Here is a 44082-nt window from a genome sequence, read left to right as displayed (position 1 = left end):
CGCCCCCCCCCCCGCCCCTGGCCCCGCCGCCCGCCACACCCACCCCCGTCCCCCCATCGGCGACGTATGCCCTGCCTCCGCCCGCCACGCCACCCGCCACCGCCACCGGGGCCCCGGAATCCGCCCGGTCCCCGAAGGCCGGCGTCAACACCCCCGAGAGAACGGGAAGAAGTGATCGCCCATGCCCGACCCCCGGCACTCCGCGAGCCCAAAGCCCCCGCAAAGCCCCCGCCCTTCGCCACCGCCACGACCGGCGCCACCACCCCACAAGCCCCCGCAGCTCCCACGGCACCGGCGCCGGCTCGGCGCCAAGCACCTCGTGCTGATCGCCCTGCTCGCCGTGCTCGGCTCGGCCGGCACCTTCGTCTCCGTCACCGGTAACGCCTCGGCTCACAACGCCACTCCCCCGTCCGGGTCCCCGCCCGTCGATCCGTCACCTTCACCCTCGTCACCCAGCGTGACAGACCCCACTGACAACGCCCCCGCCGACGCCTCCACCAGCGCTTCCGCCGGATCCTCGCGCACCCCGGCAGGCGCCCCCGACGGCCCCGCGGGCCCGACCGGCTCCGGCACCCCCAGCGGCTCCACCGGGCCGGGCCAAAGCGCCCCGGCCGCAGGGGACTTCGCCGACATCCGCTCCGTACGCCCCGGCCCCCGCCCTCCGCGCGACGAACCCGGCGCGTCCACCGGCACCTTCACCAGCGACTGCGGCCGCAACGAGGAGCGGCACAACAACCCCGACAACTTCATCGTCACTCCCGGTGTCCGCAACGGCGCCCACCACCTGCACGACTACGTCGGCAACCGCTCCACGGACGCCTTCTCCACCGACGGCTCGCTGCGCGCGGCCGGCACCACCTGCGCCCGCGGCGACAAGTCGGCGTACTTCTGGCCCGTACTGCGCCGCCTCAGTGGCGGGGACGGCCCGAGCGGCGACAACGGGCAGGATCCGGCGGACGGGAACGTGGGGCGGGTGCTGACGCCGTCCTCGGTCTCGCTGACCTTCCGCGGCAGCCCGGCGGGCAAGGTCGCCGCCATGCCCGAGGGCCTGCGCGCCATCACCGGCGACGCCAAGGCGTTCACCAACGGCACCGCCAACGCGCGGGCGCAGTGGACCTGCACCGGCTTCGAGGACCGGCGGCTGGCGGACAAGTACCCGCTGTGCCCCGGCGGCAGCCGGGCCGTACGCGTCCTGGACTTCCCCAGCTGCTGGGACGGGACGAACAAGGACAGCGCCAACCACCGCACCCACCTCGTCTTCCCCGACCGGGCCTCCGGCCGCTGCCCCGCCGGCACGAAGGCCGTGCCCCGGCTCCAGATGCGGCTGACCTACGCCGTCACCCCCCGGCCGCGCGCCTTCGCCCTGGACAGCTTCCCCGAGCAGCTGCGCAAGCCGGTGACCGACCACGCCGACTTCGCCAACTTCATGCCGCGCGACCTGATGGCGCGCGCGGTGGCGTGCATCAACTCCGGCCGCCGCTGCCGCTGAGGAACACGGGACCGTACGCACGCAAGGCTGTACGAGCCGAACGGCCGTGACCCCCGCACCGCGCTCCACTCGTTGGGGGCATAGCTCCCGACACCGGAGCGCGGTGCTTTACAAGCCCAACCCTCGCCCCAACTATCCCTTTTGTATGCGCACCGGGCGTCTGTAGGGCGCCTCCATACGAAGGGACGGCTTGTGAAAGCAGTAGCGCTGTACGGCACCCTCGGGTCGCTGGTCCTGTCCGCCCTCGTCGCCGTCCCGGCCGGCGGCACCACCCGGCCCGCCGAGGCCCCGGTCAGGCCCCCGGCCCCCGCGCCGCCCCGGATCGCCTTCGGCCGCTGCGCACCCGAGGAGCACCTGCCGGCCGGCGTGGAGTGCGGCCGCCTCGCCGTCCCGCTGGACTACGCCCACCCCAAGGGCAAGAAGATCTCCCTCACCGTGAGCCGGGCCCGCGCCACCGGCTCCCCCAGGGAGCGGCAGGGCTCGCTCGTCTTCAACCCGGGCGGCCCCGGGGCGTCCAGCATGAACTTCCCGCTGTACGGGCAGCTGGACCGGTGGCGCAAGACGGCGCGGGCCTATGACCTCGTCGGGTACGCGCCGCGCGGCGTCGGGCGCTCGGCGCCGCTGTCCTGCCAGGACCCGGCGGAGTTCGCCAAGATCCCGAGCCGGAGCCCGAAGCTTCCCCCGGAGGCGTTCAAGCGGAAGAAGTTCGCCGAGGCGAAGGCGTACGCGCAGGGCTGTGCACGCAACGCGGGCCCGGCGCTGCGCCACTTCACGTCCGCCAACAACGCCCGCGACCTGGACATGCTGCGCGCCGGGCTCGGCGAGAAGAAGCTCACCTTCATGGGCGCCTCCTACGGCACCTACTTCGGGGCCGTGTACGCGACGCTCTTCCCCGGCCACGTCCGCCGCATGGTCTTCGACAGCGTCGTCAACCCCGACCCCCGGCAGGTCTGGTACCGCAACAATCTCGCCCAGAACATCGGCTTCGAGCGCCGCTGGCAGGACTGGGCCCGCTGGGTGGCCAGGCACCACAAGGTCTACCACCTGGGTACGACACCGCGGGCGGTACTGCGCACGTACGACACCGTGCGGGCGCGGCTGGACCGCAAGCCGCTGGGCGGAAAGGTCGGGTCGGCGCAGCTCCAGGCGGCGTTCCTCAAAACGGGCTACAACGACGCGTACTGGCCGGTGCGCGCGGCGGCGCTCGCCGCGTACGTCAAGGGCGACCCGAAGCCGCTCCTCAAGCAGGCCACCCCGCTGCCGGACGGCGCGAAGGCGGACGAGAACAGCAACGCGGTCTACACGGCGGTGGAGTGCAACGACGGGCTGTGGCCGCGTGACCTGCGGGTCTGGGACCGGGACAACACCGCGAGCGCGCGGGTGGCGCCCTTCGAGACCTGGGACAACGCCTGGATGAACGTGCCGTGCGCCTTCTGGCCCCGCTTCTCGCCCAGGGGCGCGTCCGCCGTACAGGACCCGATGGGCTACGCGGCGGACGTGGACGAAGCGGCCATGCCGCCGGCCGGCGCGCCGCACCGCCCGGTGGACGTGCGTACGGCGCCGGGCGCGCTGCCGCCGGTACTGCTGCTGTCGGCCGAGCGGGACGCCGCCACACCGCACGCCGGCGCGGTCGAGCTGCGGCGCCGGCTGCCCGGCTCGTCGCTGGTGACCGAGCGCGGCGCGGGTACACACGGCGTCTCGTTCGGCACGAACACCTGCGCCAACCAGTATGTGGAGCGGTATCTGCTGACCGGGCGGACCCCGGCGCGGGACACGTACTGCGGGCCGCGCGCGGAGCCCAAGCCGGTGCCGCCGACGGCCAGGAAGCACGGGAGCAAGTAGCGCGGCGAACCGCGCAGTGAGTGACAGGCCGGGTGGCGCACCCGGCCTGTCACGCTGTCCGGGACCGGTACGGCCGTCCCGGTACGGCCCCGCCGGCTCAGGCCAGCCCGGCGACCAGCTCGGCGACCGGCTTGCGGCGGCCGGTGTAGAACGGCACCTCCTCGCGGACGTGCAGCCGCGCCTCGGAGCCGCGCAGGTGGCGCATGAGGTCGACGATGCGGTACAGCTCGTCGGCCTCGAAGGCGAGGATCCACTCGTAGTCGCCCAGCGAGAAGGACGGCACCGTGTTGGCGCGCACGTCCGGGAAGCCGCGGGCCATCTTGCCGTGGTCGGCGAGCATCCGGCGGCGGTCCTCGTCGGGGAGCAGGTACCAGTCGTAGGACCGCACGAAGGGATAGACGCTCACGTACTCGCGGGCGACCTCGTCGGCCAGGAACGCCGGGATGTGCGACTTGTTGAACTCGGCCGGGCGGTGCAGCGCCATGTTCGACCACACCGGCTCCAGCGCGCGGCCGAGCCTGGTGCGGCGGAAGAGGTTGTACGCCTCCTGGAGCGCGTCGGAGCTCTCCGAGTGCCACCAGATCATCACGTCGGCGTCGGCGCGCAGACCGGAGACGTCGTACGTGCCGCGCACCACGACGTCCTTGGCGGCGAGCTGCGCGAACAGCGTCTCGACCTCGTCGGCGTAGCCGGTGCGGTCCTCGGGCAGCACGTCGCGCAGCTTGAACACCGACCAGAGCGTGTAGCGGATGACCTCGTTCAGGTCCTTCGCCTTCTTGCCGGCGTTCGGGGTCTTCTCGGGAGCGGGGGCGGAAGCGTCAGTCATGGGTCCATTCTCACTCGGCCGGTGCGGCGGCTCGCGGCAGGGTGTCCAAGATGTCGTCCGCGGCCGCGCGGGCCGACGCGATGCAGGCCGGAATGCCCACGCCGTCGTAGAGCGCCCCGCATACCCGCAGGCCGGGCAGCTTGCCGGCCTCGGTCCGGATGCGGGCCACCCGCTCCAGGTGGCCGACCGGGTACTGCGGCAGCCCGCCGTCCCAGCGGGTGACCTGCTGCGCCACGGGCCGGACGGCCAGCCCGACCGCCGCGCCGAGGTCGCGCAGCGACAGGTCCACCAGGTCGGCGTCGTCGCGCGCCAGGTCGGCCTCGTCGCCGTACCGCCCCACGGAGGTGCGCAGCACGAACAGGTCCCGGTCGGCGTCCGCGAGCCAGCCCCACTTGTTGCTCGCGAAGGTGGACGCCTTGATCTTGCGGCCGTCGACCGGCGGGACGAGGAAGCCGCTGCCGGACAGCGCCGCCTCCACGTCCGCGCGGCGGAAGGCCATGGTCACCAGGGCCATGGAGGCGTACTCGACGGCGGACAGCTCGGTGGCGGCGACGGGCGCCTCGGCGGCCAGCAGCCGGGCGGCCGCGGGCGCCGGCGTCGCCAGGACCACGGCGTCCGCGTCCAGCGCCGCCGGGCCGTCCCCGCCGTCCAGGACGACGCGCCAGCCGTCGGCGGTGCGGCGCAGCTCCCGTACGGGGGTTTCGGTACGAATGGTGCCGCCCGCGGCCCTTACCGCATCGGCGACGGCGCCCGGCAGCGTGCCCACACCGCCGTCGATGCCCATGAACACCGGCGCCTGCGCCTGGCCGGACCCGTCGGCGCGCGCCGCCGCGCGCGCTTGGATGCCCCGTACGCCCTCGATCAGCGAGCGCTCGGCGCGCGCGGCCTCGAAGAGCTGCGGTACGGCGGCGCGCATCGAGATCCGGTAGGCGTCGCCCGCGTAGACGCCGCCGAGCAGCGGTTCGACGAGCCGGTCCACGACCTCGCGGCCGAGCCGTTCGGCGACATACGCGCCGACCGCCACGTCCGCGCCGACCTCCGTACGCGCCAGCGTCTCGTCCTCGGAGATCCGCGCCATGCCCTCGGCGGAGATCACGCCGGAGGCGGCCAGCAGGCCCAGGTCACCGGGCACGCCCATCACATGGCCCTTGGGCATCGGCCGCAGCGCGCCGCGCGTCCACAGGGCGGCGGTCGCGGTGGTGGGCGGCTGCAGCCGGTCCCCGAGGCCCACGGCACGCGCCAGGTCCACCGCCTCCGGCCGCCTGGCCAGCATCGATTCGGCGCCGAGATCGACCGGTACGCCCGCGATCTCCCCGGCGCGCAGCTTGCCGCCCAGCCGCCCGGAGGCTTCCAGTACGGTCACCCGCGCGCCGCCACCGAGCAATCGGTGGGCCGCCGCCAGGCCCGAGATGCCCCCACCGATGACGACGACGTGACTTCCGGGCGCGCGGCCCGTACTGGTGTGCGCTGTGCTCATGCCCCCACTCTCTCAGAAGCCCCCTCCTGCGGAGTCCGCGCGGAGTCCGGACCGTGACCGCATCGCGACCCACAAACGGCAACCCACGGCTCCCCCGCCCCGTCGAAGTGGCAACGACAGCACACCACTTCGGGGGGTACGGATCATGGGCACAGCGAGTCGGGCGTACGGAGCGCGGCGGGCGGCCGCGGGAGCGCTGCTCGCGGCGTCCCTCGCGGTCGCGGGGTGCGGGGCCGCCGGACAGGGCGACTCCAAGCCGGCGAGCGCGCCGCAGGCCGACAAGGGCTCCGCGCGGGGCGAGCAGGGCATGGTCGGCCCGAAGGCGCCAGCCGACGGCAAGGCCGGGTCCGGGACGGGCAGCGCGACCGGCAAGCCCACGCAGGTCTCGACGGCGCAGATCATCCGTACGGCGACGGTCACCGTCGAGGCCGCGGACGTACCGGGAGCGCTGGCCAAGGCCCGTACGGCGGCGAAGGGCACCGGCGGCTACGTCGAGGACGAGTCCACCGACCGGGACGGCGACGGCCGGGAGCGCTCCCGGGTCGTCCTGCGGGTGCCGCCCGAGGCGTACGACGGACTGCTGGACCGGCTCTCCCGCCTGGGCACGCTCAAGGAGCGCCAGGTCTCGGCGAAGGACGTGACCGACCAGGTCGTGGACACCGACAGCCGCATCACGTCGCAACAGGCCAGCGTGGCGCGGGTGCGGGCACTGATGGACAAGGCCACATCGATCGGCGACATCGTCACGCTGGAGTCCGAACTCAGCCGCCGCCAGTCGGAACTGGAGTCCCTGCAGGCGCGCTTGAAGTCCCTGAAGGAGCAGACCGGCATGGCCACGGTCACGCTGGTGCTGCGCGAGCCGGACGCGGCGGACGACGACGGGGAGACCACCTTCGGGGACGCGCTCAGCGGCGGCTGGGACGCCTTCACGGCGGGGGTGCGGTGGCTGCTGGTGGCGGTCGGCGCTGCGCTGCCGTTCCTCGCGGCCGGAGCGCTGGGGTACGGGCTGTGGCGGGTGCTGCGGGGCCGGCTGCTGAGGCGTACGCGGACGTTCGACGTCCCCCCGGCGCCGCCGCAGCAGTTCCCCACGGAAGCCGCGCCGGAGGGCACGGACACCGCACGGGAGGGTGACGGCCCAGGGGCCCGTTGACAGCCGTGCGCGGCGGGCAAAGACTCGGGGCGGTAGCGCCGATCTTCGAGCGGACAGGGCGGGCGGGCTGATGACAGAGCAGGGTGCACGAGGCGCTTGGGGCGCCCGTGATGTGTATGTCGTGGATGCGGTGCGGACGCCGATCGGCCGGTACGGCGGTGCGCTCGCGGGGACCCGTCCCGATGATCTGGCGGCGCATGTGGTGCGGGCGCTGGTGGAGCGCACCCCGCAGCTGGATCCGGCGCGGATCGATGATGTGGTGTTCGGGGATGCGAACGGGGCGGGGGAGGACAACCGGAATGTGGCGCGGATGGCGGTGCTGCTGGCCGGGCTGCCGGTGACGGTGCCGGGGGTGACCGTCAACCGGCTGTGCGGCTCCGGCCTGGAGGCCGTCATCCAGGCCGCCCGCGCCATCGCCCTGGGCGACGCGCACATCATGTTGGCGGGCGGGGTGGAGTCGATGAGCCGCGCCCCCTATGTGCTGCAAAAGCCGGAGCGGGCCTTTCCGGCCGGGCATCAGGAGCTGTTCTCCTCCACGCTGGGCTGGCGCATGACCAACCCCGCCATGCCGCCGCAGTGGACGGTGGCGCTGGGCGAGGGCGCAGAGCTGATCGCGGAGAAGTTCGGCATCGACCGGGCGGCGCAGGACGCGTTCGCGCTGGCCAGTCACCGCAAGGCGGCACGCGCCTGGGACGAGGGCGCGTACGAGGCTGAGGTGGTGCCGCTGCCGGACACCGACCTGGCCCGCGACGAGGCGATCCGCGCCACCACCACCCCGGAGGCGCTGGCCAAGCTCCGCCCCGCCTTCCGCAAGGACGGCGGCACGGTGACGGCGGGCAATGCCTCCCCGCTGAGCGACGGCGCCGCCGCCCTGCTGCTGGCCGACGCGGAGGGGCTGCGGGCCACCGGCCGCGAGCCGCTGGCGCGGATCGGCGCGGGCGCGGTGACCGGGATCGAGCCGCAGCTGTTCGGCCTGGGCCCGATCGAGGCCGTCCACCGCGCCCTGCACAAGGCCGGGCGCGGTTTCGCGGACCTGGCCGTGGTGGAGCTGAACGAGGCGTTCGCGGCGCAGGCGCTGGGCTGTCTGGCGCAGTGGCCGGGTCTGGATCCGGAGGTGGTCAACCCGCGTGGCGGCGCCATCGCCCTCGGCCATCCGCTGGGGGCGTCCGGGGCCCGGCTGGCCGGGGCGGTGGCCCATCAGCTGGCCGCCCGCGGCGCCGGGACCGGCCTGGCGGCGCTGTGCATCGGCGTCGGCCAGGGCCTCGCCCTCACCCTCGAACGCTGACCGGACGGAGCGCTCACTCGCGGGTCCGGTAGCCGTTCAGTATCTCCAGATACGCCCTGCCCGCCTCCGTGATGGCGAAGTGCTCCCGGACGTCCCCGACCTCGCCCATCTGCGCGAACGTGCGCCCAGGCAGTCGTTCGACCAGGCCCGTGCCGGTGAGGCGGCGCAGTTCGGCGTCGAGGAGCGGGCGGGTGCAGCCGCTGTCGTACGGCAGCGGTCTCCCGTCGGCGAGCGCCTGGAGGTGCCGCAGTTCCTCGCGGGGCACCAGGTGCTCGAAGAGGAACTTCATCCGGTCCATCTCCTGTTGCTGACCGGCCTGGGTCTTCTTGATCTCGCGCAGCACCACGCCGCCCGCGACCGTGTCGATCCGCTGGAGGATCGTCGACATCCAGGGGATCAGCGCGAGGACGAGCAGCGCCACGGCCGTCGCGTCCACCCGCTCCGGGACGAGGAGCTTGAGGGCGAGGCCGAGCAGCGCCGCCACGGTCACCGCTGTACGCGTCCACAGGTCCTCCTTGGACACGGTCCGCCCCCTCCCCGGCCGCCCGCCGTCCTCAGTGACGCTGCCTCCATGGAGCGGCGCCCGCAAGGCCCGCACCCCGTCGCCCTCGTTGATCACCGGTGCGAGAGGATGAACCGAACTGGTTCATTCCTCAACCGTTCCCCTCGACCGGAGGTTGCGCGATGCCCCTGCTCGACCCGGCACACCGGCCCACACTGCACGGCGGCGAGACCACGGCGGTCGAACCGGCGACCGGCGAACCGCTGGCCTCGTTCACCCTGGCCGCCCCCGCCGACGTGGAGAGCGCCGCCGCCGAGGCCGCGGCAGCCCAGCGCTCCTGGGCGCGCACCCCGTACACGGAGCGCGCCGCGGTGCTGCGCCGGGCCGGGGACCTGATCACCCGGCACGCCGCCGAGCTGTCCGAGTGGATCATCCGGGAGGCCGGGAGCGTGCCCGGCAAGGCCGAGTTCGAGATCCGGACCGCCGCCGAGGAGTGCTACGAGGCCGCGGCCCTCGCCCACCATCCGCTGGGCCAGGTGCTGCCCTCCGCGGCGCCGCGCCTGTCGTACGCGACCCGGGTGCCGGCCGGCGTGGTCGGCGTCATCGCGCCGTTCAACGTCCCGCTCGTCCTCGCCATGCGCTCCGTCGCCCCGGCCCTGGCGCTCGGCAACGCGGTCGTCCTCAAGCCCGACCCGCGTACCGCGGTGTGCGGCGGCCACGCCGTGGCGGCGGTCTTCGCGGCGGCCGGGCTGCCCGAGGGGCTGCTGCACGTGCTGCCGGGCGGCACGGAGGCCGGGCAGGCCCTGGTCGGCGACCGGCACGTCCGGGTGATCTCCTTCACCGGCTCGACGAACGCGGGCCGCAATGTCGGCGCGCTCGCCGCGCGCCATCTGAAGCGGGCCCATCTGGAACTGGGCGGCAACAGCGCCTTCCTCGTCCTGGAGGACGCGGATCTGGACGCCGCCATGTCCGCCGCGGCCTGGGCCTCCTTCTTCCACCAGGGCCAGATCTGCATGTCCTCGGGCCGCCATCTCGTGCACGCCTCCTTGTACGAGGAGTACATCGAACGGCTGGCGGCCAAGGCGGACTCGCTCGCCGTCGGCGATCCGTACCGCGAGGACGTCCAGCTCGGGCCGGTGATCGACCGCGGGCAGCGGGACCGCATCCACGGCCTGGTGGAGGCGAGTACCGCGGCGGGCGCCCGGCTCGCGGCCGGCGGCAGCCACCGCGAGCTGTTCTACCGGCCCACCGTCCTGGCCGACGTGGACGACCGCTCCCCCGCCTACGCCGAGGAGGTCTTCGGGCCAGTCGCTCCGGTACGCAAATTCCACACCACCGACGAGGCCGTGGCGCTGGCGAACGACACCGCATACGGGCTGGCACTCGGCGTCGTCACCCGGGACACCGCCCGCGCGCTGGAGCTGGCCGAGCGCATACCGACCGGACTGCTGCACATCAACGACCAGACGGTCAACGACGAGCCGGTCGCGCCGATGGGCGGCCTCGCCGCCTCCGGCACCGGCGCGCACTTCGGCGGCACGGCCAACCTGGACGCGTTCACCGAGACCCGCTGGACCACGGTCCGCGCCACCCCGGCCGGTTATCCGCTCTGACCCGTAATCTGCGCCGTACGGGACAGACGGTCTGCGCAGGGCCGTACACGGGACACGGCCGTACACGAGAAGGGAGCACCCCGCGATGGCGGAGCGACTGGTGGTCATCGGCGGCGACGCGACGGGCATGTCCGCCGCGTCCCAGGCCCGGCGGCTGAGGAAGCCCGGGGACCTGGAGATCGTCGCGTTCGAGCGCGGTCACTTCACCTCCTACTCCGCCTGCGGCATCCCGTACTGGGTCGGCGGTTCGGTGGACGGACCGGACGACCTGATCGCCCGGTCGCCGGAGAAGCACCGCGAGCGCGACATCGACGTACGGATGCGTACCGAGGTCATCGAGCTGGACCCGGACCGCGGCCGGGTCCGCACCCGCGACCTGGACGGCGGCGGCACCGAGTCCTGGACCGGCTACGACAAGCTGGTGATCGCCACCGGCGCGCGGCCGCTGCGCCCGCCGCTGCCGGGCATCGACGCGCCCGGCGTGCACGGTGTGCAGACGCTGGACGACGGGCAGGCGCTGCTGGACACCCTCCAGGCCACCGAGGGCACCAAGGCCGTCGTGGTGGGCGCCGGCTACATCGGCGTCGAGATGGCCGAGGCGCTGGTCACCCGCGGTTACGACGTGACGGTCCTGGACCGCGGCGAGCAGCCGATGTCCACGCTCGACCCCGACATGGGGGCACTCGTCCACGAGGCGATGTGCGGAATGGGCATCGAGACGGTGCGCGGCGCGGTCGTCACCGGAATCCGCACCGACGACTCCGGGCGGGCCTGCGCGGTGACCACCGAGGACGACGGCGAGTATCCGGCCGACGTGATCGTGCTGGGCCTGGGCGTACGGCCCGAGACCACCCTCGCCGAGCAGGCCGGCCTGCCGCTCGGCGACACCGGCGGGCTGCTCACCGACCTGTCGATGCGGGTGCGCGGCCACGAGAACGTATGGGCCGGCGGGGACTGCGTGGAGGTGCTGGACCTGGTGCTGGGCCGGACCCGGCACATCGCGCTGGGCACCCACGCCAACAAGCACGGCCAGGTCATCGGCTCGAACGTGGCCGGCGACTACGCGACCTTCCCCGGCGTCGTCGGCACCGCCGTCTCCAAGGTCTGCGACCTGGAGATCGCCCGCACCGGCCTCCTGGAGGAGCAGGCGAAATCGGTCGGCCTGAAGTACGTGACCGTCACGATCGAATCGACCAGCCGCGCCGGCTACTACCCGGGCGCCCGCCCGATGCGCGTGAAGATGATGGCCGAGCGGCGCACCGGGCGCCTCCTCGGCGTCCAGATCGTCGGCCGGGAAGGCGCCGGCAAGCGCGTGGACGTGGCGGCGGTGGCGCTCACGGCGCGGATGACGGTCGAGCAGATGACCGCCCTCGACCTCGGTTACGCGCCGCCGTTCTCGCCCGTGTGGGACCCGGTCCTGGTCGCGGCCCGCAAGGCGGCGGCCGCGGTGCGGGAGGCGGGCGGCTGAGCGGACGGCGGGCCGCCGGAGCACCGGTGGCCCGCCCGCGCGGTCAGCGGGCCGAGCGCTCGTGGACGTACTCGACGAGGCGGGTCAGCGCGCCCGGGTCGGTGTTCGGCAGCACGCCGTGCCCCAGGTTGAAGATGTGGCCCTCCAGGCCGGCGGCGGCGTCCAGCACCTCGTCGGCCTTGCCCTCGACGGCCTCCCGCGGCGCGAACAGCACCGCCGGGTCGAGGTTGCCCTGGAGCGCCTTGCCGGGGCCGACCCGGCGGACCGCCTCGTCCAGCGGAACGCGCCAGTCGACACCCACGACGTCCGCGCCCGCCTCGCCCATCAGGCCCAGCAGCTCGCCGGTGCCGACGCCGAAGTGGATACGCGGGACGCCGTACCCGGACACCGCCTCGAAGACCTTGGCGGAGGCCGGCATGACGGAGCGGCGGTAGTCCGCGGGGGCCAGCGCGCCCACCCAGGAGTCGAAGAGCTGTACGGCGCTCGCGCCCGCCTCGATCTGCACCTTCAGGAACGCCGAGGTGATCACGGCCAGGCGGTCCAGCAGGTCGGCCCACAGCTGCGGGTCGCCGTACATCATCGCCTTGGTGTGCTCGTGGTTGCGGGACGGGCCGCCCTCGACCAGGTAGCTGGCGAGCGTGAACGGCGCGCCCGCGAAGCCGATCAGCGGAGTGCTGCCCAGCTCGCCGACGAGCATCCGCACGGCCTCGGTCACATACGACACGTCGCCGGGCTCCAGCGGACGCAGCCGCTCCAGGTCGGCGCGCGTACGGACCGGCTGCTCGACGACCGGGCCGACGCCCGGCTTGATGTCCAGGTCGATGCCGATGGCCTTCAGGGGGACGACGATGTCGCTGAAGTAGATCGCCGCGTCCACGCCGTGCCGGCGCACCGGCTGGAGGGTGATCTCGGTGACCAGCTCCGGCATCATGCAGGAGTCGAGCATCGCGGTGCCCTCGCGGACCTTGCGGTACTCCGGCAGCGAGCGCCCGGCCTGGCGCATGAACCACACGGGCGTGTGCGGCACCGGTTCCCGGCGGCATGCCTTGAGGAAGGCCGAGTCGTACGTACCGGTCTGCTGCTGGCCCGTCGGGCGGTCGTTGGCGCTCACACACCGAATCTTCGCACGCGCGCGAGGGCGCCTCCGAATGGGCGACGCGCGCACCGGGTGTCCTCCCTCACCCAGCGGCTCCTTCCGCCTAATCTTCCGGGCATGGCTGCGGCTCACGAACACCTCGCGGACAGCGCGGACAACGTACCGATCCCCTTCCGTCAGGCGATCGAGGCGCTCCGCACGGCACGGCTGCGCCCCGAGATCGAGATCGAGCCGACGCCCGCGCCCAAGCGCCTCGCGCCCTTCGCATACGCGCTGGAGGCGGCGGTCGTCGAACCGGGCGCCGGGCCGGAGGGGGAGGACGCGGATCTGGCCGACGGGAGACTGGTGCTGCTGCACGACCCGGCCGGGCACGACACGTGGCAGGGCACCTTCCGGGTGGTGACGCTGGCGCGCGCCGAGCTGGAGCCGGAGATGGGCGCCGACCCGCTGCTGCCGGAGGTGTCCTGGTCCTGGCTGACGGGGGCGCTGGACGCGCGCGGCGTGCGGTACGGGGAGATCGGCGGCACGGTCACCCGGGCCAGTTCGCATTCCTTCGGCAGCCTCGCGGAGCGGGAGCCGGCCACCCAGCTGGAGATGCGCGCCTCGTGGACCCCGGAGGAGGGGCAGGGCGGGGTGCCGGACACCGCGGCCCACCTGTCGGCGTGGTGCGACCTGCTGTGCCAGGTGGCGGGCCTGCCCCCGGCCGCGCCCGAGCCGTCGCCGCGCGGCGGCGTGGTGCCCCTGCCGCAGCGCCGGGGACCCCAGGCACGCTGAACGCGCTCCGCGCACTGGCGCACCAGGGGGCGCGCGTCCCCGTACGCCCTCCGGCGCGGTGACACACCCGCCGGCGTACGGCAGCGGCGGGCAGCGTACGGACGCGCCGCCCGGCGCCACCGCGCACCCACCGGCGCACCACCTGACGGGCAGGCGGACGCCCTTCTCCCCCCACACCCCTCGAACGCTCTCCCGGCAACCGTCCACCGCCGGATCACCCTCCAGTCGATCAAGCGGCCGATTTGCCCGAAATGAACCTAACTAAGTTGAGATCAAACTCTAAAGTCGAGCCCGTTTGATGCCGAAGAGGTCAGTGACCCTTCAAAGACGGAGCATTCCGACTCGCCCCAAATGTCGGCTCCCGTCCCGCCACTCCCCCCAGGAGGCCCGGTGTCAGTTCTCCTCGAGCAACCTTCGAGCCTGGTCGCCTACCGCCCGAACAAGCCGACGGCCATGGTCGTCGTGGCCGACCCTCGCGTCCGCTCCACCGTCACCCGCCACCTGTGGGCGCTCGGCGTACGGGACGTGATCGAGGCGTCGTCCATCGCGGAGGCCCGTCCCCGCGTCGGCAGCCCGCGCGACATCTGCGTGGCCGACGTCCACCTTCCCGACGGCTCCGGCCTGACCCTGCTGTCCGAGACCCGGGCGGCCGGCTGGCCCAACGGCCTCGCCCTGTCCGCCGCCGACGACATCGGCGCCGTACGCAACGCCCTGGCCGGCGGCGTCAAGGGCTACGTCGTCACCGGCACCCGCACCAACCTCGGCCTCCCGGGCCGCCCCGGCGCCGCGCCCATCGGCGCCAACGCGGCCCGTATGCACCGCCGCCCGCCGGGCGCCCCCGGCCACCCGGGCGGCTACCGCGAACTGTCCGGACGCGAGGTCGAGGTGCTGCGGCTGGTTGCGGAGGGCCAGTCCAACAAGGCCATCGGCGTCTCGATGGGCCTGTCGGCGCTCACCGTCAAGAGCCACCTGGCCCGTATCGCCCGCAAGCTGGGCACCGGCGACCGGGCCGGCATGGTCGCCGTGGCCCTGCGCACCGGCATCATCCACTGACCTCCGCCCCCCCCGAACACCACCGTCCCGCCCGTCGAGGGAACGTTCCCTCGACGGGCGCAGTGCATACACAGATACCCTTGACTGGTGACCGACGCCCAAAAGACCGCAGAAGACTCGACACTGCGAACACCCGGAGACTCTCCTCCGGACACCCGCCCGGCGCCGGTCCCCCTGCTGGAACCGCGCGAGGGCACCCCGCCCGTGACGGCCACGGCCGAGGAACTTGCCGAAGTCGTGACGGCCTTCGCGGCCGGTACCGGCCCGGTGGCGGTGGACGCCGAACGGGCCTCCGGCTACCGCTACGGCCAGCGCGCCTACCTGGTGCAGCTGCGCCGCGAAGGCGCCGGCAGCGTCCTGATCGACCCGGTCGGCTGCCCCGACCTCTCGGCGCTGGGCGAGGCGATCGCCGACGCCGAATGGGTGCTGCACGCCGCCACCCAGGACCTCCCCTGCCTGCGCGACATAGGCATGGTCCCGTCCCGGCTCTTCGACACCGAGCTGGCCGGCCGCCTCGCCGGCTTCGCCCGCGTCGGCCTCGGCGCGATGGTGGAGAACGTCCTCGGCTACGCCCTGGAGAAGGGCCACTCCGCGGTCGACTGGTCCACCCGCCCCCTGCCGGAGCCCTGGCTGCGCTACGCCGCACTCGACGTCGAGCTGCTGGTCGACCTGCGCGACGCCCTGGAGGACGAGCTGTCGCGGCAGGGCAAGCTCGAATGGGCGCACCAGGAGTTCGCGGCCATCGCCGCCGCGCCCCCGGCGCCGCCCCGCAAGGACCCCTGGCGCCGCACGTCCGGCATGCACAAGGTCCGCCGCCGCCGGCAGATGGCCGTCGTACGGGAACTGTGGACCACCCGCGACGAGGTCGCCCAGCGCCGCGACATCTCACCCGGCAAGGTGCTCGGCGACGCCGCCATCATCGAAGCGGCCCTGAACCTGCCCCCCAACGCCCACGCCCTCGCCGCCCTCCCCGGCTTCGGCCACCGCATGGGCCGCCGCCAGCTCGAACAGTGGCAGGCCGCCGTGGACCGCGCCCGCGCCCTGCCGGAAAGCGAGCTGCCGCAGCCCGGCCAGCCGCTGAACGGCCCGCCGCCGCCCCGCTCCTGGGCCGACAAGGACCCGGCGGCAGCGGCCCGCCTGGCCGCCGCCCGTACGGCCGTGACCGCCCTGGCCGAGGACCTGAACCTCCCCCAGGAGAACCTGATCACCCCCGACACGGTGCGCCGCCTGTGCTGGGAGCCCCCCGCCGAACCGACCAAGGAGGCCGTCGCGGCCGCCCTGGCCGGCCACGGCGCCCGCCCCTGGCAGATCGAACAGGTCACCCCGATCCTCACCGAGGCCCTGACCTCGACCGGCGCCTGATTCCCCGGGGGCGGCCCGGCGATCCCGGCCCGCCCCCGGAGGCTCAGTCCCGGTCGACGTGCTCGCGCAGAATCTTCCGGCCGGCCGCGTCCACATCGAACGTGGTCTTGTTCCAGTCGTTCTTGGTCACCACATCCACCGACCAGATCTCCTTCTTCTGGTCATTGGTGTCCAGCTCCACAGCGGTGACCGTCCCGCTCTTGCGCCCCGTGGCCGTGGCAGCGGCCTGCTGCGGCGTCACCGTGGCCCGCTTGAGCCGGTCCGCCAGCTCCTTCATGTCATCGTCGTCGTTCTTCTTCGCCTCCGGCGCCCCCGCCTTCCCGGAAACCGCGTCGACACGCACGGTGCTGGCCTTCCCGTCCTCGGTGGCCACCTCCGTAACCCACTCAGGCTTCCCACCGCTCCCCCGCTTGAGCTCCACCGCCACCCCCTTGGAGCCCGACACCGCCCCCGTAGCAGCCTTGAGCGCCTGGTCATACGAAGTCTTGGCCTCCGGAACGAGCGCCTTGCGCGACCGCTGATCCTCGGTCATCCCACCGGAGGAGGCCCCCGAAGACTCCCCACCCCCAGCAGACTGCGAGGGGGCCGAGGCCGAAGGCGAGGCGGACGACCCCCCACCCCCGCTGTCATCGTCCCCACACCCGGCCAACAACCCCCCGGCCAATGCGACAGCACACGCAGCCCCCACAACCCGAACACGCTTGGTCACGACTTCGCTCCTATCTGTACGCATACCTGCACCATAAGACCGCAATGCCACCAATGCGCGCAGGAGGCGCTTTTCTCGGCCACAACGACGGGAAGGCCGCCGAGCCCCCACCACCGAACCCCAGGCGCAAGCCCGCACCCCCACCGGGGCAACCGCACACTCACCAGCCGAAACAACCACCGCACCCCCGCCGACAAAGTCGGCCCTGTGACCTTCACCGCAGACCCCAAGAGGACTGGGCACCATGGTTACCCACAAGTAGCATGAGGACCGGGACGCGCCCCCGGGCGCGCCCGCAGCAGTGCCATCCCGCACCTGGAGGAGAGCCAACGTGCCTCGTACCGCTAGGGACGTCGTCTTCGTCGACGGCGTCCGCACCCCGTTCGGCAAGGCGGGCCCCAAGGGCATCTACCACGAGACCCGCGCCGACGACCTGGTCGTCAAGTGCATCCGGGAGCTGCTGCGCCGCAACCCGGACCTCGACCCGGCCCGTATCGACGAGGTCGCCCTCGCCGCGACGACCCAGATTGGCGACCAGGGCCTGACCCTGGGCCGTACCGCGGGCATCCTCGCCGGCCTCCCGCAGTCCGTGCCCGGCTTCTCCATCGACCGGATGTGCGCCGGCGCCATGACAGCCGTGACGAGCATCGCCGGCGGCGTCTCCTTCGGCGCGTACGACATCGCCGTCGCGGGCGGCGTGGAGCACATGGGCCGCCACCCCATGGGCGAGGGCGTCGACCCCAACCCCCGCTTCGTCAGCGAGAAGCTCGTCGACCAGTCGGCCCTCTTCATGGGCATGACGGCGGAGAACCTCCACGACCGCCTCCCCCACCTCACCAAGCAGCGCGCCGACGAGTACGCGGTACGCAGCCAGGAGAAGGCCGCCAAGGCGTACGCCGACGGCAAGATCCAGGCCGACCTGGTGCCGATCTCGGTGCGCCGCACCAACCCGGAGGGCGGCGAGACCGGCTGGGGCCTGGCCACCGCCGACGAGCCGATGCGCCCGGGCACCACTCTTGAGAACCTGGCGAACCTCAAGACGCCGTTCCGCCCGCACGGCCGCGTCACCGCCGGCAACGCCGCGGGCCTGAACGACGGCGCCACCGCCTCGCTGATCGCCGCCGAGGACGTGGCCCGCGAGCTGGGCCTGCCGGTCAAGATGCGCCTGGTGGACTACGCCTTCGCGGGCGTGGAGCCGGAGGTCATGGGCATCGGCCCGGTCCCGGCGACCGAGAAGGCCCTGGCCAAGGCGGGGCTGACGATCGACGACATCGGCCTCTTCGAGATCAACGAGGCGTTCGCCGTCCAGGTGCTGTCGCTGCTCGACCACTACGGCATCGCGGACGACGACCCGCGCGTCAACCAGTACGGCGGCGCGATCGCCTTCGGCCACCCCCTCGCCTCCTCCGGCGTGCGTCTGATGACGCAGCTGGCCCGGCAGTTCGAGGAGCAGCCGCAGGTCCGTTACGGCATCACGACCATGTGCGTCGGCTTCGGCATGGGCGGCACGGTCATCTGGGAGAACCCGCACTTCGAGGGAGCAGGCAAGTGACCACCACCACCGAGCTGCTGAAGGGCGCGGCCGAGCTGTTCCCGGACGAGGTCGTCACCCAGGCGCACGTACGCCACCTGGAGCTGCCCGGCGCCGGCACCTTCGCGCTGATCACGCTGGACAACGGCCTGGACCACACCAAGCCGACCACCTTCGGCCCGCAGTCGCTGGCGAACCTGAACACCGCGATCGACCAGGTCGAGGCGGAGGCGAAGGACGGGAAGATCACCGGCGTCGGCATCACCGGCAAGCCGTTCATCTTCGCCGTCGGCGCCGACCTCAAGGGCGTCGAGCTGCTCAAGCGGCACGAGGACGCGCTGGCCATCGGCAAGGGCGGCCACGACGTCTTCAAGCGCCTGTCGGGCCTGGCCGTGCCGACGTTCGCGTACTACAACGGCGCCGCGATGGGCGGCGGCGTCGAGGTCGGTCTGCACTGCACGTACCGCACCGTCTCCAAGGCGCTGCCCGCCTTCTCGCTGCCCGAGGTCTTCCTCGGCCTGGTGCCCGGCTGGGGCGGCTGCGTCCTGCTGCCGAACCTGATCGGCGCCGACCGCGCCGTCTCGGTGATCATCGAGAACTCGCTCAACCAGAACAAGCAGCTCAAGGGCCAGCAGGTCTACGACCTCGGCATCGCCGACGCGATCTTCGAGGGCGCGGACTTCCTGGAGCAGTCGCTGCTGTGGACCGCCTCGGTCCTCAAGGGCGACACCGAGGTCGTACGGACCGAGGTGGACCGCGGCGAGGCGTGGGACCAGGCCGTACAGCGCGGCAAGTCCATCGCGGACGGCAAGGTGCACGGCGCCGCCCCGGCCGCGTACCGCGCGCTGGACATCATCGCCGCCGCCAAGAACGGCGACCTGCGCCAGGGCTTCGACGCCGAGGACCAGGCCCTCGCGGACCTGATCATGGGCGGCGAGCTGCGCAGCGGCATCTACTCCTTCAACCTGGTGCAGAAGCGCGCCAAGCGCCCGGCCGGCGCCCCGGACAAGTCCCTCGCGCGCCCGGTCACCAAGGTGGGCGTGGTCGGCGCGGGTCTGATGGCCTCGCAGCTGGCGCTGCTGTTCGCGCGCCGCCTGGAGGTGCCGGTGGTGCTCACCGACATCGACCAGGAGCGCATCGACAAGGGCGTGACGTACGTCCACGACGAGATCGACAAGCTGCTCCTGAAGGGCCGCGTCAACCAGGACAAGGCCAACCGCCTCAAGGGCCTGGTCAGCGGCCACCTCGACAAGGCCGCCGCCTTCGGCGACGCGGACTTCGTCATCGAGGCCGTCTTCGAGGAGATGGGCGTCAAGCAGCAGGTGTTCGCCGAGGTCGAGGCGGTCGTGCCGGAGCACGCCATCCTCGCCACGAACACCTCGTCCCTCTCGGTCACCGAGATGGCGTCCAAGCTCAAGCACCCCGAGCGGGTCGTGGGCTTCCACTTCTTCAACCCGGTCGCGATCCTGCCGCTGCTGGAGATCGTGCGCGCCGAGAAGACCGACGACGCGTCGCTGGCCACCGCCTTCTCCGTCGCCAAGTCGCTGAAGAAGACGGCCGTGCTGGTCAAGGACGCCCCGGCGTTCGTGGTCAACCGCATCCTGACCCGCTTCATGGGCGAGATCCAGAACGTCATCGACGAGGGCACCCCCGTCGAGACCGCCGAGAAGGCCGTCGAGCCGCTCGGCCTGCCGATGTCGCCGCTGGTGCTGCTGGAACTGGTCGGCCCGGCCATCGGCCTGCACGTCTCCGAGACGCTGCACGGCGCCTTCCCGGACCGCTTCACCGTCTCGCCGAACCTGGCCGCCGTGGTCAAGGCCGGCAAGCGCGGCTTCTACGTGTACGACTCCGGCAAGCCGGAGCTGGACCCGGAGGTCAAGGCGCTCCTCAAGCAGGGCGACACCGTCCTGACCGAGGAGCAGGTCCGCGACCGTGTCCTGGACGCGGTGGCCCAGGAGATCGGCCTGATGCTGGACGAGGGCGTCGTCGCCGAGGCGCAGGACATCGACCTGTGCCTGATCACCGGCGCCGGCTGGCCCTTCCACCTGGGCGGCATCACGCCGTACCTGGACCGCGAGGGCGTCTCCGAGCGCGTCAACGGCAAGAAGTTCCTCGCCCCGGGCGTGGCGAGCGTGCCCGCGTAATACGGGACGGCATCCGCGCCGACTGCCCTGGTACCGCTGTGCTCAGTGGTGCCAGGGCAGTCGTACGGGTTCGGCCGGTGTCCGGCCGCCGCATACGTCCGCGAGCAGCGGCGGCAGCCCGTACGGGAACACCGTCTCCGCCGTCGTCCCCAGTTCGTCGACCGGCCACCAGCGGTGCCCGGTGATGGAAGCGCGCTCGTGTTCCCGGAACCCGCCGGTGTCGACCTCGTACGGGGCGACGCGGTGCAGGAAGAACACGTCCTCGAACTCGCCGCTCGCCCACGGCAGTTCGGCGTATCCGGCGGTACGGGCGACCAGCGGCCCGAGCGCGCCGGGCGCCACCCGCAGCCCGGTCTCCTCGGCCAGCTCCCGCGCCGCCGCCTCGGGCGGTGTCTCGCCCTCCTGGACGCTGCCGCCGGGCGTGAACCAGCAGTGCCCGGCCTCGGGGCGGGCAGGGTCCAGGTAGCCGCGGAAGAGCAGCAGGCGGTCGTCCGTGCCGAGCAGCAGGACGCGGGCGGAACGGCGGACCAGGCCGGGTGCGTTCTCGGTGGTGGGCATTCCGGCAGCGTACGGCCGCGGCCGCGTCGTACGACAGGAGTTTTCCGCGTGCCACGCTGGGACCATGAGCACTCTGGTGGTCGTGGACGCGGCCAATGTCATCGGCTCGGTGCCCGACGGCTGGTGGCGGGACCGCCGCGCGGCGGCCGAACGGCTGCGGGACGCGCTGGCGGAACAGGCGGCCGGCGGGTTCCCCGGGCTCGCGCCCGACGGGCCGCCCGTCCGGCTGGTCCTCGTCGTGGAGGGCGCGGCGCGCGGTGTGGCGTCGCTGCCCGGGGTGGAGGTCGTCGAGGCGCCGGGCAGCGGCGACGACCGCATCGTGGAACTGGTGCGGGACGCGGACCGGGGCCCGGACACCGTGGTCGTCACCGCCGACCGCGGGCTGCGGGCGCGCGTGACGGCGCTGGGGGCCCGGGTGGCCGGGCCGCGGGCCGTACGTCGCGGGCGGAGCGGCTGACCGCCACGCCCGTACGGATCAGCTGCCCTGCCCCGGACCGCCACCCACCGGACCGGTGGCCGCGTTCCTGCCCCCGGCCCTGTTCATCCGGCTCCGCGACCGCCCGTACGTGAAGTAGATGACGAAGCCCACGAGCATCCAGATGCCGAACCGCAGCCAGGTCTCCGCCGGCAGGTTCAGCATCAGCCACAGCGAGGCCAGCACCGACAGCGCGGGCACGACCGGGACCAGCGGGGTGCGGAAGGAACGGGGCAGGTCGGGGCGGGTGCGGCGCAGGATGACCACGCCGATCGCGACCACGACGAACGCGAACAGGGTGCCGATGTTGACCAGTTCGGCGAGCTCGTCGATCGAGGTGAAGCCGGCGACGACGGCGACCACGCCACCGAGCGCGATGGTCGAGCGGTACGGGGTGCCGAAGCGCGGGTGGACCTGCGAGAAGAGCTTCGGCAGCAGGCCGTCGCGGCTCATCGCGAAGAAGACCCGGCTCTGGCCGAGCAGCAGGATCATGCAGACCGAGGTCAGGCCGACGGCCGCGCCGAAGCTGATCAGCCCGGCCCAGAACGGGTGCCCGACGGACTTGAACGCGTCGGCGAGCGGGGCGTCCGTCGAAAGCTCGCTGTACTTCTGCATGCCGGTGACGACGACCGAGACGGCGACGTAGAGCACCGTGCAGATGGCGAGCGAGCCGAGGATGCCGCGCGGCACGTCCCGCTGCGGCAGGCGGGTCTCCTCGGCCGCGGTGGCGACGATGTCGAAGCCGATGAAGGCGAAGAAGACGACCGCGGCGGCGGCGAAGATGCCCATGATGCCGAAGTTGGCCGGGGTGAAGCCGAAGATCAGCTGGGACAGCGGCGCCGCGAGGCCGCCACTGCCCTCGGTGGCCTGGCTCGGCGGGATGAACGGCTCGTAGTTGGCGCCGCTGATGAAGAACGCGCCCGCGACGATCACGAGCAGTACGACGGTGACCTTGACGGCGACGATCACCGAGGTGACCCGGGACGACAGCTTCACGCCGACGACGAGGATGGCCGTCAGCACCAGCACGAGCACGCAGGCGAGCAGGTCGAACCCGAAGGCGCCCTCATGGGTGCCGGACAGCCCCTGTGGCAGATGGACCCCGGCCGTGTCCAGCAGCGAGCGGACGTAGCCGGACCAGCCGACGGCGACCACCGCGCAGCCCAGCGCGAGCTCCAGGATGAGGTCCCAGCCGATGATCCAGGCGGGCAGCTCGCCCAGCGAGGCGTACGAGAAGGTGTACGCGGAACCGGCCACCGGCACGGTCGAGGCGAACTCCGCGTAACAGAGCGCGGCCAGCGCGCAGACCAGGCCGGCGGTGACGAAGGAGAGCGCGACGGCCGGGCCCGCGGTCTCCTTGGCGATCTTGCCGGTGAGGACGAAGATGCCGGTGCCGATGACGACACCGACGCCGAAGACGGTCAGGTCGAGGGCGGAGAGGGATTTCTTGAGCGCGTGTTCCGGCTCCTCGGTGTCCCGGATCGACTCCTCGACCGTTTTGGTCCGGAACAGACCGGTGCGGCGTACCCGGGTGTGCTCCGCGCCGCCGCCGCGTTCCGGTCCGTGTGCCGTGCCCCGCTGTGTGCTGCTCATGGGCCAACCTCCGCCTGGACGACCGTCGCGACTCGTGAACTGACCGAGTCTGCGCAATGGTCGGAACGAGTACGGTGCGGCGGGCCTGTGCGCGGCGGGGATTCACCCGATGGTACGGACGGGTGGATATGCCGAAGGGCCGGTGAAAGCACCCGTTCGGGTGGCCCACCAGCCCATCGTATGACCGTTCAGCGATGTTTGTGCAGTGTTGCGCGTCGGATTTGTGCGGCCTTGAGCGGCACCGGGTGACCGGTGGACGGCCGGTGAAGCCGTTGACCGGCTGGTGTACGTACGTCCGCGTACGTACACCAGCCGCTTACTCCGTCAGTCGCGGGCGGCCTCGGCGCGCTCGGCGTCGTCCGCGGAACCCACCGACTCCGCGGCGTCCACCGACCGGTCCGCGCCCTCGTACCGACCGTCGATCTTCGAGACCAGACCGGTGACCTGCCGGGCGATGTCCGGCGCGGTGAGCCCGATCTCGGCCAGGATCTCCTTGCGGGAGGCGTGGTCGAGGAAGCGCTCCGGAATACCGAAGTCACGCAGCGGTACGTCCACGCCCGCATCGCGCAGCGCCTGCGCGACGGCGGAGCCCACACCGCCCGAGCGGCTGTTGTCCTCGACCGTGACCACGACGCGGTGCGCGTCGGCCAGGCCCGGCAGCGCCGCGTCGACCGGCTTGACCCAGCGCGGGTCCACCACCGTCGTGGAAATGCCCTGCTTGTCGAGCAGATCGGCGATCTCCAGGCACATCGGCGCCAGCGCGCCCACCGACACCAGCAGCACGTCGGGACGCTCCACGCCCGCACCTGGCTCCCGCAGCACGTCCATGCCGCCGACCCGGCCCACGGCCTCCACGGCCGGGCCGACCTTGCCCTTCGAGTAGCGCACCACGGTCGGCGCGTCGTCCACCTCGACGGCCTCGCGCAGCTGGGCCCGCACCTGCTCGGCGTCGCGCGGGGCGGCGATCCGCAGGCCCGGCACGACCTGGAGCAGCGACATGTCCCACATGCCGTTGTGCGAGGCGCCGTCGTCACCGGTGACACCGGCGCGGTCCAGCACGAAGGTGACACCGCACTTGTGCAGCGCGACATCCATCAGGACCTGGTCGAAGGCGCGGTTGAGGAACGTCGCGTACACCGCGAAGACCGGATGCAGGCCGCCCGTCGCCAGACCGGCCGCCGAGACCGCCGCGTGCTGCTCGGCGATGCCCACGTCGTAGACCCGGTCCGGGAACGCCTTCGCGAACTTCTGCAGGCCCACCGGCTGGAGCATCGCGGCCGTGATCGCCACGATGTCCTCGCGCTCCTGGCCCAGCTTGACCATCTCGTCACCGAAGACGGAGGTCCAGCTCGCGCCGCCGGAGGCCACCGGCAGGCCGGTGTCCGGGTGGATCACGCCGATACCGTGGAAACGGTCCGCCTCGTCCTGCTCGGCGGGCTTGTAGCCGCGCCCCTTCTCGGTCAGGCAGTGCACGATGACCGGGCCGCCGAAGCGCTTGGCGCGCTGGAGCGCGGACTCCAGGGCCTCGATGTCGTGCCCGTCGATCGGCCCGACGTACTTCAGCCCCAGGTCCTCGAACATGCCCTGCGGCGCGATGAAGTCCTTCAGGCCCTTCTTGGCGCCGTGCAGCGTCTCGTACAGCGGCTTGCCGACGACCGGCGTGCGCCCCAGAAGGTCCTTGCCGCGCGCCAGGAAGCGCTCGTAGCCGTCCGTCGTGCGCAGGGTGGCCAGGTGGTTCGCCAGGCCGCCGATGGTCGGCGCGTACGACCGCTCGTTGTCGTTGACGACGATCACCAGCGGGCGGTCCTGGGCGTCGGCGATGTTGTTCAGCGCCTCCCAGGCCATGCCGCCGGTCAGCGCGCCGTCCCCGATCACCGCCACAACATGATCGTTTTTGCGCAGCACCTGATTGGCCTTGGCCAGGCCGTCCGCCCAGCCCAGCACCGTGGACGCGTGGCTGTTCTCGATCACGTCGTGCGGCGACTCGGCGCGCGAGGGGTAACCGGACAGGCCCCCCTTGCTGCGCAGCCTGGAGAAGTCCTGGCGGCCGGTGAGCAGCTTGTGGACGTAGGACTGGTGGCCGGTGTCGAAGAGCACCTTGTCCCGCGGCGAGTCGAAGACCCGGTGCAGGGCGATGGTCAGCTCGACCACACCGAGGTTGGGGCCGAGGTGACCGCCGGTCTTGGAGACGGCGTCGACGAGGAACGTACGGATCTCCCCCGCCAGCTGCTCCAGCTGCTCCGGCCCCAGCCGGTCCAGATCGCGCGGTCCCTTGATACGGGTCAGCAGCGCCACCCGTGCCTCCTTGCTGTCGAGCTGGTTCGGGCGATTCGTGCAGATTCGCCTGGTTGTAGCTGGCTCTGGCTGGTCGACCTTGTCGATCTGCCGAGTCTAATGTTCCGCTTGCGGCGACGGATAACGGGCCGTGCGATGTATGTCACGCGGATGGCCGGTTTGCGGACGCGGCCTTCGGCCGCGGAAGCGGCGTGGGGTGGCGGATGTCGACATCTGTGCTGCGTGGTGGGGGTGTGCGTAGTTCCGCTTCTCGCGGTGCCGTGTTTGGGGGCTGGCGAAATATGGGTTGCGGGCGGGGCGCATCTGGGGTGCTTGTGCCGGTGGGTGCGGTTCTGCCCGGTGGGTTTGCGGTTGCCTCTGTGGGGGTGCCGTTGCCCCGGTGGGGGTGCGCGTCTTGCGCTCAGGGTTCGGTGGGTGGGGGCTCGGGGCCCCGCAGGGGTCTCTCCTCGTTGCCTGGAGCGGCCGAAATGTTCGGACGCGACCGGGGCTTCGGTCGCCTGCGGGGAGCCCCCTACGTGTCCCCGAGCCCGGCCTGTCGGCGGCCTTCCCGCCGCCGTGGCAGGGGTCCTTACAGACCCCTGGCGCGCCCTACGCGCGACGCGGAGGTGCCCGGGGCTCTGCGCCTACGCCAGGCGAGCTTCGCCTCATGGGGGGGGCGCGCACCAGGTTTCTTTTCCCCCTCCCCCACCGGCCCGCACTCGCCACACCGACGGGAGGGCACTCGCCACACCGACGGGAGGGGGTGTGCAGGGGGACACTCCCCGCAGGCGACCGAAGCCCCGGTTGCGTCCATACACTTCGGCCGCTCCAGGCGCCGTGGGGGCACCCCCGGCCGGAGGCTGGGGGAGAGATGGCCCCCTGCGCACCCCCGCCCCACAACGAAGCCAATGCGTATCCGCGCGAAGCGCGGACCAGACCCCCAAAAACCCGCGGCTACGCCGCGATCAGCGGCCCCGCCTGGGGCCCAAGGTCAAAGACCACGGCACCCCAGGCTTTCATCGGTGAACCACGTGCGCAGCACGGCTACGCCCGGCCCGCCGTCCGCTGCGTCCTCCGCGACACCGAGTCGATGACAACCGCCGCCAACAACACCGCGCCAGTGATCATGTACTGGACGGCCGACGCGATACCCAGCAGCGCCATGCCGGAGGCGATGGACTGGATGACCAGGACGCCCAGGAGCGCGGACCACGTCTTGCCGCGCCCGCCGAACAGGCTCGTTCCCCCGATGACCGCGGCGGCAATCGCGTTCATGAGGAGGCTGCCCGCCCCGGAGGACTGATTCGCGGCGTTGATCTGGGAGGCCAGGAACATGCCGCCGACGGCGGCCATCGTGCCGGCGAGGGAGAAGACGGAGATGCGGATGAACGCGACGTTGATGCCCGCGCGGCGGGCCGCCTCGACGCTGCCGCCGAGGGCGAAGACCTGGCGTCCGTACGTGGTGCGCCGCAGCACGAAGTCGAGGGCGACGACGACGCCCAGGAAGATGACCACGGCGAGCGGCAGCCCCTTGTACTGGTTCAGGAGCCAGGCGACCAGATAGGCGGGGACGGCGAGAACCACCGTGCGCAGCACGGTTTCGCTGAGCGGCCTGCTCGGGACGCCCGCGGCCTCGCGGCGGCGGGAGTCGAGGAGGGAGAGGCCGAGGAAGGCCAGGACGGCAACCGTCGCCAGACCGTACGCGGCGGCCACATCCGTGAAGTAGTAGTTGGTGAGCTGGGCGACGAGGCCGCTGTCGTCGAGGTTGATGGTGCCGTTCGATCCGAGGATCTGGAGCATCAGGCCGTTCCAGCCGAGCAGTCCGGCGAGTGTGACGACGAAGGCGGGGACGCCGATGCGGGCGAAGAAGAAGCCGTGCAGGGCGCCGGCCACGGTGCCGGTGAGGAGGGCGAGGATGAGGGCCGGCCACTCCGGCATGCCGTTGTTGATGTTGAGGACGGCGAAGACCGCGGCGGCCAGGCCGCTGACCGAGCCGACGGACAGGTCGATCTCGCCGAGGATGAGGACGAAGACGATGCCGACGGCGATCAGTCCGGTGCCGGCGGCCGTCACGAACAGGTTCGAGAGGTTCTCGGCGCCGAGGAACGCGGAGTCCTGGAGCTGGAAGACGAGGCCGATGATGATGAGGCCGACGATGACCGGGAGGGAGCCCAGCTCACCGCTGCGCGTCTTGCGGCGGAATTCGTCGAGGTAGCCCTTGAAGCCCTGCTGCCGTACGAGCAGCCGCGGGTCCACGGCGATAACGGCACCCTCGGCGGCGCCTCCGGCGCCATCGGCGCCATCGGCCTTGGAAAGGTTGGTGGTCACTTCCGGCCCTCCGCGGAATCCGTACGCGCCTTGCGCCGGGTCACGGCGTTGTCCGTGGCGCCGGTGATGGCGGAGATGATCTCTTCCTGGGTGGTGCTGCGTACCTCGAACGTGCCGTTGTTGCGGCCCAGGCGCAGTACCGCGACCCGGTCGGCGACGGCCTTGACGTCGGCCATGTTGTGGCTGATGAGGATGACGCCGAGGCCGCGTTCCCGCAGCCGTTCGACCAGGTCGAGGACCTGGGCGGTCTGTTCGACGCCGAGCGCGGCGGTGGGCTCGTCGAGGATGACGACCTTGGGCTCGCCGAGCAGTGAGCGGGCGATGGCGACGGTCTGCCGCTGGCCGCCGGAGAGCGAGGCGATGGGGATGCGCACGCTCGGGATGCGGATGGCGAGCGTGCCGAGCAGCTCGCGGGAGCGGCGTTCCATCTCGACCTCGTCGAGCACCCCGGCGCGGACGATCTCGCGGCCGAGGAAGAGGTTGCCGACGACGTCGAGGTTGTCGCAGAGCGCGAGGTCCTGGTAGACGGTCGCGATGCCGAGTTCCTGGGCGGTGTGCGGCCGGTCGACGGTGACCGGCCGGCCTTCCCATTCGATGACGCCGTCGTCGGCGGGGCCCACGCCGGCGATCGCCTTGACGAGGGTGGATTTGCCGGCGCCGTTGTCGCCGACCAGGGCGACGACCTCGCCGGGGTGGATCTCCAGTTCGACATCGGTGAGCGCCTGTACGGCGCCGAACCGCTTGGAGATTCCGCGCAACGCCAGCACGGGCGTAGCGGACACGTGAATCATCTCCTTCGCCGCCTGACCGGCGGGAACGCGCCGTCCGGCCCCTGGCTGGCGGGGCCGGGCGGACGGCCGGGCCTACTTCAGGCCGGCCTCGGCGCAGGCGGACTGGAACTTGGCGGTGCAGATCTCGGCCTTGGTGAAGAAACCTTCCTGGCCGACATACTTGGAAATATCCGCCTTGGTGAGCGCGAAGGGCGTCACGATGACGGACGGCACCTTCTTCTCGGTGGCGCTGTCGACGGTGGACTTGGCGATCCCGTCGAGCTTCTTGCCCTGGGCGAGCGCGACGGCCATCGACGCGGCGGCGTCGGCCTCCGGCTGGTAGGGCTTGTAGACGCTCATGAACTGCTCGCCGGTGAGGATGCGCTGGACGGCGGAGAGCTCCGCGTCCTGGCCGGTGACCGGCGGCAGCTTGGTGAATCCGGCGCTCTTGAGGGCGGTGATGATGCCGCCGGCCATGCCGTCGTTGGCGGAGTAGACGCCGATGATCTTGTCCTTGCCGAGCGAGGAGATGGCGCCCTTCATGTTCTCGTTGGCGTTCTCCGGCTTCCACTCCTTGGTGTCGTACTCCTTGCCGATCTTGACCTTGCCGTCGAGTACGGAGTGCGCGCCGTCCTTGTACATCTTGGCGTTCGGGTCGGTGATCGACCCGTTCATCATGACGATCTCGCCCTGGCTCGCCTTGTCGCCCAGCTCCTTCAGGAGCGACTCGCCCTGGATCCGCCCGACGCGCTCGTTGTCGACGGAGGTGTACGCCTTGATCGGGCCCTCGGCCAGCCGGTCGTACGCCACCACGGGTATGCCCTTGTCGTTCGCCTTCTTGACGGAGGCGGCGATGGACTTGGCGTCCACCGCGTCCAGGATCAGCGCGTCGACCTTCTTGGTGATCATCGTGTCGACCTGCTGCTGCTGGACGGAGGGGTCCTGCTTGGCGTTGTCGTAGAGGATCTCGGTGTCCTTGCCCGCCAGCTCGCGGATCTTCTTCTCGATCAGCGGCTTGTCGAACCGCTCGTAGCGCGCGGTCTGGTTCTCGGGCAGCAGGAGGCCGATGGTCAGCGGCCCCTTCTTGTCCTTCTTGGCGTCCGAGTCGCCGCCGGCCTCCTTGGCGGAGCCGCAGGCGGCGAGACCGAGGGCCATCGAGACGGCGGCAGTGGTCACGGCAGCACGACGCAGATGCGTGTTCACGGTGAAACCTCCCTGACGAGGCCGCGTCGTTGCGGCCGAGGTGGCTGGAAGTCAACTCGGCCACTCGCAGACCGTCAAGGAGTAAATACTTAACGAGATGACAACGGTGCCATGCGTTAGCTGTGTGAACTCAGCGTGCCTCGTGTACGTCAGGCAATGGCCGAGGTACCGGTGCCACCGGCCGGCCGGGCACCGGCGACGGCGGGCACTCCGGGAGCCGTACGCGTACCCGACGGCACCGCTCCGTCGGCGGGCAGCGTGCCGTCCAGCAGCGTCGAGTCGCCCATCTCGCTCAGCACGAGCGCGAGCGCGCCCAGCACCTCCGCGCGCCCGCCCAGCGTCCCGGGCACGATGCTCAACTGCCGCGCGGCGCTGGGGATCGCGTACCGCGACACCGATTCCCTGATCGGCCCGAGCACCAGCTCCCCGGCCTCCGCCAGGTCGCCGCCGAGCACCACCCGGCTCGGGTTGAGCAGGTTGCACAGATTGGCCACGCCGCTGCCGATGTGCCGCCCCACGTCCCCGATCACCCGGCGGCACCCGGGGTCCCCCTCCCGGGCCAGCCGGACCACCTCCGCCATGGTGAGGTCCGGCCCGTGGCTGGGCTGGAGCAGCGGGAGCACGTACCGGGCGGCGGTGAAGGTCTCCAGGCAGCCGCGGTTGCCGCAGCGGCACACCGGCCCGGACTCGTCCAGCGTGATGTGCCCGATCTCGCCGGCCGTGCCGCCGGGACCCCGGTAGATCTGGCCGCTGATGACCAGGCCGGCGCCGACGCCGCTGGCGACCTTGATGTACGCGAGGTCGGCGGCGCCGCGTCCGCCGCCCCACACCAGCTCGCCGAGCGCGCCCAGGTTGGCGTCGTTGTCGACGTACACCCCGACGCCGAGCCGCCCGGCCAGCTCCTCGCTCGGATTCGTGCCGCTCCAGCCGGGCAGGATCGCGGTCGAGCCGAGCGTGCCGGACTCCACGTCGATGGGCCCGGGGACGCCGAGGCCCACCCCGATGACCTTGCCCGCACCCACACCGGTCGCCTCGATCAGCCGGTTGACCAGGCGCTCGGCCCGGTCGAAGCCCTCCGCGGCGGAGGCGTCCACGTCGATCGGCTCGGTCTCCTCGGCCAGCACCTGGTGGGCGAGGTTGCCGACCGCGACGCGCAGGTGGGAGTGGCCGAAGTCGACGCCGACGACGATCCCGGCGTCGCCGGAGAGCGAGACGCTGCGGGCCCGGCGCCCGCCCGCCGAGGTCGGTGTGACCTCGACGGTCCCGGCGTCCTTCAGTTCCCGCACGATGTTGGAGACCGTGGCCGCCGACAGACCCGTGGTCCGGGCGATCTCCGCCTGGGTGAGCGATCCCGCCATGCGCACCGCGCGTACGACCCGCTCCAGATTGGCCCGGTGCAGCGAGGACTGCGAACCCGGAGTCTCCATCGACTCATCCACTCCCGCCTGTAGCGCCCGGCACGACGACCGGCCGCCGGCCGGGCCACACCGACGGGACCCGGCTTGTCTCCAACATGTGAATCTAAGCTGACGTGCCAGGGTCCTGTTACGTCAAGTCCTCGACCGGGTGCACCGGCCCTGTGGCCAAAACCCGGCTGTTCTCCAAGCAGAACAGCGGCCCCCGCGGGTCGGCGGGGGCCGCTGTGGCGTACGGCGTACGGCCGGCCGGCACGGCGCGCGGGGCTACTTCAGCGCCCCCGCCGTCAGGCCCGCCACCACCTGCCGCTGGAAGATGATGTACGCGCCGAGCACCGGCAGCATCGCGATGGTCAGGCCCGCGAACAGGCCGGACCAGTCGCCCTTGTACCCCTGGCTGACCGCCAGCGCGACCAGGCCCTGGGTCAGCACCTTCTTGTCCGGGTCGCCGACGTTGAGCACCGTCGGCAGCAGGTACTGGTTCCACTGCCCCAGGAAGTTGAAGATGCCGACGCTGATCAGGCCCGGTTTGGCCATCGGCAGCATGACCTGGAAGAACGTACGCGTGTGGGAGGCGCCGTCGATGAGCGCGGCCTCCGCCACCGACGTCGGCAGCGTTCTGAAGAACCCGCTGAGGAAGAAGACGGTGAACGGCAGGGAGTACCCGATGTAGACCAGGATCAGGCCGTGGTAGGTGTCCAGCAGGGCCATGTTCTTCATGACGAAGAACAGCGGGACCAGCGCCAGGATGATCGGGAAGCCCATCCCGCCCACGAACAGGAAGTAGATGAAGCGGTTGCCCGGGAAGTCGAACCGGGCCAGTACGTACGCCGCCATCGAGCCCAGCAGCATCGTGCCGATCAGTGAACCGCCCACCACGATCAGCGAGTTGAAGAAGTACTGGCCCATGTTGGCCTTGTCCCAGGCGCGCGCCCAGTTGTCGAAGTGCAGCGCCGACGGCAGGCCCCAGGGCGAGCCGAAGATCTCCCCGTCGTCCTTGAAGGAGCTGATCACCGCCCACAGCAGCGGCATGGTGACCAGCAGGCCCCAGATGACCAGGACGCCGTGCGAGAAGACGTTCAGGACGCGGCCCTCACCGCTCTCGCCGCCCTTGCGGCCCTTGCCGCCCGCGCCGTCCCGGCCCGTCGCCGCCGGGGGCTTGGTGGTCTGCACGCTCATCAGAACTCCAGTCGCTCGCGCCGGCCCAGCCGCATGACGATGGCCGAGAAGATCAGGGTCACTATCAGCAGGGAAACGCCGATCGAGGTGGCGTAACCGGCCTGACCGTCGCGGAAGGTCTTCTGATAGACGTACAGCGGCAGGACCTCGGTGGAGTAGTCGGGGCCGCCCGGCCCGACACTCATGATCTGCACGAACGCGAAGGCCGACACGTCCAGCGCCAGAATGCCCATATAGATCCAGCCGGTCTGCACCGTGTCCCAGAGCAGCGGCAGGGTGATCCGGAAGAACGTGTTGAACCGGTTCGCGCCGTCGAGCAGCGCGGCCTCGTAGAAGTCCTTCGGTATGGAACTCATGCCGGCCGAGAAGAGCACGACGTAGAAGCCGACATTGGCCCAGATCATCGCGCCCATGATGCACCAGAGCGCGATCTGCGGATCGCCCAGCCAGTCGGGCTGCACGTTGTCCAGTCCGATCGCCTGGAAGAACGCGTTCAGCGCGCCGCTCTCCGGGTTGTACGCGAACTGGAAGAGCAGGGCGACGATCGGGATCGACAGCACCTGCGGGAAGAAGTAGAGAATCTTGTACGTGCCCGAGCCGCGCACCCCGCCGATGACCGCCTTCTTTCTGCGGCGGCCACCGACGTTGAGCATGAAGGCGAAGAAGAGCCCGAGCGAGAGCGTCACCACCGGCAGCAGCAGCAACAGCGTCACACTGTTTCCCACCGCGGCCCAGAAAACGCTGTCCTTGAAGAGGCGCGTGTAGTTGTCGAACCCGACCATTTTCATGTCCGAGCTCAGGCCGGTCCAGTCCGTGAAGGAGTAGTAGATCGCCTGCACGAACGGCGATATCACGAAGATCGCGTATATCGCCAGCGGGATGACCAGGAACCCCACTATGAAGCGGTATTTACCGTGCTGCATGACTACCGATCCCGTTCTTTCCCCGCGGTTTCGCGTGACCGCCACCGCTGGTGACGCGTCCGACGCACGGTCAGCGCTTGTACTTCTTGACGCTGCTGTCCTCGCGCGTCTCGTCCGCGTACTTCTGGATCTTGGTGATCGCCTCGTCGGGAGTCATGCGGCCCGCCATCATCTCGCCCAGCGCGCCGACGCCGATCTTCTCCTTCTGCAGCGCCACGTACCAGTCCTGCAACCGCGGGTTGACGATGTTCCGACCGGCCGTCCGCAGCGCCTGCTGCGCCGAGTCCAGGCCCGGGGGCAGCTTCAGGCCCTCCGTACCGCCGTTGAGCGAGGTGAGCGAGGAGACCTGCTTGATGAAGTTCTGCGAGGACTTCTTGCTGAGCATGATGCGCAGCATTTCCATGCCGCCGGGCGCGTTCTTGGCTTCCCGGGGCACGATGTACGGCTCGCCGCCGGAGGCCCAGATCGTGCCGAACGGCATCTTGTCGGAGGACGAGAGGCTGGACGGCGCGCCGACCGAGAGCTGGAAGTCCGGGTTCTTCTCGATCTGCTTGGCCGATTCGTTCTCCACCCACGACCCGTTGGGTATGAACAGCGCCTTGCCCTCGGCCCACGCCTTCTGCGACTGGAGGTGGTCCAGGCCCGGCGAGCCCTTGAGGACGTACCCCTTCTTGTACAGCTCGTAATAGGCGTCGAAGGCCGCCTTGACGGCCGGGTCCTTCCAGGCGTTCGGCTCCAGATTGTCGATCTTCCGGAGCACTTCCGCACCGCCGATCTTGGCGATGAACGGGTAGAGGCTGAAGGGGAGGTAGTACGGGTACTTGCCGGGGTAGGTCCACCCGGCGACGCCCTTCTTCTTCGCCTTCTCGCACACCGCGAGCATCTCGTCCCAGGTCTTCGGGTATTCCGCGTCGGCGACCTTCTGGAGGTTCGTCTTGGAGTACCAGACGCCGTAGACCGTGTACGCGTAGTACATGATCCAGGTTTCCTTGCCGCCGAACTGGCCCATCTCGACGACACCGGGGCGCAGTGTGTCGCGCACCTTCTTGTTCGGGTCGTCGATCGACGGGGCGTCGAGCAGCGGGGTGAGGTCGGCGAGCTGGTTCTTCGACACCAGTGTGCCGAAGTCCATCTGTTCCGCGCCGGAGTTGTCCACCAGGTCCGGCGGGTTGCCGCCGTTGAACCGCGGCTGGAGGGTGGACTGGATCTTCTGGGTGGAGGCGAGCTTGACCTTGCCCTTGGTCTTGGGGAAGGCGGCGACGTATTCGGCCTGGGCGTCCTTCGCGTATTTGTCGCCGAATCCGCCGTCGAAGATGACGACGTCGAGGGCGGCGCTGTCATTGACCGCCAGCGGATTCTTGGCGGACTTCTGCCCCTTCTCGGCCTTCTCGCCGCCGTCGCCACCACTGCTGGCGCATGCCGACAGGGCGCTCATGGCCGGTACGGTGACGATTCCGAGCGCCGCGGCCCGCTTGATCAGGGCACGGCGGCTGAATTCTGAGGTGGATCCCATGCGCAAGTCCTCGCCTTCTTCAGGACTCAGGCGGTGTACCGGAGCCACCCCGGCACCGCGGGTCAGATGAAGCTGAGTTGTACGGGATGTGCACCGGGCACGCTAGAGATGTGCGGGGCCGATTTCTTGTGCTGCTCCGCAGGTCCCCCCGGGTCCGCGACGTCGTTCGCACAGTCGCTCGGACGCCGACAGGTATAGTCCACTTCAGGTCAACTCGGCAAGATCGTAAGCAAGTTCGGGCCGCCATCTTTCCCGAGTTGAGACCTCGACGGTATGCGTCGCTTGCGCCGGAAACTTCTGGTCGCCGTTCGCCGGGTCACTCTTGACAACAAAGGTCCCACGCACCTTACTTATCTCTGCATTACGCAGCTGACAACGATGTCACCGTTGGGGAAATGTCGCTTCGTTGAGAGGTACGCGTGCGGCTCAGACACCGGCACAGATCCCTGCCCGGCACGGCCCGCCCCGTCGCGCTCGCGGTGGCGGCCCTGCTCGTCCTGACGGCGCACGCCCCCGCCGTCGCGGCCCCGCCCGGAAAGCCCCCGGGCGAGCGGCAGTTCAGCTCCTCCTTCGAGACCGGCGATCCGCGGCCCGCCTGGCTGGACACGGTCGAAACCGGCCCGGACGGCGCCGGCAAGACGTCCGGGGTGGGCCCGGAGAGCGGTCCGGGCGCCGGTATGAGCAGCCACCCCGACTCCGGCCCCACCGCCTCCCCCACCGCCAAGGCGAACGCCGGCTTCAGCGGGCTGCGGGCGCTGCGCTACGCGGGCACCCACACCGCGTCCGGCCGCGGCTACTCGTACAACAAGGTCTTCGACGTCGACCTGCCGGTCACGTCCGCCACCTTGCTGTCGTACAAGGTCTTCCCCGAGATGGCCGCCACCGACCTGGGCTACCCCGCCACCCACGTCGCGCTCGACCTGGCCTTCACCGACGGCACGTACCTCAGCGAGCTGGGCGCCGCCGACCAGAACGGCGCGCCGCTCACCCCGCGCGGCCAGGCCGCCGCCAAGACGCTCTACGTCAACCAGTGGAACCACCGCCAGTCGCGGATCGGCGCCGTCGCGGCGGGCAAGACCGTCGACCGGATCCTGATCGCGTACGACTCTCCGACCGCGCCGAAGGCCACACCGGTCTTCCGCGGCTGGGTCGACGACATCACCCTGGGCCCGGCGGCCCGGGAGAAGCCGCCCGCCCACTTCGCCGATTACGTGGCGACCACCCGCGGCACGAACTCCAGCGGCAGCTTCTCGCGCGGCAACACCTTCCCGGCCACCGCCGTGCCGCACGGCTTCAACTTCTGGACGCCGGTGACCAACGCGGGCTCCACCGACTGGCTGTACGAGTACGCGCGGAAGAACAACGCCGCCAACCTGCCCACCCTCCAGGCGTTCGCCGCCAGCCACGAGCCGAGCCCCTGGATGGGCGACCGGCAGACCTTCCAGGTCATGCCGTCCACCGCGGCCGGCACCCCGGACGCCGGCCGGGCCGCACGCGCCCTGCCCTTCCACCACGCCAACGAGACCGCGAAGCCGCACCACTACGGCGTCACCTTCGACAACGGCCTCCGGGCGGACATCGCCCCGGCGGATCACGCGGCGCTGATGCGCTTCACCTTCCCCGGCGACGACGCGAACCTGATCTTCGACAACGTCAACAACAACGGCGGGCTCACCCTGGACACCGGGCGGGGCGTCGTCACCGGCTTCTCCGACGTCCGGAGCAACCTGTCGACCGGCGCCACCCGGCTGTTCGTGTACGGCGTGCTCGACACACCGGTCACCGCGGGCGGCAAGCTGAGCGGTGGCGGTGGCCCGGACGTCACGGGCTACCTGAAACTGCGGCCCGGCGCGGACCGTACGGTCACGCTGCGCATCGCCACCTCGCTGATCGGCGTCGACCAGGCGCGCGCGAACCTGGAGCGCGAGATTCCGGCGGGCGACTCCTTCGAGCGGGTCCGGGACCGCGCGCGTGCCCAGTGGGACGGCATCCTCGGCCGCATCGAGGTCGAGGGCGCGAGCCGGGACCGGCTCGTCACGCTCTACTCCAACCTCTACCGGCTCTACCTCTACCCCAACTCCGGCCATGAGCAGGCCGGTTCGCGCGTCCGGTACGCGAGCCCCTTCTCGCCGCGGACCGGGCCGGACACCCCGGACCGCACCGGAGCGAAGATCGTCGACGGTGAGGTCTACGTCAACAACGGCTTCTGGGACACCTACCGCACCACGTGGCCCGCCTATTCCCTGCTCACTCCGCGCCAGGCGGGGAAAATGGTGGACGGTTTCGTCCAGCAGTACAAGGACGGCGGCTGGATCTCCCGCTGGTCCTCCCCCGGTTACGCCGATCTGATGACCGGTACGAGTTCGGACGTGGCCTTCGCCGACGCCTATGCGAAGGGCGTGAAGTTCGACGCCGCCGCGGCCTATGAGGCGGCGGTGAAGAACGCCACCGTCGCCCCGCCCAGCCCCGGAGTCGGCCGCAAGGGCATGGCCACCTCGCCCTTCCGCGGCTATACGAGCACGGACACCAAGGAAGGCATGTCCTGGGCGCTGGAGGGATACCTCAACGACTACGGCATCGCCCGAATGGGACAGGCGCTGTACGCGAAGACGAAGAACCCGCGCTACAAGGAAGAGTCCGCGTACTTCCTCAACCGCGCCCGCGATTACGTCAAGCACTTCGACGACAAGGTCGGCTTCTTCCAGGGCAGGGACGCGGCCGGGAACTGGCGGCTGCCCCCGGACCGTTTCGACCCGCGCGTCTGGGGCCACGACTACACCGAGACCAACGCCTGGACCTTCGCCTTCACCGCGCCGCAGGACACCCGCGGCCTGGCCAACCTGTACGGCGGCCGGGCGGGCCTGGCGAAGAAGCTGGACGCGTACTTCGCCACCCCGGAAACCGCGGCGAAGGAATTCGCCGGCTCGTACAACAACGTCATCCACGAGATGACCGAGGCCCGGGACACCCGGATGGGCATGTACGGGCACAGCAACCAGCCGTCGCACCACATCGCGTACGCCTATGACGCGGCCGGGCAGCCGTGGAAGACGCAGGAGAAGGTCCGCGAGGTGCTCTCCCGCCTCTATCTGGGCAGCGAGATCGGCCAGGGGTATCCGGGCGACGAGGACAACGGCGAGATGTCCGCGTGGTACGTCTTCAGCGCGCTCGGGTTCTATCCGCTGGTGATGGGCTCGCCCGAATACGCCGTCGGCTCGCCGCTGTTCACCAAGGCCACCGTCCATCTGGAGAACGGCCGCGACCTCGTCGTCAAGGCACCGCGCAACAACGCGCGCAATGTGTACGTCCAAGGGCTGCGGGTCAACGGAAAGCCGTGGAATTCCACGGCGCTGCCGCACGCCCTGCTCGCCCGCGGCGGCACCCTGGAATTCGCGATGGGGCCGCGCCCGTCCTCCTGGGGCACGGGCGAGCATGCGGCGCCGTCGTCCATCACACGCGACGACCGGGTGCCGGTGCCCGACGGCGACCTGACGGCGCCGGGCAGCAGCCCGCTGCTGGACGACACGTCGGCCACCTCGGCGTCCTTCGACTCCGTCCCGGTCACGCTCCCGTCGGCGGCGCGGGTGACCTCGTACACCCTCACCTCGGCAGCGAAGGGTGACGCGCCCGGCGCCTGGGTGCTGGAGGGCCTGGACCGCCACGGGAAGTGGCGGACGCTGGACCGGCGGACGCACGAGACCTTCAGCTGGGACCGGCAAACCCGGATATTCACGGTGAAATCACCTGAGAGCTACCAGCGTTACCGACTGACACCGGCAAACCCTGCCTCCTTGGCAGAGTTCGAGCTGATCGGCCCGAAACGGGCGGGTTCCAGGACCGATTGATCAGACCATCCGTAAACCAGTTGACATGTGAAAAGGTTGTGCAAAGATCCTGACGATCACACGACGCACCCCCATGAGGGTGCGTCGCGCCTCATCACATGGCAAATGGAGAATTACGTGGCCAAACTTCCCGGCCGTAAGCGCGGGCGCGCCGTATCGCGCCTGGCTGTCGCGGCGATCGCCGCCGCCCTGGTCGGCACCAGCGCCTCAGCCGCGGTGGCGGACGCGCCGGTCCCCGCCCCCGTGAAGAACGTCGACATCAGCAAGCTGGCGCAGGCGGCGCCGAAGGCCGGCGCCGGGGCCAAGTCCCGCGCCACGGCGCGTGCGGCGGCGACCGCCGAGGCCCCCGTGTTCGGCCTGTTCGGCATCCAGCGCTCCGACGGCTTCCTGTACCAGTACCTGCCGGACGGCACCGGCGGCCTGGACGAGCGCATGTTCGTCACCAGCGACTGGGACCTGCTCAAGGCCGCGGCCACGGTCGACCACAGCGGCGACGGCGTGGGCGACGGCATGTGGGCCTGGGACAAGGCCGGCAACCTGTACTTCAACTCGGGCTCCGAGAGCCGTACGGTCGGCGGCGGCTGGAACATCTACGACAAGGTCCTGTCCCCGGGCAACCTCGGCGGCGGCACCGCGTACGACATCATCGCGCGCGACAAGTCGGGCGTGCTGTGGATCTACCTCGGCTACGACAACGGCCAGGTCACCTCGCGCGTCAAGGTCGGCGGCGGCTGGAACGCCTACACCGAGATCTCCGGCAAGGGCGACCTGACCGGCGACGGCAAGGCCGACATCGTGGCCCGGGACTCCTCCGGCGTCCTGTGGCTCTACAAGGGCACCGGCGACTACAAGGCGCCGTTCGCCCCGCGCGTCAAGATCGGCGCGGGCTGGAACGCGTACAACGCCCTCGTCTCGGTCGGCGACGTGGACCTCGACGGCCGCGCGGACCTGCTCGCCCGCGGCACCGACGGCAAGCTGTGGCTCTACAAGGGCGACGGCGGCAACCAGGACCCCTTCGAGTCCCGCAAGCAGATCGGTTTCGGCTACAACATCTACAGCTGGATGTTCTAGTCCCAGGACACCGGTAGCCGGGGGACTCCGGTCGGCCGTGTGCCGGTGAGGTGATGGTGCGGCGCGTCTCGTGGAGGCGCGCCGCACCGGTTTATGAGCAACGGGACGGCAACACGGCAAGGGCCGCACCCCAGCCGGGGTGCGGCCCTTGCGTTTCACCCGCTCAACGGAGCGGGATCGCCGGTTACTTCCGGATCAGCGAGCGCAGCACGTACTGCATGATGCCGCCGTTGCGGTAGTAGTCGGCCTCGCCGGGGGTGTCGATGCGCACCTTGGCGTCGAACTCGACGTCGCCCGCCTTGACCTTGACGGTCTCCGGGATGCCGCCGTCGTTCAGGGCGGTGACGCCGGTGATGTCGAAGGTCTCCTCGCCGGTCAGGCCCAGGGACTGCGCGGAGGCGCCCTCGGGGAACTGGAGCGGGAGGACGCCCATGCCGATCAGGTTCGAGCGGTGGATGCGCTCGTAGGACTCGGCGATGACGGCCTTGACGCCGAGCAGCGCGGTGCCCTTGGCGGCCCAGTCGCGGGACGAGCCGGAGCCGTACTCCTTGCCGGCCAGGATGACCAGCGGGATGCCGGCCGCCTGGTAGTTCTGCGACGCGTCGTAGATGAAGGAGACCGGGCCGCCCTCCTGCGTGAAGTCACGCGTGAAGCCGCCCTCGGTGCCCGGCGCGATCTGGTTGCGCAGGCGGATGTTGGCGAACGTACCGCGGATCATGACCTCGTGGTTGCCGCGGCGCGAGCCGTAGCTGTTGAAGTCGCGGCGCTCGACGCCGTGCTCCGTGAGGTACTGGCCGGCCGGGGTGTCGGCCTTGATCGCACCGGCCGGGGAGATGTGGTCGGTGGTGACCGAGTCGCCCAGCTTGGCGAGCACGCGGGCGCCCTGGACGTCGGAGACCGGGCTGGTCTCCATCGTCATGCCCTCGAAGTACGGGGGCTTGCGGACGTAGGTGGACTGCGGGTCCCACTCGAAGGTGTTGCCGGTCGGGATCGGCAGCGCCTGCCACTGGGCGTCGCCCGCGAAGACGTCCTCGTACGACTTGGAGAACATGTCCTCGCCGATGGCGTTGGCCACGACGTCGTTGACCTCGGCCTCGGAGGGCCAGATGTCCTTGAGGTGGACCGGGTTGCCGTCCTGGTCGGTGCCCAGCGCCTCGGTGGTGATGTCCACCTTCATGGAGCCGGCGATGGCGTACGCGACGACCAGCGGCGGGGACGCCAGGTAGTTCATCTTGACGTCGGGGTTGATCCGGCCCTCGAAGTTGCGGTTGCCGGAGAGCACCGAGGTGACCGCGAGGTCGTTCTCGTTGATCGCCTTGGAGATCTCCTCGTCCAGCGGACCGGAGTTGCCGATGCAGGTGGTGCAGCCGTAGCCGACGAGGTTGAAGCCCAGCTTGTCCAGGTAGGGCGTCAGGTTCGCCTTGTCGAAGTAGTCGGTGACGACCTTCGAGCCGGGGGCGAGGGTGGTCTTGACCCACGGCTTGCGGGACAGGCCCTTCTCGACCGCCTTCTTGGCCACCAGCGCTGCGGCGACCATGACGTAGGGGTTCGAGGTGTTGGTGCAGGAGGTGATCGCGGCGACCGTGACGGCGCCGTGGTCGATCTCGAATACCGAGCCGTCGGCGGCCACGACCTGGGTCGGCTTGCTCGGCGTGCCGTTGGAGACCGCGGGGGCGTCGGAGGCCGGGAAGGACTCCTTGCCCGCCTCGTCGAGGTCGGCCTCGCTGACGTAGTTGCGCACGTCCTGCGCGAACTGGCGGGACGCCTCGGCCAGGACGATGCGGTCCTGCGGGCGCTTCGGGCCGGCGATCGAGGGGACGACCGTGGAGAGGTCCAGCTCCAGCTTCTCGGAGAAGTCCGGCTCGGCGGCCGGGTCCAGCCACAGGCCCTGCTCCTTGGCGTACGCCTCGACCAGGGCGACCTGCTGCTCGGAGCGGCCGGTCAGCTTCAGGTAGTTCAGCGTCTCGTCGTCGATCGGGAAGATCGCGGCGGTGGAGCCGAACTCCGGCGACATGTTGCCGATGGTGGCGCGGTTGGCGAGCGAGGTGGCGGCGACGCCCTCGCCGTAGAACTCGACGAACTTGCCGACGACGCCGTGCTTGCGCAGCATCTCGGTGATCGTGAGGACGAGGTCCGTGGCGGTGGTGCCGGGCTTGAGCTCACCGGTCAGCTTGAAGCCGACGACGCGCGGGATGAGCATGGAGACCGGCTGGCCCAGCATCGCGGCCTCGGCCTCGATGCCGCCGACGCCCCAGCCGAGGACGCCCAGGCCGTTGACCATGGTGGTGTGCGAGTCGGTGCCGACGAGGGTGTCGGGGTACGCCTGGCCGTTGCGGGTCATGACCGTACGGGCCAGGTGCTCGATGTTGACCTGGTGGACGATGCCGGTGCCGGGCGGGACGACCTTGAACTCGTCGAAGGCGGTCTGGCCCCAGCGCAGGAACTGGTAGCGCTCCTTGTTGCGGCCGTACTCCAGCTCCACGTTCTGCTGGAAGGCGTTGGCGGTGCCGAACTTGTCGGCGATGACGGAGTGGTCGATGACCAGCTCGGCCGGGGCCAGCGGGTTGATCTTCGCCGGGTCGCCGCCCAGCTCCTTGACGGCCTCACGCATGGTGGCCAGGTCCACGACGCAGGGCACACCGGTGAAGTCCTGCATGATCACGCGGGCCGGCGTGAACTGGATCTCCTGGCTCGGCTGCGCCTGGGAGTCCCAGCCGCCCAGCGCACGGATGTGGTCGGCGGTGATGTTCGCGCCGTCCTCGGTACGGAGCAGGTTCTCCAGCAGCACCTTCAGGCTGTAGGGAAGGCGGGCGGAGCCCTCGACCTTGTCCAGCCTGAAGATCTCGTACGACTCGTCGCCCACCTGCAGCGTGCTGCGGGCGTCGAAGCTGTTCGCCGACACGACAGTCTCCTTCAATGCATGAATTCGCGCGTACCACCGCAATCCTGCCGTCACAGATCCTTGCCGATCAGCTAAGGTAAGGCTAAGTTAGGCAAGCCTTACTAGCGCGGCAGCGGTACGCCTCCCGGCAGATATCTCGATGTCGAGATAACTCTAGTACATCGCCGCCGCGAGGTCATGCGTGCCCGGCCGCCGACCGCCGTCATCCAATCGAGGCGTTTGACAGCGAACCCAGTCGTTTCGGCTTCCTTGCCAGCGAACCAAGTCGCATGAGGTGACGCGCTGGGGGTGCTGGGTGGCCGTACCGGTCAGGGTGGATCTCGCGGAGCCGTACGTCGAACTCTCATATGTCGATGCTGTACGCGAGCGTCGGCGGCGTCCACGGCTGGACTGTGTGACGGCGCAGTTCGAGGACGTGACTGCGGTGCGGCCGTTTCGCTGGTCGCGCGGTGAGGTCACTTCTCGGGCTGGTGCTGGGCGGCGACGACCGGCCGGCACGTCGGTTTCGAGTCGTGGCTGGAGCGGGACCGGCTTGTGCTGATGGACTTCGATCCTGGGGTCGTGGGGATCGCCTCGCAGCCGTTCTGGCTGCACTGGCACGACGGCGAGCGTGAGCGTCGGCATGCTCCGGACTGCTTCGTACGTCGCGCGGACGGCTCCGCGGTGGTCGTCGATGTCCGCGCCGATGAGCGCATCGAACCGAGGGACGCAGAGGCGTTCGAGATGACATGCCTGGCCACAACGTCTACTTCCGGACCCGCCCACGACCCACTGGCTCCATCAGTCAGTCCTGACACCGTTTGCCGATCGGGAGCCGGCAGTGCCCGGTGTCGGCCGAGGAATCGCTTGGCCAGTGCTCGGCGGAGAGATCATCATGTGGGAATGCCTGACAACCGATCCTCTGCGGCACCGATTGTGGTGCGGCTCTCCCAGTACACGAAGGCGGACCAGCAGGAGATCCTTGGCAATGGCGATGATCCCTTCGGTGTCGCCTCGACGGGTCTGACCTGGCTGCCGAAAGAGGAACACTTCGGTATCAGACACAAAGACCGGCTCATGGCACACGCCGGCCTGCTGCGACTGCCTGTCGCGATCGGCGACACCCAGACAGAGGTGGTGGGCGTCGGCGGTGTGGCCGTCGCACCCGGCATGCAAGGTCAGGGCCTGGCTCGGCTCGTCGTCACAGCTGCCCTGGAGTACGCCCGCACGATGGGTCCTCAGCACGCACTCCTGTTCTGCCGACCTCCCCTCATGCCGCTCTACCAGCGCCTCGGATGGCACCCGCTCGACGGGGACGTACTCGTCGAACAACCCGAAGGCCGCCTGGTGACCATGCCGCTGCCGACCATGGTGACGCCCCTGCGCGACGATGCCCGCTGGCCCTCAGGGCCAGTACGGCTGTTCTCGCTCCCTATGTGACGGCGGCCACCCAGTGCGGCGACAAGGGTCCACCCATCCCCCACCGGTCCTCACCTGATCGTTTGCCAATCAATCCAGTCGCCGCAGGCCAACGCGAACAGAGCGACTAACTTCGCTGTCAAAGGACACTGACCGCTCTCCTCCAATCGATGCGTTTACTCAGCACCCAGCCGCTTGGCCTTCTGTCTCAGTGAAGCTAGAGATCTTTAATGGTGGGAGTTCTCTGTCCCGGTGACGGCTGGTGGTGTCCTCGGTATGCCGGAGGGATGAGGTATCCCGATGGTGGCGGGCTG

At 70.8% G+C, this 44082-nt stretch carries 31 protein-coding genes and 1 pseudogene; 16 read left to right on the top strand and 16 right to left on the bottom strand.

The features are described from left to right. Positions 1 to 457: 457 nt before the first annotated feature. Complete coding sequence (locus tag ADK86_RS05825) at positions 458 to 1489, top strand: DUF1996 domain-containing protein (RefSeq protein WP_234345727.1); 1032 nt, start codon at positions 458 to 460, stop codon at positions 1487 to 1489. 192 nt (positions 1490 to 1681) lie between these two features. Next, entirely contained in the window at positions 1682 to 3331 is a 1650-nt protein-coding gene (locus ADK86_RS05820) for an alpha/beta hydrolase (RefSeq protein WP_234345726.1), read from the top strand. A gap of 97 nt (positions 3332 to 3428) precedes the next feature. Here ADK86_RS05820 and hemQ read toward each other — a convergent pair whose 3' ends face one another. Then, positions 3429 to 4157 (bottom strand): hydrogen peroxide-dependent heme synthase, encoded by a 729-nt coding sequence (gene hemQ / locus ADK86_RS05815; RefSeq protein WP_030599703.1) that lies wholly within the window; start codon positions 4155 to 4157, stop codon positions 3429 to 3431. 10 nt (positions 4158 to 4167) lie between these two features. Continuing rightward, positions 4168 to 5634, bottom strand: a complete 1467-nt coding sequence (hemG, locus tag ADK86_RS05810) for a protoporphyrinogen oxidase (protein ID WP_053695616.1) — start codon at positions 5632 to 5634, stop codon at positions 4168 to 4170. Positions 5635 to 5779: 145 nt separating this feature from the next. On the opposite strand from hemG, the gene ADK86_RS05805 reads away from it, so the two are divergent. Together ADK86_RS05805 and ADK86_RS05800 are read left to right on the top strand one after the other, a co-directional pair. Beyond that, complete coding sequence (locus ADK86_RS05805; protein WP_053695615.1) at positions 5780 to 6784, top strand: DUF4349 domain-containing protein; 1005 nt, start codon at positions 5780 to 5782, stop codon at positions 6782 to 6784. A 70-nt stretch (positions 6785 to 6854) separates the two neighbouring features. Next, complete coding sequence (locus ADK86_RS05800; protein ID WP_053695614.1) at positions 6855 to 8069, top strand: thiolase family protein; 1215 nt, start codon at positions 6855 to 6857, stop codon at positions 8067 to 8069. A gap of 13 nt (positions 8070 to 8082) precedes the next feature. Here ADK86_RS05800 and ADK86_RS05795 read toward each other — a convergent pair whose 3' ends face one another. Beyond that, positions 8083 to 8592: a hypothetical protein gene (locus tag ADK86_RS05795; protein ID WP_053695613.1), complete on the bottom strand. Its 510-nt coding sequence runs from the start codon at positions 8590 to 8592 to the stop codon at positions 8083 to 8085. A gap of 161 nt (positions 8593 to 8753) precedes the next feature. On the opposite strand from ADK86_RS05795, the gene ADK86_RS05790 reads away from it, so the two are divergent. Then, positions 8754 to 10184 carry an aldehyde dehydrogenase family protein gene (locus ADK86_RS05790; protein WP_053695612.1) on the top strand — a complete coding sequence of 477 codons (1431 nt, stop codon included), beginning with the start codon at positions 8754 to 8756 and terminating at the stop codon, positions 10182 to 10184. An 85-nt stretch (positions 10185 to 10269) separates the two neighbouring features. Continuing rightward, positions 10270 to 11652 carry an FAD-dependent oxidoreductase gene (locus ADK86_RS05785; RefSeq protein WP_053695611.1) on the top strand — a complete coding sequence of 461 codons (1383 nt, stop codon included), beginning with the start codon at positions 10270 to 10272 and terminating at the stop codon, positions 11650 to 11652. A gap of 43 nt (positions 11653 to 11695) precedes the next feature. Here ADK86_RS05785 and hemE read toward each other — a convergent pair whose 3' ends face one another. Next, entirely contained in the window at positions 11696 to 12763 is a 1068-nt protein-coding gene (hemE, locus tag ADK86_RS05780) for a uroporphyrinogen decarboxylase (RefSeq protein WP_053695610.1), read from the bottom strand. A gap of 102 nt (positions 12764 to 12865) precedes the next feature. On the opposite strand from hemE, the gene ADK86_RS05775 reads away from it, so the two are divergent. The 3 genes from ADK86_RS05775 to ADK86_RS05765 all read left to right on the top strand — a co-directional run bounded on the left by ADK86_RS05775 (position 12866) and on the right by ADK86_RS05765 (position 15937). After that, on the top strand, positions 12866 to 13522 hold the full coding sequence (locus ADK86_RS05775) for a DUF3000 domain-containing protein (RefSeq protein WP_003985652.1): 657 nt from the start codon (positions 12866 to 12868) through the stop codon (positions 13520 to 13522). 390 nt (positions 13523 to 13912) lie between these two features. Next, the gene (locus ADK86_RS05770; RefSeq protein WP_003985651.1) at positions 13913 to 14575 is read left to right on the top strand and encodes a response regulator transcription factor; all 663 of its coding nucleotides are present in this window, start codon (positions 13913 to 13915) and stop codon (positions 14573 to 14575) included. Between the two features lie 87 nt (positions 14576 to 14662). Then, positions 14663 to 15937 (top strand): HRDC domain-containing protein, encoded by a 1275-nt coding sequence (locus ADK86_RS05765; protein WP_078951849.1) that lies wholly within the window; start codon positions 14663 to 14665, stop codon positions 15935 to 15937. Between the two features lie 43 nt (positions 15938 to 15980). On the opposite strand, the gene ADK86_RS05760 is transcribed toward ADK86_RS05765, so the two are convergent. After that, on the bottom strand, positions 15981 to 16469 hold the full coding sequence (locus ADK86_RS05760) for a PepSY domain-containing protein (protein ID WP_053695608.1): 489 nt from the start codon (positions 16467 to 16469) through the stop codon (positions 15981 to 15983). A gap of 508 nt (positions 16470 to 16977) precedes the next feature. Here ADK86_RS05760 and ADK86_RS05755 point away from each other — a divergent pair. Together ADK86_RS05755 and ADK86_RS05750 are read left to right on the top strand one after the other, a co-directional pair. After that, positions 16978 to 18198 (top strand): thiolase family protein, encoded by a 1221-nt coding sequence (locus ADK86_RS05755; protein ID WP_003985648.1) that lies wholly within the window; start codon positions 16978 to 16980, stop codon positions 18196 to 18198. Further along, a complete protein-coding gene (locus ADK86_RS05750) occupies positions 18195 to 20321 on the top strand; it encodes a 3-hydroxyacyl-CoA dehydrogenase NAD-binding domain-containing protein (protein WP_053695607.1) in 2127 nt (708 codons plus the stop codon). Before ADK86_RS05755 ends, ADK86_RS05750 begins: the two co-directional genes overlap by 4 nt. A 42-nt stretch (positions 20322 to 20363) precedes the next feature. Here ADK86_RS05750 and ADK86_RS05745 read toward each other — a convergent pair whose 3' ends face one another. Further along, a complete protein-coding gene (locus ADK86_RS05745; RefSeq protein WP_053695606.1) occupies positions 20364 to 20879 on the bottom strand; it encodes an NUDIX hydrolase in 516 nt (171 codons plus the stop codon). A gap of 64 nt (positions 20880 to 20943) precedes the next feature. Between ADK86_RS05745 and ADK86_RS05740 the strand changes: the two genes are divergently transcribed. Further along, positions 20944 to 21336: an NTP pyrophosphohydrolase gene (locus ADK86_RS05740; RefSeq protein WP_053695605.1), complete on the top strand. Its 393-nt coding sequence runs from the start codon at positions 20944 to 20946 to the stop codon at positions 21334 to 21336. Between the two features lie 18 nt (positions 21337 to 21354). On the opposite strand, the gene ADK86_RS05735 is transcribed toward ADK86_RS05740, so the two are convergent. The 9 genes from ADK86_RS05735 to ngcE form a co-directional block, all read right to left on the bottom strand. Beyond that, entirely contained in the window at positions 21355 to 22947 is a 1593-nt protein-coding gene (locus ADK86_RS05735; RefSeq protein ID WP_234345725.1) for an amino acid permease, read from the bottom strand. Between the two features lie 324 nt (positions 22948 to 23271). Then, positions 23272 to 25242: a 1-deoxy-D-xylulose-5-phosphate synthase gene (gene dxs, locus ADK86_RS05730; RefSeq protein ID WP_053695604.1), complete on the bottom strand. Its 1971-nt coding sequence runs from the start codon at positions 25240 to 25242 to the stop codon at positions 23272 to 23274. 1023 nt (positions 25243 to 26265) lie between these two features. Beyond that, positions 26266 to 27549 (bottom strand): sugar ABC transporter permease, encoded by a 1284-nt coding sequence (locus ADK86_RS05725; protein WP_053695603.1) that lies wholly within the window; start codon positions 27547 to 27549, stop codon positions 26266 to 26268. Then, positions 27546 to 28340 carry an ATP-binding cassette domain-containing protein gene (locus tag ADK86_RS05720; RefSeq protein WP_030602282.1) on the bottom strand — a complete coding sequence of 265 codons (795 nt, stop codon included), beginning with the start codon at positions 28338 to 28340 and terminating at the stop codon, positions 27546 to 27548. Before ADK86_RS05720 ends, ADK86_RS05725 begins: the two co-directional genes overlap by 4 nt. A 72-nt stretch (positions 28341 to 28412) precedes the next feature. After that, positions 28413 to 29522: a substrate-binding domain-containing protein gene (locus ADK86_RS05715; RefSeq protein WP_078951847.1), complete on the bottom strand. Its 1110-nt coding sequence runs from the start codon at positions 29520 to 29522 to the stop codon at positions 28413 to 28415. 149 nt (positions 29523 to 29671) lie between these two features. Further along, positions 29672 to 30949, bottom strand: a complete 1278-nt coding sequence (locus tag ADK86_RS05710; RefSeq protein ID WP_053695602.1) for an ROK family transcriptional regulator — start codon at positions 30947 to 30949, stop codon at positions 29672 to 29674. Between the two features lie 255 nt (positions 30950 to 31204). Next, positions 31205 to 32116 (bottom strand): carbohydrate ABC transporter permease, encoded by a 912-nt coding sequence (locus ADK86_RS05705; protein ID WP_053695601.1) that lies wholly within the window; start codon positions 32114 to 32116, stop codon positions 31205 to 31207. Next, entirely contained in the window at positions 32116 to 33039 is a 924-nt protein-coding gene (locus tag ADK86_RS05700; RefSeq protein ID WP_053695600.1) for a carbohydrate ABC transporter permease, read from the bottom strand. Before ADK86_RS05700 ends, ADK86_RS05705 begins: the two co-directional genes overlap by 1 nt. A gap of 70 nt (positions 33040 to 33109) precedes the next feature. Continuing rightward, a complete protein-coding gene (gene ngcE / locus ADK86_RS05695; RefSeq protein ID WP_053695599.1) occupies positions 33110 to 34552 on the bottom strand; it encodes an N-acetylglucosamine/diacetylchitobiose ABC transporter substrate-binding protein in 1443 nt (480 codons plus the stop codon). A 419-nt stretch (positions 34553 to 34971) separates the two neighbouring features. On the opposite strand from ngcE, the gene ADK86_RS05690 reads away from it, so the two are divergent. Together ADK86_RS05690 and ADK86_RS05685 are read left to right on the top strand one after the other, a co-directional pair. Continuing rightward, positions 34972 to 38397 (top strand): GH92 family glycosyl hydrolase, encoded by a 3426-nt coding sequence (locus tag ADK86_RS05690; protein ID WP_053695598.1) that lies wholly within the window; start codon positions 34972 to 34974, stop codon positions 38395 to 38397. A gap of 117 nt (positions 38398 to 38514) precedes the next feature. After that, positions 38515 to 39468 (top strand): FG-GAP repeat domain-containing protein, encoded by a 954-nt coding sequence (locus tag ADK86_RS05685; RefSeq protein WP_078951850.1) that lies wholly within the window; start codon positions 38515 to 38517, stop codon positions 39466 to 39468. Positions 39469 to 39652: 184 nt separating this feature from the next. Here ADK86_RS05685 and acnA read toward each other — a convergent pair whose 3' ends face one another. Beyond that, on the bottom strand, positions 39653 to 42370 hold the full coding sequence (gene acnA, locus ADK86_RS05680) for an aconitate hydratase AcnA (RefSeq protein ID WP_053695596.1): 2718 nt from the start codon (positions 42368 to 42370) through the stop codon (positions 39653 to 39655). A 516-nt stretch (positions 42371 to 42886) separates the two neighbouring features. Here acnA and ADK86_RS45605 point away from each other — a divergent pair. Then, a pseudogene (locus ADK86_RS45605) lies at positions 42887 to 43045 on the top strand (hypothetical protein); the annotation flags it as partial. 207 nt (positions 43046 to 43252) lie between these two features. After that, positions 43253 to 43789 carry a GNAT family N-acetyltransferase gene (locus ADK86_RS05675; RefSeq protein ID WP_053695595.1) on the top strand — a complete coding sequence of 179 codons (537 nt, stop codon included), beginning with the start codon at positions 43253 to 43255 and terminating at the stop codon, positions 43787 to 43789. The last annotated feature ends 293 nt before the right edge of the window (positions 43790 to 44082 follow it).

The sequence above is a fragment of the Streptomyces sp. NRRL F-5755 genome (genome assembly GCF_001279365.1).
Classification (GTDB): domain Bacteria; phylum Actinomycetota; class Actinomycetes; order Streptomycetales; family Streptomycetaceae; genus Streptomyces; species Streptomyces rimosus.
This window is presented reverse-complemented; position numbering and strand designations above follow the sequence as displayed.

Excerpts from the sequence above, each read along its gene's own strand:
- hemQ (WP_030599703.1), bottom strand. The coding sequence starts at position 4,157 with ATGACTGACGCTTCCGCCCCCGCTCCCGAGAAGACCCCGAACGCCGGC.
- hemG (WP_053695616.1), bottom strand. The coding sequence starts at position 5,634 with ATGAGCACAGCGCACACCAGTACGGGCCGCGCGCCCGGAAGTCACGTC.
- ADK86_RS05805 (WP_053695615.1), top strand. The coding sequence starts at position 5,780 with ATGGGCACAGCGAGTCGGGCGTACGGAGCGCGGCGGGCGGCCGCGGGA.
- ADK86_RS05800 (WP_053695614.1), top strand. The coding sequence starts at position 6,855 with ATGACAGAGCAGGGTGCACGAGGCGCTTGGGGCGCCCGTGATGTGTAT.
- ADK86_RS05790 (WP_053695612.1), top strand. The coding sequence starts at position 8,754 with ATGCCCCTGCTCGACCCGGCACACCGGCCCACACTGCACGGCGGCGAG.
- ADK86_RS05785 (WP_053695611.1), top strand. The coding sequence starts at position 10,270 with ATGGCGGAGCGACTGGTGGTCATCGGCGGCGACGCGACGGGCATGTCC.
- ADK86_RS05775 (WP_003985652.1), top strand. The coding sequence starts at position 12,866 with ATGGCTGCGGCTCACGAACACCTCGCGGACAGCGCGGACAACGTACCG.
- ADK86_RS05760 (WP_053695608.1), bottom strand. The coding sequence starts at position 16,469 with ATGACCGAGGATCAGCGGTCGCGCAAGGCGCTCGTTCCGGAGGCCAAG.
- ADK86_RS05745 (WP_053695606.1), bottom strand. The coding sequence starts at position 20,879 with ATGCCCACCACCGAGAACGCACCCGGCCTGGTCCGCCGTTCCGCCCGC.
- ADK86_RS05740 (WP_053695605.1), top strand. The coding sequence starts at position 20,944 with ATGAGCACTCTGGTGGTCGTGGACGCGGCCAATGTCATCGGCTCGGTG.
- ADK86_RS05735 (WP_234345725.1), bottom strand. The coding sequence starts at position 22,947 with ATGAGCAGCACACAGCGGGGCACGGCACACGGACCGGAACGCGGCGGC.
- ADK86_RS05720 (WP_030602282.1), bottom strand. The coding sequence starts at position 28,340 with ATGATTCACGTGTCCGCTACGCCCGTGCTGGCGTTGCGCGGAATCTCC.
- ADK86_RS05710 (WP_053695602.1), bottom strand. The coding sequence starts at position 30,949 with ATGGAGACTCCGGGTTCGCAGTCCTCGCTGCACCGGGCCAATCTGGAG.
- ADK86_RS05705 (WP_053695601.1), bottom strand. The coding sequence starts at position 32,116 with ATGAGCGTGCAGACCACCAAGCCCCCGGCGGCGACGGGCCGGGACGGC.
- ADK86_RS05700 (WP_053695600.1), bottom strand. The coding sequence starts at position 33,039 with ATGCAGCACGGTAAATACCGCTTCATAGTGGGGTTCCTGGTCATCCCG.
- ngcE (WP_053695599.1), bottom strand. The coding sequence starts at position 34,552 with ATGGGATCCACCTCAGAATTCAGCCGCCGTGCCCTGATCAAGCGGGCC.
- ADK86_RS05675 (WP_053695595.1), top strand. The coding sequence starts at position 43,253 with ATGCCTGACAACCGATCCTCTGCGGCACCGATTGTGGTGCGGCTCTCC.